Annotated in this window: 61 protein-coding genes, 1 other RNA gene and 1 riboswitch; of the genes, 36 read left to right on the top strand and 26 right to left on the bottom strand. The window is 73.7% G+C overall.

The genetic code is table 11. The features are described 5' to 3' along the window. Nucleotides 1-237 precede the first annotated feature (237 nt). Nucleotides 238-372: riboswitch (cobalamin riboswitch) on the bottom strand. Nucleotides 373-707: 335 nt separating this feature from the next. The 3 genes from EBN88_RS05210 to EBN88_RS05220 all read left to right on the top strand — a co-directional run bounded on the left by EBN88_RS05210 (nucleotide 708) and on the right by EBN88_RS05220 (nucleotide 4,056). Beyond that, nucleotides 708-2,009 (top strand): glycosyltransferase family 4 protein, encoded by a 1,302-nt coding sequence (locus tag EBN88_RS05210; protein WP_122182611.1) that lies wholly within the window; start codon nucleotides 708-710, stop codon nucleotides 2,007-2,009. A gap of 96 nt (nucleotides 2,010-2,105) precedes the next feature. Then, a complete protein-coding gene (locus EBN88_RS05215) occupies nucleotides 2,106-2,984 on the top strand; it encodes a class I SAM-dependent methyltransferase (protein ID WP_122182612.1) in 879 nt (292 codons plus the stop codon). Continuing rightward, nucleotides 2,971-4,056: a prenyltransferase/squalene oxidase repeat-containing protein gene (locus EBN88_RS05220; protein ID WP_122182613.1), complete on the top strand. Its 1,086-nt coding sequence runs from the start codon at nucleotides 2,971-2,973 to the stop codon at nucleotides 4,054-4,056. Before EBN88_RS05215 ends, EBN88_RS05220 begins: the two co-directional genes overlap by 14 nt. 130 nt (nucleotides 4,057-4,186) lie before the next feature. On the opposite strand, the gene EBN88_RS05225 is transcribed toward EBN88_RS05220, so the two are convergent. The 3 genes from EBN88_RS05225 to EBN88_RS05235 all read right to left on the bottom strand — a co-directional run bounded on the left by EBN88_RS05225 (nucleotide 4,187) and on the right by EBN88_RS05235 (nucleotide 7,394). Further along, the gene (locus tag EBN88_RS05225; RefSeq protein WP_122182614.1) at nucleotides 4,187-4,951 is read right to left on the bottom strand and encodes a DUF5336 domain-containing protein; all 765 of its coding nucleotides are present in this window, start codon (nucleotides 4,949-4,951) and stop codon (nucleotides 4,187-4,189) included. A gap of 173 nt (nucleotides 4,952-5,124) precedes the next feature. Further along, complete coding sequence (locus tag EBN88_RS05230) at nucleotides 5,125-5,727, bottom strand: class I SAM-dependent methyltransferase (RefSeq protein WP_122182665.1); 603 nt, start codon at nucleotides 5,725-5,727, stop codon at nucleotides 5,125-5,127. 197 nt (nucleotides 5,728-5,924) lie between these two features. Further along, nucleotides 5,925-7,394, bottom strand: a complete 1,470-nt coding sequence (locus EBN88_RS05235; protein WP_325052724.1) for a hypothetical protein — start codon at nucleotides 7,392-7,394, stop codon at nucleotides 5,925-5,927. A gap of 399 nt (nucleotides 7,395-7,793) precedes the next feature. Between EBN88_RS05235 and EBN88_RS05240 the strand changes: the two genes are divergently transcribed. From EBN88_RS05240 to EBN88_RS05250, 3 genes are read left to right on the top strand one after another with little or no spacing between them, the layout of a single operon-like run. Next, nucleotides 7,794-8,639, top strand: a complete 846-nt coding sequence (locus tag EBN88_RS05240; protein WP_122182615.1) for a Nif3-like dinuclear metal center hexameric protein — start codon at nucleotides 7,794-7,796, stop codon at nucleotides 8,637-8,639. After that, nucleotides 8,636-9,379 carry a zinc ribbon domain-containing protein gene (locus EBN88_RS05245; RefSeq protein ID WP_199742264.1) on the top strand — a complete coding sequence of 248 codons (744 nt, stop codon included), beginning with the start codon at nucleotides 8,636-8,638 and terminating at the stop codon, nucleotides 9,377-9,379. Before EBN88_RS05240 ends, EBN88_RS05245 begins: the two co-directional genes overlap by 4 nt. A gap of 7 nt (nucleotides 9,380-9,386) precedes the next feature. Next, nucleotides 9,387-10,598, top strand: coding sequence for a bifunctional RNase H/acid phosphatase (locus EBN88_RS05250; protein WP_122182616.1), 1,212 nt, complete (start codon nucleotides 9,387-9,389; stop codon nucleotides 10,596-10,598). On the opposite strand, the gene yaaA is transcribed toward EBN88_RS05250, so the two are convergent. Continuing rightward, on the bottom strand, nucleotides 10,585-11,370 hold the full coding sequence (yaaA, locus tag EBN88_RS05255) for a peroxide stress protein YaaA (RefSeq protein WP_122182617.1): 786 nt from the start codon (nucleotides 11,368-11,370) through the stop codon (nucleotides 10,585-10,587). The two genes, EBN88_RS05250 and yaaA, sit on opposite strands and share 14 nt — an antisense overlap. A 65-nt stretch (nucleotides 11,371-11,435) precedes the next feature. On the opposite strand from yaaA, the gene rnpB reads away from it, so the two are divergent. The 5 genes from rnpB (at nucleotide 11,436) to EBN88_RS31115 (ending at nucleotide 15,937) form a co-directional block, all read left to right on the top strand. Next, nucleotides 11,436-11,847: RNase P RNA component class A (rnpB, locus tag EBN88_RS05260), an RNA gene on the top strand. 673 nt (nucleotides 11,848-12,520) lie between these two features. Further along, complete coding sequence (locus EBN88_RS05265; RefSeq protein ID WP_122182618.1) at nucleotides 12,521-14,731, top strand: hypothetical protein; 2,211 nt, start codon at nucleotides 12,521-12,523, stop codon at nucleotides 14,729-14,731. After that, the gene (locus tag EBN88_RS31105; protein WP_199742259.1) at nucleotides 14,728-15,243 is read left to right on the top strand and encodes a hypothetical protein; all 516 of its coding nucleotides are present in this window, start codon (nucleotides 14,728-14,730) and stop codon (nucleotides 15,241-15,243) included. The genes EBN88_RS05265 and EBN88_RS31105 overlap by 4 nt, the downstream gene beginning before the upstream one ends. After that, complete coding sequence (locus EBN88_RS31110) at nucleotides 15,240-15,536, top strand: hypothetical protein (protein ID WP_199742260.1); 297 nt, start codon at nucleotides 15,240-15,242, stop codon at nucleotides 15,534-15,536. The genes EBN88_RS31105 and EBN88_RS31110 overlap by 4 nt, the downstream gene beginning before the upstream one ends. Before the next feature lie 116 nt (nucleotides 15,537-15,652). Further along, complete coding sequence (locus EBN88_RS31115) at nucleotides 15,653-15,937, top strand: WhiB family transcriptional regulator (protein WP_199742261.1); 285 nt, start codon at nucleotides 15,653-15,655, stop codon at nucleotides 15,935-15,937. Nucleotides 15,938-16,049: 112 nt separating this feature from the next. On the opposite strand, the gene EBN88_RS05275 is transcribed toward EBN88_RS31115, so the two are convergent. Further along, the gene (locus EBN88_RS05275) at nucleotides 16,050-16,352 is read right to left on the bottom strand and encodes a hypothetical protein (RefSeq protein ID WP_122182620.1); all 303 of its coding nucleotides are present in this window, start codon (nucleotides 16,350-16,352) and stop codon (nucleotides 16,050-16,052) included. Between the two features lie 231 nt (nucleotides 16,353-16,583). On the opposite strand from EBN88_RS05275, the gene EBN88_RS05280 reads away from it, so the two are divergent. From EBN88_RS05280 to EBN88_RS05355, 16 genes are all read left to right on the top strand, one after another. Beyond that, a complete protein-coding gene (locus tag EBN88_RS05280; RefSeq protein ID WP_199742262.1) occupies nucleotides 16,584-16,973 on the top strand; it encodes a WhiB family transcriptional regulator in 390 nt (129 codons plus the stop codon). Beyond that, nucleotides 16,970-17,176 carry a hypothetical protein gene (locus EBN88_RS05285; RefSeq protein ID WP_122182622.1) on the top strand — a complete coding sequence of 69 codons (207 nt, stop codon included), beginning with the start codon at nucleotides 16,970-16,972 and terminating at the stop codon, nucleotides 17,174-17,176. Before EBN88_RS05280 ends, EBN88_RS05285 begins: the two co-directional genes overlap by 4 nt. Further along, nucleotides 17,176-17,412, top strand: a complete 237-nt coding sequence (locus EBN88_RS05290) for a hypothetical protein (protein WP_122182623.1) — start codon at nucleotides 17,176-17,178, stop codon at nucleotides 17,410-17,412. Before EBN88_RS05285 ends, EBN88_RS05290 begins: the two co-directional genes overlap by 1 nt. Further along, on the top strand, nucleotides 17,412-17,576 hold the full coding sequence (locus EBN88_RS30425; protein ID WP_158621324.1) for a hypothetical protein: 165 nt from the start codon (nucleotides 17,412-17,414) through the stop codon (nucleotides 17,574-17,576). The genes EBN88_RS05290 and EBN88_RS30425 overlap by 1 nt, the downstream gene beginning before the upstream one ends. Continuing rightward, complete coding sequence (locus EBN88_RS05295; protein ID WP_122182624.1) at nucleotides 17,573-19,378, top strand: hypothetical protein; 1,806 nt, start codon at nucleotides 17,573-17,575, stop codon at nucleotides 19,376-19,378. Before EBN88_RS30425 ends, EBN88_RS05295 begins: the two co-directional genes overlap by 4 nt. A 117-nt stretch (nucleotides 19,379-19,495) precedes the next feature. Beyond that, nucleotides 19,496-19,756, top strand: coding sequence for a hypothetical protein (locus EBN88_RS05300; RefSeq protein ID WP_122182625.1), 261 nt, complete (start codon nucleotides 19,496-19,498; stop codon nucleotides 19,754-19,756). Then, nucleotides 19,753-20,448, top strand: a complete 696-nt coding sequence (locus tag EBN88_RS05305; RefSeq protein ID WP_122182626.1) for a hypothetical protein — start codon at nucleotides 19,753-19,755, stop codon at nucleotides 20,446-20,448. Before EBN88_RS05300 ends, EBN88_RS05305 begins: the two co-directional genes overlap by 4 nt. Nucleotides 20,449-20,459: 11 nt before the next feature. Next, nucleotides 20,460-20,978 (top strand): hypothetical protein, encoded by a 519-nt coding sequence (locus EBN88_RS05310; protein ID WP_233580473.1) that lies wholly within the window; start codon nucleotides 20,460-20,462, stop codon nucleotides 20,976-20,978. Continuing rightward, the gene (locus EBN88_RS05315; protein ID WP_122182627.1) at nucleotides 20,978-22,144 is read left to right on the top strand and encodes a hypothetical protein; all 1,167 of its coding nucleotides are present in this window, start codon (nucleotides 20,978-20,980) and stop codon (nucleotides 22,142-22,144) included. The genes EBN88_RS05310 and EBN88_RS05315 overlap by 1 nt, the downstream gene beginning before the upstream one ends. Nucleotides 22,145-22,153: 9 nt before the next feature. After that, nucleotides 22,154-22,423 carry a hypothetical protein gene (locus EBN88_RS05320; protein WP_122182628.1) on the top strand — a complete coding sequence of 90 codons (270 nt, stop codon included), beginning with the start codon at nucleotides 22,154-22,156 and terminating at the stop codon, nucleotides 22,421-22,423. 76 nt (nucleotides 22,424-22,499) lie between these two features. Then, the gene (locus tag EBN88_RS05325) at nucleotides 22,500-23,021 is read left to right on the top strand and encodes a hypothetical protein (protein WP_122182629.1); all 522 of its coding nucleotides are present in this window, start codon (nucleotides 22,500-22,502) and stop codon (nucleotides 23,019-23,021) included. Next, on the top strand, nucleotides 23,018-23,410 hold the full coding sequence (locus EBN88_RS05330) for a hypothetical protein (RefSeq protein ID WP_122182630.1): 393 nt from the start codon (nucleotides 23,018-23,020) through the stop codon (nucleotides 23,408-23,410). Before EBN88_RS05325 ends, EBN88_RS05330 begins: the two co-directional genes overlap by 4 nt. A gap of 251 nt (nucleotides 23,411-23,661) precedes the next feature. Continuing rightward, nucleotides 23,662-24,438, top strand: coding sequence for a hypothetical protein (locus EBN88_RS05335; protein ID WP_122182631.1), 777 nt, complete (start codon nucleotides 23,662-23,664; stop codon nucleotides 24,436-24,438). 52 nt (nucleotides 24,439-24,490) lie between these two features. Continuing rightward, on the top strand, nucleotides 24,491-24,760 hold the full coding sequence (locus EBN88_RS05340) for a hypothetical protein (protein ID WP_122182632.1): 270 nt from the start codon (nucleotides 24,491-24,493) through the stop codon (nucleotides 24,758-24,760). After that, nucleotides 24,757-26,763 carry a hypothetical protein gene (locus EBN88_RS30155; RefSeq protein ID WP_147472647.1) on the top strand — a complete coding sequence of 669 codons (2,007 nt, stop codon included), beginning with the start codon at nucleotides 24,757-24,759 and terminating at the stop codon, nucleotides 26,761-26,763. Before EBN88_RS05340 ends, EBN88_RS30155 begins: the two co-directional genes overlap by 4 nt. Next, complete coding sequence (locus tag EBN88_RS05355) at nucleotides 26,693-27,214, top strand: DUF6431 domain-containing protein (protein WP_233580477.1); 522 nt, start codon at nucleotides 26,693-26,695, stop codon at nucleotides 27,212-27,214. The genes EBN88_RS30155 and EBN88_RS05355 overlap by 71 nt, the downstream gene beginning before the upstream one ends. Before the next feature lie 492 nt (nucleotides 27,215-27,706). Here EBN88_RS05355 and EBN88_RS05360 read toward each other — a convergent pair whose 3' ends face one another. The 3 genes from EBN88_RS05360 to EBN88_RS05370 all read right to left on the bottom strand — a co-directional run bounded on the left by EBN88_RS05360 (nucleotide 27,707) and on the right by EBN88_RS05370 (nucleotide 29,524). Then, nucleotides 27,707-28,288 (bottom strand): hypothetical protein, encoded by a 582-nt coding sequence (locus tag EBN88_RS05360; protein ID WP_122182636.1) that lies wholly within the window; start codon nucleotides 28,286-28,288, stop codon nucleotides 27,707-27,709. A 1-nt stretch (nucleotide 28,289) separates the two neighbouring features. Continuing rightward, nucleotides 28,290-28,853 carry a hypothetical protein gene (locus EBN88_RS30160; RefSeq protein ID WP_147472649.1) on the bottom strand — a complete coding sequence of 188 codons (564 nt, stop codon included), beginning with the start codon at nucleotides 28,851-28,853 and terminating at the stop codon, nucleotides 28,290-28,292. 86 nt (nucleotides 28,854-28,939) lie between these two features. Next, on the bottom strand, nucleotides 28,940-29,524 hold the full coding sequence (locus tag EBN88_RS05370) for a hypothetical protein (RefSeq protein WP_147472650.1): 585 nt from the start codon (nucleotides 29,522-29,524) through the stop codon (nucleotides 28,940-28,942). A 154-nt stretch (nucleotides 29,525-29,678) separates the two neighbouring features. Between EBN88_RS05370 and EBN88_RS05375 the strand changes: the two genes are divergently transcribed. Next, nucleotides 29,679-30,221 (top strand): GNAT family N-acetyltransferase, encoded by a 543-nt coding sequence (locus EBN88_RS05375; protein WP_122182639.1) that lies wholly within the window; start codon nucleotides 29,679-29,681, stop codon nucleotides 30,219-30,221. A gap of 21 nt (nucleotides 30,222-30,242) precedes the next feature. Here EBN88_RS05375 and EBN88_RS05380 read toward each other — a convergent pair whose 3' ends face one another. From EBN88_RS05380 to EBN88_RS05405, 7 genes are all read right to left on the bottom strand, one after another. Further along, a complete protein-coding gene (locus EBN88_RS05380) occupies nucleotides 30,243-31,877 on the bottom strand; it encodes an asparagine synthase-related protein (protein WP_233580478.1) in 1,635 nt (544 codons plus the stop codon). Between the two features lie 83 nt (nucleotides 31,878-31,960). Next, nucleotides 31,961-32,230 (bottom strand): hypothetical protein, encoded by a 270-nt coding sequence (locus tag EBN88_RS05385; RefSeq protein WP_122182641.1) that lies wholly within the window; start codon nucleotides 32,228-32,230, stop codon nucleotides 31,961-31,963. A 27-nt stretch (nucleotides 32,231-32,257) separates the two neighbouring features. Beyond that, nucleotides 32,258-33,385 carry a phosphoenolpyruvate carboxykinase (ATP) gene (locus tag EBN88_RS05390; RefSeq protein ID WP_122182642.1) on the bottom strand — a complete coding sequence of 376 codons (1,128 nt, stop codon included), beginning with the start codon at nucleotides 33,383-33,385 and terminating at the stop codon, nucleotides 32,258-32,260. Next, entirely contained in the window at nucleotides 33,382-34,278 is an 897-nt protein-coding gene (locus tag EBN88_RS05395; protein ID WP_233580474.1) for a lactate/malate family dehydrogenase, read from the bottom strand. The genes EBN88_RS05390 and EBN88_RS05395 overlap by 4 nt, the downstream gene beginning before the upstream one ends. 26 nt (nucleotides 34,279-34,304) lie before the next feature. After that, nucleotides 34,305-35,567 carry a phosphotransferase gene (locus EBN88_RS05400; protein ID WP_233580475.1) on the bottom strand — a complete coding sequence of 421 codons (1,263 nt, stop codon included), beginning with the start codon at nucleotides 35,565-35,567 and terminating at the stop codon, nucleotides 34,305-34,307. 121 nt (nucleotides 35,568-35,688) lie between these two features. After that, nucleotides 35,689-35,895 carry a hypothetical protein gene (locus EBN88_RS30165; RefSeq protein WP_147472651.1) on the bottom strand — a complete coding sequence of 69 codons (207 nt, stop codon included), beginning with the start codon at nucleotides 35,893-35,895 and terminating at the stop codon, nucleotides 35,689-35,691. Then, nucleotides 35,892-36,311: an ATP-binding protein gene (locus EBN88_RS05405; RefSeq protein ID WP_122182645.1), complete on the bottom strand. Its 420-nt coding sequence runs from the start codon at nucleotides 36,309-36,311 to the stop codon at nucleotides 35,892-35,894. The genes EBN88_RS30165 and EBN88_RS05405 overlap by 4 nt, the downstream gene beginning before the upstream one ends. Before the next feature lie 181 nt (nucleotides 36,312-36,492). Here EBN88_RS05405 and EBN88_RS05410 point away from each other — a divergent pair, with 181 nt between their 5' ends. After that, a complete protein-coding gene (locus tag EBN88_RS05410; RefSeq protein ID WP_147472652.1) occupies nucleotides 36,493-37,755 on the top strand; it encodes a helix-turn-helix domain-containing protein in 1,263 nt (420 codons plus the stop codon). Here EBN88_RS05410 and cutA read toward each other — a convergent pair whose 3' ends face one another. The 3 genes from cutA to EBN88_RS05425 all read right to left on the bottom strand — a co-directional run bounded on the left by cutA (nucleotide 37,756) and on the right by EBN88_RS05425 (nucleotide 39,308). Next, the gene (gene cutA, locus EBN88_RS31565) at nucleotides 37,756-38,079 is read right to left on the bottom strand and encodes a divalent-cation tolerance protein CutA (RefSeq protein WP_233580476.1); all 324 of its coding nucleotides are present in this window, start codon (nucleotides 38,077-38,079) and stop codon (nucleotides 37,756-37,758) included. 125 nt (nucleotides 38,080-38,204) lie between these two features. Continuing rightward, the gene (locus EBN88_RS30170; RefSeq protein ID WP_147472653.1) at nucleotides 38,205-38,831 is read right to left on the bottom strand and encodes a hypothetical protein; all 627 of its coding nucleotides are present in this window, start codon (nucleotides 38,829-38,831) and stop codon (nucleotides 38,205-38,207) included. 60 nt (nucleotides 38,832-38,891) lie between these two features. Continuing rightward, a complete protein-coding gene (locus EBN88_RS05425; protein WP_147472654.1) occupies nucleotides 38,892-39,308 on the bottom strand; it encodes a hypothetical protein in 417 nt (138 codons plus the stop codon). Between the two features lie 122 nt (nucleotides 39,309-39,430). On the opposite strand from EBN88_RS05425, the gene EBN88_RS05430 reads away from it, so the two are divergent. The 3 genes from EBN88_RS05430 (at nucleotide 39,431) to EBN88_RS05440 (ending at nucleotide 41,168) form a co-directional block, all read left to right on the top strand. After that, on the top strand, nucleotides 39,431-39,718 hold the full coding sequence (locus tag EBN88_RS05430) for a hypothetical protein (RefSeq protein ID WP_122182650.1): 288 nt from the start codon (nucleotides 39,431-39,433) through the stop codon (nucleotides 39,716-39,718). Nucleotides 39,719-39,876: 158 nt separating this feature from the next. Then, entirely contained in the window at nucleotides 39,877-40,761 is an 885-nt protein-coding gene (locus tag EBN88_RS05435; RefSeq protein ID WP_122182651.1) for a recombinase family protein, read from the top strand. Nucleotides 40,762-40,874: 113 nt separating this feature from the next. Next, nucleotides 40,875-41,168 (top strand): GIY-YIG nuclease family protein, encoded by a 294-nt coding sequence (locus EBN88_RS05440; protein ID WP_122182652.1) that lies wholly within the window; start codon nucleotides 40,875-40,877, stop codon nucleotides 41,166-41,168. A gap of 395 nt (nucleotides 41,169-41,563) precedes the next feature. Here the strand turns inward: EBN88_RS05440 and EBN88_RS05450 are convergent, their stop codons facing one another. Genes EBN88_RS05450 through EBN88_RS05460 form a run of 3 tightly spaced genes read right to left on the bottom strand, consistent with a single transcriptional unit; the run spans nucleotide 41,564 to nucleotide 42,815 of the window. Beyond that, nucleotides 41,564-41,836, bottom strand: coding sequence for a hypothetical protein (locus EBN88_RS05450; RefSeq protein WP_147472656.1), 273 nt, complete (start codon nucleotides 41,834-41,836; stop codon nucleotides 41,564-41,566). Nucleotides 41,837-41,883: 47 nt separating this feature from the next. After that, nucleotides 41,884-42,522, bottom strand: a complete 639-nt coding sequence (locus EBN88_RS05455) for a hypothetical protein (RefSeq protein ID WP_122182655.1) — start codon at nucleotides 42,520-42,522, stop codon at nucleotides 41,884-41,886. Further along, nucleotides 42,519-42,815: a hypothetical protein gene (locus EBN88_RS05460; protein WP_147472657.1), complete on the bottom strand. Its 297-nt coding sequence runs from the start codon at nucleotides 42,813-42,815 to the stop codon at nucleotides 42,519-42,521. The genes EBN88_RS05455 and EBN88_RS05460 overlap by 4 nt, the downstream gene beginning before the upstream one ends. 254 nt (nucleotides 42,816-43,069) lie before the next feature. Between EBN88_RS05460 and EBN88_RS32340 the strand changes: the two genes are divergently transcribed. Next, nucleotides 43,070-43,195, top strand: a complete 126-nt coding sequence (locus tag EBN88_RS32340) for a hypothetical protein (RefSeq protein ID WP_267902535.1) — start codon at nucleotides 43,070-43,072, stop codon at nucleotides 43,193-43,195. A 9-nt stretch (nucleotides 43,196-43,204) separates the two neighbouring features. Here the strand turns inward: EBN88_RS32340 and EBN88_RS05465 are convergent, their stop codons facing one another. The 4 genes from EBN88_RS05465 to EBN88_RS05480 are packed head-to-tail and all read right to left on the bottom strand — an operon-like array spanning nucleotide 43,205 to nucleotide 46,821. After that, a complete protein-coding gene (locus EBN88_RS05465; RefSeq protein WP_147472658.1) occupies nucleotides 43,205-43,606 on the bottom strand; it encodes a hypothetical protein in 402 nt (133 codons plus the stop codon). A gap of 18 nt (nucleotides 43,607-43,624) precedes the next feature. Then, entirely contained in the window at nucleotides 43,625-45,082 is a 1,458-nt protein-coding gene (locus tag EBN88_RS05470) for a terminase large subunit domain-containing protein (RefSeq protein WP_122182658.1), read from the bottom strand. Then, on the bottom strand, nucleotides 45,079-45,810 hold the full coding sequence (locus EBN88_RS05475) for a hypothetical protein (protein WP_122182659.1): 732 nt from the start codon (nucleotides 45,808-45,810) through the stop codon (nucleotides 45,079-45,081). Before EBN88_RS05475 ends, EBN88_RS05470 begins: the two co-directional genes overlap by 4 nt. A 27-nt stretch (nucleotides 45,811-45,837) precedes the next feature. Further along, the gene (locus EBN88_RS05480) at nucleotides 45,838-46,821 is read right to left on the bottom strand and encodes a site-specific integrase (RefSeq protein ID WP_147472659.1); all 984 of its coding nucleotides are present in this window, start codon (nucleotides 46,819-46,821) and stop codon (nucleotides 45,838-45,840) included. A 708-nt stretch (nucleotides 46,822-47,529) separates the two neighbouring features. Here EBN88_RS05480 and EBN88_RS05490 point away from each other — a divergent pair. The 3 genes from EBN88_RS05490 (at nucleotide 47,530) to EBN88_RS05500 (ending at nucleotide 49,872) form a co-directional block, all read left to right on the top strand. Then, nucleotides 47,530-48,093 carry a hypothetical protein gene (locus tag EBN88_RS05490; protein WP_147472660.1) on the top strand — a complete coding sequence of 188 codons (564 nt, stop codon included), beginning with the start codon at nucleotides 47,530-47,532 and terminating at the stop codon, nucleotides 48,091-48,093. A gap of 78 nt (nucleotides 48,094-48,171) precedes the next feature. Then, entirely contained in the window at nucleotides 48,172-48,453 is a 282-nt protein-coding gene (locus EBN88_RS05495) for a MerR family transcriptional regulator (protein WP_122182663.1), read from the top strand. Nucleotides 48,454-48,480: 27 nt separating this feature from the next. Further along, the gene (locus tag EBN88_RS05500; protein WP_122182664.1) at nucleotides 48,481-49,872 is read left to right on the top strand and encodes a tyrosine-type recombinase/integrase; all 1,392 of its coding nucleotides are present in this window, start codon (nucleotides 48,481-48,483) and stop codon (nucleotides 49,870-49,872) included. A gap of 428 nt (nucleotides 49,873-50,300) precedes the next feature. Here the strand turns inward: EBN88_RS05500 and EBN88_RS05505 are convergent, their stop codons facing one another. Next, nucleotides 50,301-50,972: a response regulator gene (locus EBN88_RS05505; protein WP_122182669.1), complete on the bottom strand. Its 672-nt coding sequence runs from the start codon at nucleotides 50,970-50,972 to the stop codon at nucleotides 50,301-50,303. Nucleotides 50,973-51,254 lie beyond the last annotated feature (282 nt).

Genomic DNA, 51,254 nt, shown 5'->3' on the forward strand with positions numbered 1-51,254 from the left:
GGTCAGCGCGGGCGCCGGGCGGCGCGTGCCCGAAGCGCGCGCCGTCGCACGCGCCGTGGCGAGGTCGGCGGCCGCGCCCAGTGGCGCGCCCCTGAGCGGACGACGGGGGATGAACACGCGCAAGCCTTTCGCTGTGGCGGCCGTCGGCGCGTTGACCGCCGAAGCGCGCACAGCGCTCAGCGGCACCGGGCGCGACGCCGTACTCCTCGACGGTGCCGGTCGCCGGGGCGGCGACCGTGGCCAGTGCCCATCACGGCGGGCGTTCCGGCTCACGCGGGCGCCCGGCCGGGCGCCCGCGATCACGGTTGCGGGTCAGCGCCGGATTCGCACCGGCTTCCCCCACGCGTGAGTGAACTGATCGGCCTCACTCTAACGGCCCCGGCACCCGCGCCCACCTGCCGCTCGGACCACCCCGGAACCGGCACCCACTCCCACCTCTCCACCGGCACTCGCCCGACCGGCCCGCCGGCTATCACTAAGACCACCCCCGACCGTTCCTGACACCCCCGGACCGCCCCCGACCACCCCTGACCACTGCCGACCGCCCCCGACCCCGTCTCCGCCGCCCGGTTCCCGCCACCGGGCAGCCTGGTGCCCGGCTCCGGCAGCGAGTGATAATCGGCCGACCCGCCGCAATTCCCCCCGTCGACGGGCGAGTAGTCTTCTGTACCCGCGAGTAGGCAAGCGGCAGACCCCAGGGAGCGTGTGTGGCGGCGGAGGCCCGGGCGGAGCGCCCGCTGAGAATCGCACTGCTCAGCTACAAGGGGAACCCGTACTGCGGAGGCCAGGGCGTCTATGTCCGCCACCTCTCCCGCGAGCTGGCCGCGTTGGGCCACCAGGTCGAGGTGATCGGCGCCCAGCCCTACCCCGAACTCGACGCCGGCGTCACCCTGCGCAGGCTCCCGAGCCTCGACCTCTACCGGCAGCCCGATCCGTTCCGCACCCCGCGCCGCGAGGAGTACCGGGACTGGATCGACCTGCTGGAGGTCGCCACGATGTGGACCGGCGGCTTCCCCGAGCCGTTGACGTTCTCCCTCCGCGCCCGGCGCGAACTGGCCGCCCGCCGGGCCGAGTTCGACGTGGTGCACGACAACCAGACCCTGGGCTACGGCCTGTTGGGCACCGGCCGGATCGGCCTGCCGCTGGTCACCACCATCCACCACCCGATCACCGTGGACCGCCGCCTGGAGCTGGCGGCCGCGCCGAGCCGTCGCCGCCGCCTCGCGGTGCGCCGCTGGTACGGCTTCACCAGGATGCAACGCCGGGTCGCCCGCCGGCTGCCCAGCGTGCTCACCGTCTCCGGTTCATCCCGCCGGGAGATCGTCGAGGACTTCCAGGTGGCGCCGGAGCGGGTCTCCGTGGTGCCGATCGGCGCGGACACCCGGGTCTTCCACCCCGACCCGAGCGTGCCCAGGGTGCCCGGCCGGATCGTCACCACCTCCAGCGCCGACGCCCCGCTCAAGGGCCTGGTCCACCTCGTCGAGGCCCTCGCCAAGCTGCGCACCGAACGCCCCGACACCCACCTGGTGGTCGTCGGCAACCGCCCCACCTCGGGTCCGGTGCGCGAGGCGCTGGAACGCTTCGGGCTTGGCGGCGCGGTCGAGTTCGTCAAGGGCGTCAGCGACGCCGAGCTGGCCGACCTGGTGCGCGGCGCCCAACTCGCCTGCGTCCCCTCCCTCTACGAGGGCTTCTGTCTCCCGGCCGCCGAGGCGATGGCCGCCGGCACCCCGCTCGTCGCCACCACCGGCGGCGCCATTCCCGAGGTCACCGGGCCCGACGGCGAGACCTGCCTCGCGGTGCCGCCGGGCGACGCGGGCGCGCTGGCCGCGGCCCTGGGCCGGCTGCTGGACGACGCGGCGCTTCGCGAACGGCTGGCCGCCGCCGCGTTGGAACGGGTGCTGGCCCGGTTCACCTGGCAGCACACCGCGCGTGCCACCGCCGAGCACTACCGGGCCGTCATCGCCGCCCAGCGCCGGAACGGGGCCGGCGCCCCACCCCGGCCCCGCTGAACGGCGCACCGGCCGTCGCCCCACCGCCGAACCACCCCGCCGAACCGCCCGCCGACCCCGAACGGCCACCACAGCAACGACGAAAGGGCCGACCACGTGCTGACCGTGGACTTCACCCGCTTCCCGCTCGCCCCCGGAGACCGCGTCCTGGACCTGGGCTGCGGCGCGGGGCGGCACGCCTTCGAGTGTTACCGACGCGGCGCCCGCGTGGTCGCGCTGGACCGCGACGGCGAGGAGGTGCGCCAGACGGCAGGCTGGCTGGCCGCCATGCGGGAGGCCGGCGAGGCGCCGGCCGGCGCGGCGGCCGTCGCCGTTGAGGGCGACGCGCTGGCGCTGCCGTTCCCCGACGACAGCTTCGACGCGCTGATCGTCTCCGAGGTGATGGAGCACATCCCGGACGACAAGGGCCTGTTGGCCGAGGCGGTCCGGGTGCTGCGCCCCGGCGGCCGGATCGCGGTGACCGTGCCGCGCTACGGGCCCGAGCGGGTCTGCTGGGCGTTGAGCGACGCCTACCACCAGGTCGAGGGCGGACACATCAGGATCTACCGCGCCGACCAGCTCCTCGCCCGCCTCCGCGAGGCGGGCCTGCGCCCCTACGGCACCCACCACGCGCACGCCCTGCACGCCCCCTACTGGTGGCTCAAGTGCGCGGTGGGCGTGGACAACGAACGGGCGCTCCCCGTGCGCGCCTACCACAAGCTGCTGGTCTGGGACCTGATGAAGAAGCCGCTGACCACCCGGGTCGCCGAGCGGCTGCTCGACCCGGTCCTCGGCAAGAGCTTCGTCGCCTACGCCACCAAGCCGCACGCCGGATCGCACGCCACCAAGCCGCACGCCGGCGCGCGCCAGACCCCGCACGCCGAGGCGCACGCCGACGCGCACTCCGGCGCGCGCACCGCTCCGGCCGCCGACGCCCGTTCGTCGGCCGCCAACTCCCGTCCGTCCGCGAACGGTTCGGCCCGTGGCGAGTCCTGAGCGCCCCGGGCCGCTGGCGCTGCCCGGGGTGTTGACCGCCGAGGAGGCCGGCGCGACCGCCGCCTGGATAGCCAGGCAGCAGCGTCCCGACGGCGCCATACCGTGGTTCGACGGCCACCACCTCGACCCCTGGGACCATGTCGAGGCCGCCATGGCACTGGACACCGCCGGCGAACACGACCGCGCCGCCGCCGCCTACGACTGGCTCGCCAAGCACCAGAACCCCGACGGCTCCTGGTACGCCGCCTACGCGGCCGGCGACCCCCGCCGCCCCACCGACCTGGGTCGGGAGAGCAACTTCTGTGCCTATCCCGCCGTCGGCGTGCTCCACCACTATCTGACCACCGGGGACGAGGCGTTCCGCCGCCGGATGTGGCCCGTGGTGCGGGCGGCCGTCGCGTTCGTCCTCGACCTGCAACGGGAGGGCGGCCAGCTCGGCTGGCGGCGCGACGCCGCGGGCCGCCCGGTGCCCGACGCGCTGCTGACCGGCTCCGCCTCCGGCTACCAGGCGCTGCGCTGCGCGCTGGCGCTGGCCGAACGGGCCGGCGATGCCCAGCCCGACTGGGAGGTGGCGACCGGCCGGCTCGGGCACGCGGTGGCCCACCACGAGGAGCTGTTCCTGGACAAGTCCCGCTACTCGATGGACTGGTACTACCCGGTGCTGGCCGGCGCCGTGCGCGGCGAGGCCGCCGCCCTGCGGCTCGCGGCGCGCTGGGACGAGTTCGTGGTGCCGGGCCTCGGGGTGCGCTGCGTGCGGGAGAACCAGTGGGTCACCGGCGGCGAGAGCGCCGAACTCGCCCTGGCGCTCTGGGCGGTGGGCCAGGAGGAGCGCGCGGTTGAGGTACTGCGCGCCCTCGGCCGGCTGCGCACGCCGGACGGGCGGTACTGGACCGGCTATGTCTACGCGGACGACGCGTTCTGGCCGGTCGAGCACACCACCTGGACGGCCGGCTCGGTGCTGCTGGCCGTCGCCGCGCTCACCGGCGACCCGGCGACCACCGCCGTCTTCGGCGGCCACGACCTGCCCGCCGGCCTGGACCCCGACTGCCGCTGCCTGGCCACCGATTCCTGAGAGAGATGTCAAGCGGCCAGCGTGACGGAACCGGACAAGCGAGCGAGAAGGCGGCGGCCCCACCGGAGTCCCGTGAGGGAACTCCCGGTGGGGCCGCCGCCGTTGAGCGGGGTGCGAGCCGTGGTGAGGCTCAGCCGCGCTGGATGCCCGAGGTGTCCTGGAGCACGCCGCGCCGCCCGTCCTGGGTCTGCGCGACCAGCGTCTGACCGCGCTGCTCGACCGCCAGGTACCAGGTGCCGGGCGCCAGTTCGGCGACCGGGGTCGGCGAGCCGTCCTCGCCGTACAGCGGCCGGGCGGCCGGCACGGCGAACCAGAACGGCTGGAAGTTCGGGTCGGCGCCACCGGGCGGCGGGGTCCCCACGCCGCCGGGCTGGCCGTAGCCGCCGGGCTGCTGCTGACCGCCGGGGTAGCCGTAGCCCTGCTGCTGGACGCCCCCGTAGGGCGCGCCCGCCGCGCCGGGCTGCGCCGGGGAGGAGCTGGTCAGCGGCGCCTGGAGCGCGGGAATCATCGGGGTGGCCCCGGCGAAGAACGCCAGCGCCAGCGCCGAGATGAAGCCGAGGATCAGGCCCACGCCGGCGTCCATGCCGTCGAACCCGCCCACCAGCGACCAGAAGCCGGCCCAGGCCGAGGTCACCGACAGGGCGATGCCCCACTGGTTGAGCTTGAGCCCGAGGAACTCGCGGTCGGGCTGCGGCACGAAGCGCGACCCCACGATGAGCCCGCCGCCGATGACACCGGCCAGGAAGACCGAGGGCAGGATCGGGAACCATTCAGACGCCCAGCCGGTCCAGTCCTCCGGACCAGCCGAGCGGGCTTCGAGGAACGAGGAGATGAAGAGCAGGACCGCTGCTCCGATCACTCCAGCGTCGCCTCGGGAGAGCGAGCGGTTGTTCACGTCAGATCCTTTGTCGTTACTCGTCGTCGATGGTCGGTCGGGCCGGGCGAGCCCATCGTACGGATGAACCGCGACCCGGGTGTCCGGGAGGGGTTTCCTGTTTCCCAGGCGACACGCTTGTGATGCTGTTGTGACCTCGCGGCCCCCGTGCGAAGCCCCGGACGGCTCCGGGGTCAGTGACCGAGGGCCACCCGTCTGAGGACGCGCAGTGACCGTTGCTGGGCGACCTCGACGAAGGCGCCGCTGGCCAGGGCACGCGTCCAGACACGATAGGGGGCCTGGCCGCCGTCCGCCGGGTCGGGGAAGACATCGTGGATCGCCAGCAGCCCGCCGGGCGCCAGCGAGGGCGCCCAACTCGCGTAGTCCGCCTGGGCGTGCTCCTCGGTGTGGCCGCCGTCCACGAAGACCAGCCCGAACCGGCCGCCGCCGTTCCCACCGAGCGCCCGCGCCACCACGGGCGAGGCGCCGACCACGGCGACGACGTGCTCCTCGAGACCGGCCGAGGCCAGCGTCCCGCGCAGGAACGGCAGGGTGTCCATCCGGCCCGGCCGGTCGGGGTCGGCCAGCTCCGGGTCGGCGTACTCCTGCCCCGGCTGCTGCTCCTCGCTGCCCCGGTGGTGGTCCACGGTGACGCAGACCGTGCCGGCGGCGCGGGCCGCGTCGGCCAACAGCAGGGTGGAACGGCCGCAGTAGCTGCCGATCTCCAGCAGCGGCAGGTCGAGGCCGGCCGCCTCGACGGCGGCGGCGTACAGCGCCAAGCCCTCGTCCCGGGGCATGAAGCCCCTGGCCGCCTCGAAGGCGGCGAGCACCTCCGGCGCCGGCGCGACCGCGCCGCCGCCGTTTCCGACGTCCTCGGCCACGCTCTTCCCCCTGTGGTGCCGATGCCCGAACTCCCCACATGCTGCCCTATCCGCCCGCCCGACCCGCGAACGGGGTCCGGACGGGCGTCAACGGCGCCCGGAACGCGGGGAGTTCAGCGGGTGCGGGCCAAGGGCGCCTGCTGGAGCGGAACGGGGCGGGTGACCCCGGTCGGCTCGGCGGCGTCGCGGGGCGGGGCGGCCGGGCCCGTCGCCTCGATCCTCGGCGGCGGCAACTCGGCGTCGGCCTCGTTGCCATACCCGTTCCCACCCGTGTTCCCGGCGTCACCCGGGGGCGCTTCGGCCGTGGCGTCCGCCGGCTCGTGCGCCGCCGGCTCGTGCGCCGGCGCCCAGGGGGGCGCGTCGGTCGGGGTGGCCGGCGCGTGCGACTCGTTGCCGCGCGCCGGCTCGTGCAGCGGGTCGGCCTCCGACTCCGCCGGCGCCTCCCGGGGCTCCTCCCTCGGCGCGGCCGGCGCGGCCGCGCCCGGCTGCCGATCCGGCACCGGCACCCGGGCCACCCCGCAGGGCGCCTGTGGGGTGACGCACGGCAGCAGCAGGTCGCCGTCCACGGTGAACCGCCCGGTGCCGGCCAACCAGCCGGCCGGCGCCGGCAGATGGACCAACTCCCGCTGCTGCGGCCGCCACACCGCCACCCAGTCCGCCTCAACGGTGGTCAACCGCAGCGCGACGCCGCAGTGTTCCGGCATCAGCACCTGCCCCGGCCGCACCGCGAACGGCGCCATCCGCACCCCCGGCTGGTGCAGGCTCTCCGGAAAGCGCACCGGGCGGTGGCTGCCCAGCACCCCCCAGCCGATCCGCTCGCTGCCCGGCGCGTCCGAGCGCACCACCAGCAGCCCGCTGTCATAGTCGGCCAGCAGCAGCCGGTCGTCGCTGTCCTCGGCGATCCGCAGCAACTCCGTTGGCTCGCCGCCGTGTTCCACGTCCACCGTCACCGCGCGGGTGCGCCCCGAGGCGTCGGTGCGGTTGAGCGCCAGCAGCCGCCCCGTGCCGTCCAGCCAGGCGCCGCCCGAGCACGTCCCCGCGACCACCGTCACCAACTCGGGACCGAACGCGCCCCCGCACACCAGCCAGAGCGCCGTTCCGCCGCCCTCGCCCGCCTGCGGCGCGAGCGCGTAGACGCGCGCCCCGTCGGGCGCCGGCGGCAACAGCGTGAGCCGCTCGCACTCCACGGCGCCCAGCGCCAACTCGCCGGTGTCCGGGCCCGAGGGGTAGAGCAGCGAGAAGTGGTAACGCCCGTCCGTGCGGCGGCCGATGAGGACCCGCCCGTCCGCCAGCGGCACCAACGGGCTGTCCGGCTCCTCGGGTTGGTCGCCCGGCAGCAGCACCGCGTAGGGCTCGGGGCCCTCCAGCGTCCAGCGTTCCGGGCACCAGCCGCCGCCCCGGCCCCGCGCGACCAGCCGCGCCGCGTAGGAGCCGTCGGCCGCGATGCTCAACGGCGCGGGCGCGGCGCCCGACGGCCCGGTCGCCTCGGCCGACGACGCGTTGGTCTGCGGCGCGTTGCTGTGCGGCCCGTTGGTCTGCGGCCCGTTGGCCAACGGCGCGGCTTGGTGGGCTTCGCCCTTCATCCGCCTGTCACCTCCGTCAGGGGTGGTCCGACCCATGGCACCGCGCCCCCCGCCCGCCGTGCCCGAGGCGGGGCCGCCGCTGCCGTGGCAACCTCCGACGGTAGGCCCGATCGGCGTGCGCGCCGGGCCACTTGCCGCGCGCGGCGCGGAGAAAACGCCCCGGCACCCGCCCCACCAGGGCCTTCCGTTCTCACTCTCACGGGGGTCCTCCGTCCACTCCGGTTGACGTCGCCCGGCTCGTCCAGGCCCCGGGGCCGGGGCTCCGGCCCGGCCGCCGCCGGCGTTGTCATGGACGCCCAACCGCCCCGCGCCCGGCCGCCGTCGGACCGGCCTCCCCGGCCCTCAGGCCAACCTCGGTGAGGCGGTTTCCCGAGGCCGCGAGCCAGGTAGCCTGGGCCCGTGCCCGTACTCTCCGATGTGATCACCACGCTCGACAGCCTATGGCCCCGCGCCTGGGCCGAGCAGTGGGACGCCGTGGGGCTGGTCTGCGGCGACCCCGAGGCCGAGGTCACCCGGGTGCTCTTCGCCGTCGACCCCGTGCGCGAGGTCGCCGAGGAGGCGGTCGCCATGGGCGCGCAACTGCTCGTCACGCACCACCCCCTCTATCTGCGCGGCACCACCACGGTCGCCGCCGACACCTTCAAGGGCCGCGTGGTGCACACCCTGATCCGCCACGGCATCGCCCTGCATGTCGCGCACACCAACGCCGACCGCGCCGACCCCGGCGTCTCCGACGCCCTCGCCGGCGCCCTCGGCCTGCGCGTGGTCGGGCCCCTGGTCCCCGCGCCCGACGACCCCGCAGGGCGGCGCGGCCTGGGCCGAATCGTCGAACTGGACGCCCCGTTGACCCTCGGCGCCCTCGCCGAACGGGCCGCCGCCCGGCTGCCGCGCACCGCGCACGGCATCCGCGTCGCCGGCGACCTCGACCGGCCCGTCCGCACCCTCGCCGTCTGCGGCGGCTCGGGCGACAGCCTCTTCGCCGAGGTCCGCGCCGCCGGCGTGGACGCGTTCCTCACCGCCGACCTGCGCCACCACCCGGCCTCCGAGGCCACCGAGCACTCCCCGCTCGCGCTGCTCGACGCCGCGCACTGGGCCACCGAGTGGCCCTGGTGCCAGCAGGCGGCGGCCCAACTCGACGCCGCCTCCGAGCGGCACGGCTGGGGCCTGCGCACCGAGGTCTCGCGCCTGGTGACGGACCCCTGGACCGTCCAACTCCCTTCGTCCACCTCAGGAGCCCCGAACTGAACGCCGCGCCCGCCGACCAGCTCCGTCTGCTGGACGTCCAGGCCCTGGACCTCCGGCTGACCCAGCTCGCCCACCGCCGCGAGAACCTCCCCGAGCACGAGGAGATCCGCACCGTCGAGAGCCAGATCGTCCAGCAGCGCGACCTGCTGGTGGCCGCCCAGACCGAGGAGGGCGACACCGCGCGCGAGCAGGCCAAGGCCGAACAGGACGTCGACCAGGTCCGCCAGCGCGCCGCCCGCGACCAACAGCGCCTGGACTCGGGACAGGTCACCAACCCGAAGGACCTGGAGTCACTCCAGAGCGAGATCGTCTCCCTCGCCAAGCGGCAGGACGACCTGGAGACCGTCGTCCTGGAGATCATGGAGCGCCACGAGAACGCCCAGGCCCGCGCCAAGGAGCTGTCCCACGCGCTGGAGGGCCTCCAGAACGTGGCCGCCGAGGTCACCGCCCGCAGGGACGCCGCGCTCGCCGAGATCGACGCCGAGGTCGCCACCGTGCGCGCCGAACGTTCCACGGCCGTCGAGGACGTCCCCGCCGACCTGCTGAAGCTCTACGAGAAGCTCCGCGAGCAGCAGGGCGGCGTCGGCGCCGCCCGGCTCTACCAGCGGCGCTGCGAGGGCTGCCGGCTGGAGTTGAACATCACCGAGCTGAACGAGGTGCGCGCCGCGGCGCCCGACGCCGTGGTCCGCTGCGAGAACTGCCGCCGCATCCTGGTCCGCACCCCGGATTCGGGGCTGTGATCCGTCGATGACACGGCAGTTGGTGGTCGAGGCCGACGGCGGCTCCCGGGGGAACCCGGGCCCCGCCGGCTACGGCGCCGTGGTCAGGGACGCCGCGAGCGGCCAGGTGCTCGCCGAGACGGCCGCCTACATCGGGCGGGCGACCAACAACGTCGCCGAGTACCGGGGCCTGATCGCCGGGCTGCGCGCCGCCCACGCGCTGGCCCCCGACGCGGCGGTGCGGGTGCGGATGGACTCCAAGCTGGTCGTCGAGCAGATGTCGGGCCGCTGGAAGATCAAGCACCCCGACATGAAGCCGCTGGCCCTGGAGGCCCAGAAGATCTACCCGCCGGGCGCGGTGCGCTTCGAGTGGATTCCCCGCGAGCGCAACAAGCACGCCGACCGGCTCGCGAACGAGGCGATGGACGCCGGCAGGCGCGGCGAGGAGTGGCAGCCAGGCCCACCGGGCCCGGCCACCGAACCGCCCGCCGCCGGACCGTTCGCCGAACCGCTGGTCGCCGAGGCCGCCCCCGCCGAGGCCACCGCCGAACCGCCCAGCCACGAGCCCAACGCGGCCGCCACCGCCCGGGGTTGGGGACCGGCCACCGGCACCCCGACCACCCTGCTGCTGCTGCGCCACGGCGAGACCCCGTTCACCGCCGAGAAGCGCTTCTCCGGCAGCGGCGGGCCCGACCCGGCGCTGACCGAGGTCGGCCACGCCCAGGCGGCCTCGGCCGCCGCCGCGCTCGCCGGCGTCGGCATCGGCGCCGTCGTCAGCTCGCCGCTGCGCCGCTGCCGGCAGACCGCCGAGACCGTCGCCGAGCGCCTCGGGCTCGACGTCCGGATCGAGGAGGGGCTGCGCGAGACGGACTTCGGCGCCTGGGAGGGGCTGACGTTCGAGGAGGTCAGGCAGCGCCACCCCGACGAGCTGCGGGCCTGGCTCAGCTCGGCCGACGCCCAGCCCACCGGCGGCGGCGAGAGCTTCGCCGCCGTCGCCCGCCGGGTCGCCGTCGCCCGCGACAGGACCCTCGCCCACTACCCGGGCCGCACCGTCCTGACCGTGACCCATGTCACCCCGGTCAAGACGCTGCTGCGGCTCGCCCTGGAAGCGCCGCCGGCGGCGATGTTCCGCATGGAGCTGTCCCCGGCCGCGCTCAGCGAGATCGGCTACTACCCGGACGGCAAGGCCACGGTGCGTCGCTTCAACGACACCGCGCACCTGGGCGTCACACCTCGGTGACCACCACGTCCAGCCGGCCCGGGGCCGCCGGGTCCTCCTCCACCCGGTAGCCCAACTCCCGCAGCGCACCGGCCACCAGGCCCGCGCGACGCGGCAACGGGCCGGCCTCCAGCAGGTCCCGCACCAGGCGGCCCTTGGTCGCCTTGTTGAAGTGGCTCACCACCGACCGCTTCGGCGTCCCGTTCACCATCCGCTCCTGGAGCACCCGAACGGTCAGCGTGCGTTCGGCCAGCTCGCCCGTGGGGTGCCACAGCGCCGCGTAGGCCGCCGATCGCAGGTCCAACACCGGGCCGCCGCCCGCCACTTCGGGCAGCACCTCGCCCAACGGGCCCCGCCAGTGCCCGGCCAGCGGGCCCAGGCCGGGCAGCTTCACGCCGCCCGAGCAGCGGTAGGCGGGAATCCGGTCGCCGATCCGCAGCGCGCCCCACAGGCCGGAGAAGACCAACAGCGCCTTCCCCGCCCGCCGTTTCGCGGCCGGGCTCAGCGAGGCCAGGCCCAGCGCGTCATAGAGCACCCCGGTGTACACCGCCCCGGCCGGGGCCGTGGGCGCGGTCACCAGCCGGGCGTTCCGCGCCACCTCGTCCGACTGGCCCTCGCTCAGGCCCAGCACCTCGCGGGCCTTGCTCGGATCGCCCGAACACAGCTCGACCAACTCGTCCAGCACCCGCGCCCTGGCCTCGGTCAACGCCGGCAGCGACAGCGACTCCCACGCCAGCGGACGGCCCCGCGAGGCCCCGGCCTTGCCCTCCGAGGGCGGCAGCAGCACCAACATGCCCCGCAGGGTACGCGGTGGCGGGGGCGCCGTTCGGCCCGAGGTAGGGTTGTCCACACGGCGGACGAGCCGGCCGGGCGGTCGCGTCGGGCACTCTTCGGAGGGCCCGCCGAGGAACGTCCGGGCTCCACAGGGCAGGGTGGTAGGTAACGCCTACCTGGGGTGACCCACGGGACAGTGCCACAGAAAACAGACCGCCGGGACCGCGCGAGCGGGACCCGGTAAGGGTGAAACGGTGGTGTAAGAGACCACCAGCGCCCAGGGTGACCTGGGCGGCTCGGTAAACCCCACCCGGAGCAAGGTCAAGAAGGGGCCGTCCTCGGACGACCCCGCGTGAACGCCTGAGGGCTGCCCGCCCGAGTTCACGGGTAGACCGCTTGAGGGTGATGGCGACATCACTCCTAGATGGATGACCGCCACCCGGAGCGCCCCAGGGCGCCCCGGGAACAGGACCCGGCGTACAGGCCGACTCGTCTCACGCCGGGGGTCTGACCTCGCCTAATAAGCAGGTCAGGCCCTCGGGCCGTACCCCTCGGGGGGTCCCGTTTTCCTGGGACTTCCCGGGGGTTCCCACTCATTCGTTTACGGGTTGTTTCCCCGTCCGGCCCCGCATTGCGGTGCTGCTGGGCGGGGTTTCGTCATGCCCGGGTGCGGCTGATCTGACGCCGTCCACCCCCTGGCCTCGGGGGTGGACGTGACTTAGCGCGAACGCCGAAGGGCCGGAGCGCCCGGGGGTCACGACCCCGGTTTCTCCGGCCCTTCCAAAAGGTCAGCTCCCGCAGCACCCCACCGGTCTGGACAACCCAGGTGCTAGCGGGTCCGGTGACCCTCGGACCCTGACTCTCTCCCGCCCCCCATCCCCCCTTTAGGGCGGAGGAGTCGAGGAGGCCGAGGCCCGAACCAAGGCCCCGCAAGGGGCACTCAGTGAGGCCCAAGAATGGCACAGCGCGAAACGGCCGCCAAGTCGGGCGGTCGTATTCCGGCGCCCCGCGCGCCCGGGGTTCCCTGGGAAACCCTGGGAACTCAGGGGAATTCGGATGGCACGCCGCGACACGCCGAGACGCCCGGTCGGGTGACCCGGCCGCGCCTGGCGTACGCCGCTGCCGCTGAGCAGCCGGACACCGGGCGCCTGCCTCGTCTCGGCCGCCACATGCAGCGCGTACTCCGGGCGGCCGTCGCGTGGCTGACGGAGACCGGACCGGCCCGCGACTGCGGCCATGCCGCGCTGGTCGTCCTGGTGGTGGTGCTGGCCAAGGCCAACCGGCAGCGCGGCCGGGTCACCAGTACGACCGTGCCCGAGCTGGCCGCCTGGCTGGGCGTGAGCGCCAGCACGGTGGACAAGGCGCTGGCCGAGCTGCGCCGTGCCGGGGCCGTGGAGACCTGGGAGAGACGGAACGTGGAGGGGGAGGTGGACGGCCTACTGTGCCGCGTCGCCGTACCCGACGGCAGTCCCCGCCACCCGCTGGCCGTCCTCGGCCGCGCCGAGCTGGCCACCCTGCTGCGCTCCTGTGAGGCCCTGTTCGGCCCCGGCTGGACCCCCGCCGACCGGGCAGCGACCCCGCCCGGACTGCTCGCCCGCCATCGGGGCAAGGGTGCGCCGACGCTCCGCCTGGCCCTGCTGCGTATCTACCTGGATACCCGGCGGGACGGGCGGCTGCGCCTGTGCGGCGGGCGGCTGGACGGGAAGCACGGCCGCGCGGCCGTCACCGTGGCCCGGATGATCGACCGCGCGCCGTCCGGCGGTGCCCGTGTCCTGGCCGAGCTGACGGCAGCCGGGGTGCTCACCAGGACCGAGGAGGCCGCCGACACCGGCATGTCCGGGCGCACCGTCGTACGGTTCCCGGCCGCCGCCGACCCGCGCGCCGGCCGCCGTCACCTGCGGGCCGTGACGGACCAGGACCCCGGAATTCCGGGCCACCCAGGAACGGCAGACAGTGGAAGCGGTCCCGAGGTCGACGCTGCGCCGCAGGTCACGGACGTGGAGGAGGCCGACAGGCCCGAGATTCCGGGCCACCCAGGAATGGCAGACCTCCACGCAGTACACGCTCCGGTGGTTGATCTCTCAGGGTTTGGTGCTGCTGATCTTGTTGTTGTTCCCGCCGGAGGCGGTGGTGGGCTGGGCGCCGTCGGCGGTAGCGCGCAGGTGCGCGAGGGGACCGCCGGGGCCGAGGCCACCGCGCAGGCCGCCGCCTCGGCCGAGGCCGACGCGCTCCGCGCGGAACAGACCAAGATCCTTCCTGCCCAGTTCCGCAAGGTTCGGTCCGGCCAGGGCGCCGACGTGGACCAGGTGCTGGACGTAGTCCGGCCGCTGTGGGCGCAGCTGACGACCGAGGGCCGCCGCGTCACGGTCACCAGGGCCGTGCGCCAGCTGCTGGCCGCCGCCTCGGTGGACGCCGTCCAGCTGGCCGTGGCCGACCGGTACGCCGCCGACCGCGCCACGATCCGGGACCCGTACGCCTGGCTGCTGCGGCGCGGCCTGCGCCCGCTGGACGCCTGCGGGACGCCCGGCTGCGTGGACGGCTGGCTGGCCTCCGATGCGCCCTGCCACGGCTGCCGCGCCGACCAGGCCCGCGCCGAGGACCGCCGCGCGCTGCGCGCCGCCATCGGCGCCCAAGTCAAGGCCGAGCAGCCGCTGGCCACGCCCGAGGAGCGCCGCCGGGAGACCGACCGCCGCACGCACCGGCACGTCATGAAGCAGCAGGCCCACGCCCTGGCCCAGCGTCCGGTCCTCCCCGCCCAGCGGCCCGCCCTGGCTGTGGAGGCGCTGCTGCCGGTGGCCGGACCGTGCACCAGCTGCGGCACCGTCACCCCGAACGGCCGGACCTGCGGGCCGTGCACCGACCTCCGCGCCGTCCAGGACGCTGCCGACCGCGCCGCCGACGCCATGGCCGCCACCACCGCCGACCCGCAGGAGGCCGAGCTGCTTGCCGAGACGGCCCGCGCCGAGCTGCTGGCCGTCGTGGACCAGGCCCTGGCCGACGCGGAGCAGCAGGACGCCCTCCCGGAAATCTTCGGCACTCTCGCCCGGCTGACCGCCGTCAATCATGCCGACGACACCCGGCGCCGTGCCCTGGCCCTGCTCGCCGACGGTACCGAGGCCCGCGCCGAGGCCGACCACGCCCGCCGCATCGCGTGGACGAGCGCCTGGAACGCCAGCCCCGCCGACCGGCGGCAGGCAGCCGAGGAGGCCGGGGCCGATGCCGCCGACCGCGCCGCCCAGTGGCTGTACGACCAGCGCACCGCCGCCCGCGCCCGCCGTCGCGCCGCCGTCGTCCCGGCCCAGTACCCGGACCGGCCGGGCAGCCCCGCGCACCGGGAGATGCGGGCCGCGCTGCGCAGCACCCCGAGGAGGACCGCATGACCCCCGAGGTGGAGGACAACACCGTGGACCAGCAGCCGACCGCCACCCGGCCAGTGGACCAGGTCCCCCGGCCCGCGCCGCCGCGCCGAGGCACGCCGCCCCCGGGTGCGCCGTCGTACGTGAGTGTTCCGGCGCAACTGATCATTGAGCAGGGCCTGGGCGACGCCGTGTTCTGCGTGGTCGTCGCCATGGACTCCCTCGGACGGCCAAGACGCCAGGCCCACGACAGCCCGTGCGTGCCGATCCCCACTGCCCTGCTGGGCAATGTGCCCGCCGCTCACGTGCGCGCCTATGCGCTGCTCGCCGCCAGGGAGGCCGCCGGCCGGGCGGCCACCGAGGAGGAACTGGCGGTGTTCCTGCGCGCCCTCCACCCAGAGCAGGAGCAGGGTGCCGCCAGCGCCGAGGCCCGCGCCGCACTCGGCAACCTCCAAGCCCTCGGCTGGGTCAGCGCCAGCACCGAAGATCCGCCCCGGCACACCGTCCACACCCGGCCGTACAGGAGCACACGGTGAGCCCCAGCGTGGCCCGTCGGGGCCAGTCCAACGGCGGCCGAGCCTACGGCCGCAACCAGGCCCGTGCGGCCAAGTCGCTGACGGCCGCGCTCACCGTGCCGACCACGGACCAGGTGCGCGTGGCCTGCGACGGAAAGTCGGCCCTCTTCGACCGCGCCACCTACGACCGGCCAGCGGGCAACGCGCCCACCGAAGCCCGCACGGCCTGGTACACCGCCGCCCTGGAGGCCGCCCGGCTGTGCAACGGGTGCCCCATCCGCTCCAGCTGCTCGGTGCGGGTGAGCGCCCCGTGACCGCCGCCGTGGAGCAACTGCCGGGCCGGACGCTCCCAGGCCCCCGCCGGGGCGCTCGTACCGACGACGACGGCCGCCGCTATCGGTACATTCCCCTTCCACTCCAGGCCCGACCCGTGGACGCCATCGGCAGGCCGCAGGCCGCTTGTACCGGCCTGGACCCGCGCGCCTTCTTCACCACGGCATCGGCCCCGAGCGACCGGCCGACCCACGCTGAGCGGTACGCACTGGTCGTGTGCGCCACCTGCCCTATCCGGACCAGCTGCCTGATCTTCGATCTGGAAGCCGCCAGCGACGTGTCCGACGTGAACGGCGTGTTCGGCGGCCTGCGGGAGGCCGAGCGCCGGGAGATCATCCGGCAGCGCATCCAACGCCGCCGCGCAGCCAAGGACGCGGAATGACCGGCGGTCGGGCGTACGCGGCGGCCCCGCCGGGGCGTTGTTGTGTCGGTGCAACGGGGGCGGGTGGGCGTGACGCCCGGTGTTGTGCGGGCGTCACGGCAGCGTGGCGGGGTCACTCCTCGGTGGTCTGCTGCTCCCGCACCTTGGCCGGGTGGACGTACGGCACCCCGGCGTCCCGGACCAGTCGCTGGACGGTCCGGGTGTCGTATCCGGCGGTGCGGGCCGCCTCGGCCTGGGTGACGGCCCCGGCCTGGACGTGTCGAGAGATGCCCTGTGCCAGTTCCTTGCGCCGGGTGCGCACCAGTTCCTCCGCGTCGTCCAGGGCGCTGCGCAGCCTGCGGATATCGGCGGCTGCCGAGTCGGCGGCGGCCTGTTCCTCGGGGGTGCGGTTCTTCCATCGGCGCGGTTCTGGCATGGGCACATGTTGGCACCCGAGTGTCCGGACTCGGGTGTCAGGGCGTGAATGCCTGGACACGGCGAACTCCCATCCCACTTGACATGCGACACGAATGTCTAGACTCTGAGACCGCAACTCAGGTAAGCAAGTCCCCAGGGAGCAGCAGAAACACAAGCGGCCCCCGCCGGTGCGCTCACACCGAACGGGGGCCTTACCGAGATCCACCTACGCGACTAGGAGGACCCGACCGTGACCAAAGGTACCCGGCCGGCACCCAGTGCGGCCCCGGCCGCAGTCGGCAACAACGGCCGACGCCACCGCCGTTACACCCCCGTCCCGCTCCAGGCCCGGCCCATGGACGCGACCGGCAGCCCGCAGCCCGCGTGCACCGGCCTGGACCTGCGCGCGTTCTTCCCCAAGCCGTCCGACCTGGGCGAGCGCCCCACCGCCCCCGAGCGGTACGCACTCGCCGTGTGCGCCGTCTGCCCGATCCGGCGCCGCTGCCTGCGCGACGACCTGAACGCGGCCACCGACCTGTCCGACGTGAACGGCGTGTTCGGCGGCCTGCGACAGGCCGAGCGCCGCGAGATCATCCGCGCCCGCGCCCAGGCCGCCAAGGACACGGAGGTGGCCAAGTGATCACCGCCACCGACACCGTCCACCTGGCCGACCCGCACGACCTGAACCCGTCCCAGGGTGCGCCGCTGACGGTGTGCAACCTGCTGGCCGCCCGGCTGCCCGACGGACACCGCCTCACCACCGACCGGCGCGCGGTCACTTGCGCCGACTGCGCCGAGTTGGACGCCGTCGTGGCGCTGGCCCGCACCGCCGGGGGTGCCTGATGGCCCTGTGGGGACTGATCGGCAACGACCGGCAGATGGCCACCACCACGTACCAGGGCCGGGAGTCGGTCAGCGACCGCGCGACCCGCAGGGAGGCCGAACGGTCCGCCACTCGGCGGCGCAACGCCAAGCGGTCCGTAGCGAGCGACGCGGCCAGCGGCGGCGGTGAAGCGTTCGCCGACCGCTCCGCCCGCTCCACCACCCGCTGGTACCGGGGCAGTCGGGGGCGCGGCTGATGAGCGCCCACACCCGCAAGCCTGCCCCCGCCCCACCGACCCCGGCCGAGCTGCGCGCCTCCGCCCGGGTCTCCGTGGCCCGCGCCCGCGCCGTCCGTACCGAGGCCGCCCACGCCGCCGACCGGCTGGCCGCCCTGCTGGGCACGAACAGGAGCACCACGTGAACATCCCCGACCTGATCGGCCGCGCGGACCCGACGGTGGTCCTGGTGACCGCCGCCGTGGCCGCCCTGGCCCTCCTCGGCGGCGGGGCGGTCGCCATCGCCCTGGCTGTGCGCTCCGGCATCCGCCGCCGCGCCCGCCTGGCCAAGCTGGCCACCGACAACCCCGAGGCCGCCACCGAGGCCCGCGCCGCCGACGACCACCGCCGCGCCGGAGTCGCTACCTACTTCGCGGCCTCCGTCGCCTCGGCCCTGTCGCTGGTCGGCATGTGGCCGGTCGTCACCGACGTGGTGGCGGAGTCCGGCCTGCCCAAGGCCCTCCACACTCCCACCGCCGTGGTGGTGCTGGGGTTCCTGGAGGTAGCCGTGCTGGCGTCGGCATGGCGTGCCCGCGCGAACGTCCGCACCACCGGCAGCGTGGGCGTGGACGGCGCGGCCCTGTGGGTGCTGGTCGCGTTCTCCTCCACCGTCGCCCTGACCCAGGCCCAGACCCTGACCGGCGCCCTGGTGAAGATCGGCGCCCCGATCGCAGCCGCATGGATGTGGGAGCGGGGCCTGGCCCCCGAGCGGCGCGCCCATCACGGCCAGGAACGGGCCGCCGTCCACTGGCGCGTCAACCTCCGCCGCGTCGCGGTGGCCCTGCGGCTGGCTGACCCGGAGGAGGCCGACCTGGCCGAGCTGGCCCGCGCCCGCCGCCTGGGCGTCATCGCCTCCCACATCGTCCGCGCCCGTCGCCGCCGGTGGGTCCTCGGCTGGGTCTCCCGCGTCCGCGCGGAGCGCGCCCTGATCGGTGCGGCCAAGCGCGGCACGTTCAACCGGCCCGGCCGCGCACTGTCCCTGACCGAACACATCGGCCTGCGCGGAGCGACTGCCCACCTGGTCGCCGAGGAACCGGCCGTGCCCATGCACCTGTTCACCCCCGCCGCCGACACCGAGCCGACCGCCGGTGAGGAGGCGCTGGCCGAGCACACCGCCCGCACCATGCGGGAGGCCGCCGGCCGGGTGCGCGGCCAGCTGCCCGCCGCGTTCCGGCAGCAGATCCCCCGCCAGGACCCGGCGGTCCTGTTCGCCGACGTGACCCCCATCACCGACGCCCGGCAGTCGGAGCGCGTGGAACAGGCCACCGCCCCCGGGCCGCCCGAGGCTGCCGAGGAGCCCCAGCAGGCCCCCGGAACCCCCGGCCCCGCCAAGGCACTGGAGGCCGACGAGGAGGCCGAGCTGGAGGCCGAGGCGGACGACGGCCTGGCCTTCACCCGACACACCACCGCCGCGCTGCGCGTGGCCCGCCAGGGCACCCGAGTGACCCTGCCGGTGGGCGCCGGTGAAGCACCCGCCGACGCCTCCGAGGGCACCGCCCAGGCCCCGGTGGATGAGCGACACGACCGGGCGGCCGAGGAGGCCGCAGGCCGCGCCGGTGCCGACATGTCGGCAAGTTCATCGGGCTTCTTCCCGTCTGGCCTGACCGCCCCCGCGGAGGCCCGGCCGGTGAACCCCGCCGACGACACGGAGACCTCCGCCGCCGACGGCGCCGAGGACGACACGGTGAACCCGCCCGAGGAGTCCACCGACACCCCCGCGAAGCCGATCCCCGCGCACATCCTGACCCGCACTCCGGAGGCCATCGCGCACCTGGAGCAGTGGGAGCGGGACGGCGTGGCGCCGAGCGCCAACCGGATGCGCAAGGCGTTGGGCATCGGCACCCAGTGGGGCGCCCCGATGTTGGCCCACGCCCAGCGCACCCGCGCCGAGCGGCCCCGGGAAACCGTCCCTGACCAGGGAGAACGCGGCCAGGGCAACGACCGATAAACGACGGCGCCGGACACCCGGCGCCTGCCAGAATCCGAACGCACGTGCGGGGCCAGGGTCCAGGCGACCAACCAAGCGCCCAGCCCCGCACGGCCACCTCATGGAGGCACAGCCACTATGACCGCCATTCACCCGCCCAGAACCCACACGGGCCACAACGCGCCGATATTCCACCGCCGTTGGGGCCGCCGGGCGTCGCGCACCACCTCCACCGGTACCACCCTGGTCCTGCTGCCCCACGTCCTGCCGCAACTCCCCGACGGCTGGCAGCCGACCGAGGACGCCGAGCGCGCCGCCGCCGAGCAGCACACCGCCACCCCTGGCCCGGACGAACTGGCCACCCAGGCGCGCCTGTTGACCCTGGGGGCCGTCCTGTGACCGGTATCGACTGGTGGCGCACCAGCGCACCGCAGCCGACCGCCCCACAGCCCCCGGCCGACCCGCAGGCCGGGCACTGGTGGGATGCCCTCTACGACGACCCCAGCACCGGCGACGTGTTCGGAGTCAAGCAGCCCGCCGAGTCGCCCACCGTCCCGGTCAAGACCGAGGAGGCACCCGAAGGCACGGAGGAGGCCGAGGGAGCCGACGCCGAGGAGGCAGAGGGGGACGGGGGCGACTGGGGCCGGTATGAGCCCGCGCCCGTCGCCGACTGGCGCACCGGTGAGCAGTGGCGCAAGTGGGACGGCCAGCAACTGGCCACCCGCACGGACCAAGCGGCGGAGACCGCCCGCAGCGTGTGGCGGTACGGCGGCCGGCACGTCCTGTGGCTCGGCGCCTCGGCCTCCCTCGGCTGGTATCTGGGCTGGCCCCAGTGGCAGCGCGCATGGATCACCGATCTCGGGGAGGCCGACAGCATCGGCCTGGCCATCGGCGTGGGCGCCGCCTGCGTCGGCGTGTGCCTGCTCCCCGCCGCCTGGGCGCGTCGCCTCGGCCAACGGCTGGACAACCTGACCGCCGACGCCATCGACCACCCGTTCCGCCTGTTCGCTCCGCTCCTGGGCTGGGTCGGCGCCGTCCCCCTGGTGTCCGCCGCCATCGGCCTGTGCCTGTACGCCCCCGCCGCGCTGTGAGGACCAACGACATGATCATGGAGATTCTGCTGGCAGCCCCCGCCGCCCCGGTCGCGCCGCCCACCATCGGCGGCAAGATCCTGGGCACCGTCGGCGCCGGAGGCATCGCGCTGGCCCTGACCGCCGCCCTGGTCGCTGGTATCCGCCAGCCCAAGGCCGGAGGCGGCGGCAAGGGTGAGGGAGGCGGCGGCGCCCGCACTGCGCTGCGCCACCGCCTCACCAGCGATCAGGCCCTATGGACCGCGTTCTGTGCCGGAACCCTGTACGCCGCCGCCGGGGCGTTCTGGTCCGCGCCTGAGCAGGTGTCCATGTCCCTGGCCCAGGTCATCACCGACGGCGGTTTCGGCTCGGCGGGCCTCGGCGGTGTCGCGCTCCTGTGCGGCATCTGGGTTGCTCTGCGCAAGCTGGCCCCCTGGAAAGCCGCGTTCATGGGCATCTTCATGGCCACGATCTGGGCGGCGGCCGGCGGAATCTGGGGCATCCCCAAGTACCTGATCATGGCCGGTGCACACGCGGTGGGGATCGTGTGATGACCGTGCACGACACCCCCCAGGAGGAGGCTCTGGAGGCCGCCCCCGCCCCCGCCGCCTGCGGTAGGGGCGGGGGCACGTGGGCGCAGGTGGGAGCCGTCTTTCAGGGCACCGGCGGCCCGCTGCTGCGGCTGCTGGCGGGGTCCGTGGTCCTGGTCCGGCGCGGTGTCGGCTGGGTGTGGACCGGCGTATGGCTCACCCCCGCCCAGGCCCTCCAGGCCGCTGCTGCTGCGGCAAAGGCCCAGGAGCAGGCCGAGCCCGCGCCAGAGGCCGCCGGCAAGCGGAAGTCCAAGGCGCAGCGCGCCAAGGAGGCCGAGGCGGCGGAGGAGGGCAGCGACTGGGGCGCTGTCGGCGGGCGCCTGATCGGCGTGGCCGTCGGCGCCCTGGTGGTCAAGACGCTTGGGGGCATGTGGCCGTTCGTCGTCGGCCCGGTCGGAGTCACCGCCTGGGGAGTGGCGGCCTGGCTCTACGCCCCCGCCCGGCCGCACCCGTCCGGCCCGGACACACCCCAAAACGATCATGAAGTGTCGGGGGAGCAGGACCAGGAAGGAGACGACGACCCCGCCGAGGAGGCGCCGCGCTCCTCCCCCGAGAAGGTACGGGCGGCCACGCTGGCCTGGGTGGCCGCAGTGATCGGCGACCGCAACGGCGTCCACCTGGACGAACTGCTGGCCCGCGCCCACGCCTTCGGCATCCTGCGGGAGCTGGACACCTCCGGTCTGCGCCAGGCCCTGGAGGCGCACGGCATCCCCGTGGCCGACGGCGTGAAGATCAAAGGCAACGACGGCAAGGCGTACAACCGGCAGGGCATCAGCCGCAGGCAGCTGGAGGAGGCCCTGGGCCACCCCCTCGGGGACCTGCTGGAAACCCCCGCCCATGCCCCGGCCGAGGCCCCCGCCGGGGCGCCCGTCGCCCCCGCCGAGGCAGCCCCCGCGCCGGCCGACTCCCACCCCGCGCCATCACCCGACGTAACCACCCCGGCCGAGGCGTCCCCCACGGCCGCACCCGGCCCCACCCCTCCCCCACTTCCGGGCCCCACCCCTGGGGACCGGGTAGCCGCAGGTAGCGACTGCCTACCTACCCGCCTACCTCCACCGGCCACCGCGCCGGGGGAAGGGGTGCGCCACCTGCGACTGGTAACCGAAAGTCACGCAACGGAAGGCTGACCCAGCCCCATGCCCCACCGCTACCGGTGCAACCAGTGCCGCACCACCTGGCCCGAGGGACCCCGCGGCCAGGCCGAGGGCGACCGCGACCGGCACCGCCGCCGCACCCACGACGGCGGAGCACCGGACGCAGGCGACGCCATCGACTGGCGCCCCGTCACACCGCCGTCCGAGCGGGTCAACTGGGGGGCCGTCATCAAGTTCGTGGCGTTCTTCGCGCTCCTGGTGATCGCCAACAAGCTCTGGCCGTACATCGCCCCGCATGTGGGCAGCCGGTAGCGCCAACCCGCCGCCCGGCCCGCGCGCCGCACCGCCGCCGGACCCCTGACCCCAGACGACCGAGGAGGACACCCTGATGACCCGATGGATAGAGGACCCCGCCCTGGAGGCCCCGGACGGCCACCGGTGGGTCCGGCCCGCACCGGACGACTGCCCGGCCTGCCCGTGCCACACCCTGCGCACCTGCGAGGGGCACCAGTGGCACCTGGCCACCCCGCCCGCCTACGGCGACGGCGCCCCGTACACCGAGCCGTGCCCGTGCGAGCAGGCCGCCACCCCCGAGCCGCGCACCATCACCGTGACGCTGGGCGGCACCACCCGCACCGTGCCGGTGAACCTCCACCGGCGTGGCTGGCTGCTCGGTCAACTCACCACCGCCGACGGCCGGGACGGCGCCGTGTTCGCCGCCGACGTGGACGGCCGCACCGTCCGCGTCCGCGCACGGTTTGAGCCCGCCACCGACGGCACGCCCGCCGCCGACCGCTGCACCGACTCCGCCGGCACCCAGTGGGTGCTGGCCCGCCGCGTCAGCCACGGCGCGCAGTTCGGCACCATCACCGGATGGGCCGACCCCACCACCGAGGAGACGACCCGATGACCGCCATCGTCCGAGGAACCGCCACGGCGCCGATGTACGCACAGGGGATGCGCAACGCTGCCAATTCCCTGGCGCACGGCACGCTCCCCGCCGACGGCTTCCCCGCCGTGGAGTACATCGGCGACGTGTACGACACGGTGGGCAGCCTGGACGGCGTCCTGGGCAGCCTCGGTCAGTCCCTGGAGCAGCTGGGCGCGTTCGTGTCCCGGGAGTCCTCCGGCGGCCGTCTGCGGCACGACCAGGGCCAGCACCCGCACGAGACTGCGGAGGAGGCCGCGGAAAAGCTGGAGGAGGCCGCGCGGCTGCTGGCCGACGCCCGCCGCGCCCTCGGCGCCAGCCACTCCGCCCTGGGTCACCTGGGGACCGCCGACCCCGGCCCCGTGGGCTGACCCGCGTCTACGCCGCACCGTGCCGCGCCCCGTCCCCGGCCCGCACCGGGTGGCGGGGCGCCGCCATGTCCGCACCCACCGCCAGTCGAGGGCCGCACACCTCGGCGCAGGAGCACACCCCGACCCTGTGTGCGTCATGTTGACGCACATGCGCTGAGTTGACATACTCAGAAATGCGAGCGGCGCCCCGGTGGTCGAGACCGGGACGCCGTGCCGGACCGCCACCCGCTGAGAGACAGGAGAAAGCCCGGATGACCACCACGGTAACCCGCCGCCAGGCCACCATTACCCGCGTCCTGGAGCGCGCCGCCGCCAGGGAGGCCGAGCACGCCCAGGCCGTCAAGCTGGCCGACCGCGCCGAGGCCAAGGCCACCCGCCTGGCCGCCAAGGCCAAGGGTGCCGCCGACACCGCCAAGGAGGCCGCCAAGGACGCCCGCTGGCTCACTCGCCGCGCCGAGGCCGCCGGGGTGGTCCTGCTCGCCGAGGAGGCCGCCAAGGCCAACCGGCTGGTCGCCCGCCTGGCCGTCAAGGCGACCCGGGCCAAGGACGCCGCCAAGGAAGCCCGCGCCGAGGCCCGCCGCCTGCGCACCGCCGCCCGCCGTGCCGAGCGTGCCGCCGCACACGCCGCGTTCAAGGCCGCCACCGTCCTGGCCACCACCGTGGAGCGCATCACCCAGCAGGTGGCCGAGCTGGACCTGGCCCCCGCCGAGCCCGCTACCGAACAGGCCCCGGCCCCCGTCATGACGGACGCCGAGCTGGAGGAGGTCGCCGAGCGGTTCCAGGCGAACGACGCCCAGGCCAAGGAGCTGGCCAAGCTGGCCGACGCGGACAAGGCCCTGTTGCGCCGCGTCCTCGGCGCCGGGCAGCGCGGCCGGGTCACCGGCCACTACTCCAACACCGGCACCCACCTGGACACCCAGGCCGTGGCCGTCCACTACGCCGCCCGGGGCTTGGTCCCCCCGCGCAAGACCAAGCGCCCCGCGTACAAGCTCACCGTTTCCCCGGCCGCCGACACCGAGGCGGCCTGACCGCCCCGGCCCCGCCCGCCCTGGGCGGGGCCGGCCACCCGAGGAGAACCCCGTGCCCGCCACGCCCCGCAAGTCCGCCACCGCCCAGGCCGCAGCCGCCAAGAAGACCGCCACCAAGACCAGCCCCCGCCGCAGCGTCTACGTCCACGCCAGCGTGTGGGACGCCGCCGACCAGCGGTGCGCCGAGACCGGCGACGCGGCCAGCATGTCCGCGCTGATCACCCAACTCCTGCGCGGCTACGCCGCCGGAACCATCCAGCTGACCGCCGTGGGCACCGCCCCCGCCCCGCCCACCAGCAGCACCGAGGAGAACACGCAGTGACCGCCCGCCGCCGCTACACCCCCGAGCTGCTGGCCGCCGCCGCACGCGGCGCCTCCATCCACGAGTCCATCACCGGCCACCCTGTCGCGTACGACCCGCGCCACCGCAACGACGGCCAGCCCTGGGTCCAATACGACCGACAGGGACGGGAGTTCGCGCGCTACACCGGCCGGGAGTGCCACGCGGAAGCAGACCCCGGCCCCTGCGAGACCGAGCAGGCCGCGCCTGCTCCGGTCGGACGCCGGGACCTGGTGGAGGCCGGGCGCCTCGGCGTCGAGACCCTGACCGGCGGCACCCAGTGGGCCACCGCAACGGTGGAGTTCCCCAACATCGGCCGAGGCGGCAGCAGGCGCCGGGCCTGGGTGCAGGGCTGGGCATCCGCGTTCAACGTCCGCGCGGAGCAGCCGGTGGCCACCATGCGCCATGACTGGGGCCTGATCTACGCCGACGGCGGCAGCTGGTACGACGTGCACACCCTGGACCCGCGACGGCTGCGCGTCACCGGCCGCCCCGCCGACGTGGCCCGCTACCTGTCCGCCCTGCCCCGAGCCTTGGAGCGCGTGGAGCAGCTGGCCACCCGCGCCGCCTGCGACTGCGGCCGGTGGCTGCGCACATCGGCGCACGCCGAGGGCTGGACCGAGTACATGGACGCGGACGGCCTGCGTGCCGAACGCCGGGCGTTCCGCCGGGAGGTGGCCGACCTGGTGGCCGCCGGACTGTCCGTCATGCCGTCCCGCTTTGACGCCGAGTTCTTCCCCGTCTACGACGACACCGCGCCGTGGCGGCAGGCCGACCGCATCGCCCGGGAGCTGTCCCTGGAGGCGTACGCCCACGTGACCGAGCTGGTGGACCCGGCCGGGCGGGACCGGCTGCTGGAGGCCGCCCACCACATCGGCGGCGCCCACGCCGTCATCCACGCGGCCGAGGAGGAGCGGCTGCGCTCCGTGCCGTCCGCCGCCGAGGTCATGGCCGAGATTCACCACGGCAGCACCTGGGACCCGTTCGCCGTCCCCGCCGACGCCGACGCCGTCCCGGCCCCCGAGGTGGACATGGACGCCGCGCTGGCTGCCTGCCACACCGACGCTGAACGCCGCTCCGTACTGGCCGCGTTCGCTGCGGAGGAGGACGCCCTGGAGCCCTCGGTGCCGGACACCGTGGCCGAGCTGCTGCACCGAGCCGGACCGTCCGAGCAGGCGCTGGCCGAGATCGCACCGCTTACCCCTGCCGCCCGTTGCGCCGACGCCACGGGGGCGGCCACCCACCGCCCCAGTCGTTACGCCCACACAACAGGACGGGGCCATGGCGCGCCGAACTGTGGAGAACTGGTTACCTACCGGGCAGATCCCCGGGGATGCGCCGATGTTCCACCCGGCCGACACGGAGCGGTCCGTGGACCCCGAGGAGCTGGAGCGGCAGGCCGAGCAGGCCGGGCCGGTGGAGCGCGTGGAACTGCTGACACGGGCCGTCGGTGCCGCACGCAACCCGCTGGAGCGGCTGCGGCTGCTGATGCTCGTATCGGACGCGGCCGGGCGGGCGGCTCACCACGTGGCCGGGAAGGCACGGGACGGCGCGGGGATGCCGGAGGGCCGGTGTTGAGCGGCACTCAAGATGCCGATGTCGCGGGCACGGATCGGGCGTTGAGTGCCCCGATGGGATCGGCCGGTGGATTGGTTCGTTGGCGGCGGCACCTTGCCGAAGAAGGGAGCCGTCGAGCCGGAGCCCACGCCAGGTCCGGGACACGGGAGGAACTCGTCGGCACGGTGCCGGTAGCCCGGAGGCGGGACGGGGCTCTTGCGCCCGGTTGGTGTGGAGGGCCAAGGTGCAACACGAGCTGCCCCTTTCCATGCTCGGCCGCGAGGCCGCAGCCTGACGGGATGGACGATGATCGAGGTTGCGGACGCGGCGATGGCCCGCGAGGCGTTGTCCCGCCGGATGCTGCGCTGCCCGGACTGCGGCGCCGCTCTCAAGCCCTGGGGCCAGGCCCGCCCCCGCACCGTCCATGACCTCGGCGGACACGTCACGGTGCGGCCGGATCGCGCCCGGTGCACCGCCTGCGGCCACACGCACGTGCTGCTCGACGCCTGCCACCTGCCCCGCCGCGCCTACACGGTCCGCTTCCTCGGCCAGGCCCTGGCCGGCGCGGTACGCGGGCACGGACACCGGCAGATCGCTGCCGAGCTCGGCGCCCCGGAAGGCACCGTGCGCGGCTGGCTGCGCCGCGCCCGACGCACCGCCGAGCAGCTGCGCGTCATCGGCGTCCAGGCCGTCGTCGCCCTCGACCCCGACGCGCTGCCCACCACCGACCGCGGAGATCCGCTCGCCAACGCCATCGAGGCGCTGGTGGCCGCCGCCGTGGCCGCGCACCGCCGATTCGGCCACGGCCCTCGCGAGATCTGGGCGCAGATCGCGCTGCTCACTCGGGGCCGCCTGCTCGCGCTCGCCCCGGCAGGCTGAGCCGCCGACGCCGTTCCCGGCTACCGCCTGCCCGAACACCGCCATCGACGCGGCCGGACAGCTCGTCGCAGCGACGACGGAGCAAGTCCTACGCATCCGTGCGACACCTTGCCGACGACAGCGACACCTTGCCGACGATCCCGTCCGATTCGCCGGAATCTTCATCGGCACCGCGAACGCCCGCTTCGTTGGCATTTTCAGCGCCGGGCAACAGGCCGGGCCGCCTCCTGGGACGCCGTCGGTACGGCGGCCGGACTGGACCGCTCCACCGCGTACCGGCAATGGCACGGCGGCCAGGCGTTCAACTGGTCCCGCAGGCCCGAGGAGTACAACAGGGCGGCCGGAAGCCCCGGACGACCGCCGTAGTGGACAGTGAGTGACCGAATGGCGCTAAGCTGTCACTGAGCGAAGTTGTGGCAGACAGGGCCGCCCTACCGGCACGCCGGGGCGGCCCTGTTCCATGCCAAGGGCACCAAGGGCGTACCGGTGCGATCATCGGCCCCGCCGGGCGCGCCGCACCTTCCCCATGGCGCCGACACCCAGCGCGGCCTCCAGGTCCGCCGACTCCTCGGCCAGCCGCGCCGACCCCACCTCCCTGGCCCGCTCCTCAGCCTCCCGTCTGCCCTGCTCCGCCTCGGCCAGAGCCTCCTCGGCGACTCCCCGCGCCTCCTCCTCGGCCGCCGCCAACTCCACCGCCGCGTCCGCCTCGGCCCGAGCAGCAGTCAACTGCCGCCGCAGTTCGGCCACCTCCTCCTGGTGGCGCCCGGCCTGCTCGGCCTGTTCCTGCTCCGCCTGCCGCCGGACGCAGTCGGCGGCCTCGTCGGCCAGCTGCTCGGCCTCAGCCCGCAGCCGGGCGGCCTCCTCCTCGGCGCTCCTGCGCGCCGTACGCTCCAGGCCCAGCTGGTGCTCCCGTTCATGGAGGCGCCCCTGGACTGCCTCCAGCTGGGAGGACACGCGGCCCAGCTCCCGCTCGGCTGCCTCGGCCCGGCCCCGATACTCCCCGGCCTCCCGGATGATCCGGGCCATGTCCGTCGCCGAGGGCAGCGCCATGGGCAACGGCACCGCGCGGACCACGTCACACCCCCGCGACCGTCGGCGCGGCGGCGCCGTCCACGCCGTGGAGCCGGTCATAGGTGCGGCCCCACTGGTGCGCGCAGTCGTCGCACACCGGCACCCGGCGCTCCGGCGTCGGCTGGAGCGGGGCCGGGCAGGACAGGCATACGGCGGGCCACGGTCGCACCCGGCGGGCCTCCTCCTCCCGCTTCTGGACGGCCATGGACTCGGCCGCCTCGGCCAACCGGGCCACCAGGTCGGCCTGGTGTGACCACGGCTCCACCGGCGCCAAGATGCCGCCTCCTCCTCCGGCCGTGGTGCGGAACTGCTGGACCGCCCCGCCGACGGCGCGCAGCACGCTGTCCGGGCCGACCGCTTCCATGGCCTCGGCTGCCTGCTCGCCGTGCCGGACGCGGACGGCCGACACCAGCACCGCCTCCGTACGGCGCAGCCCGTCACAGGTGGGGCACACCCTCCAGGAGTACGCGGTGGAGGTGGCCAGGAACCGCCCGGCGGCCGTGGACCCGCCACACATGTGACAGGCGGTGTCCGGCACAGCGCGGGCGTAACGGGATGCGGTGGTCATCGGCGGGGCCTCCTCGGCAGGACCCCGGCGGGGTCCAGGTAGACGGTGTTTCGCGGCGTGGAGCAGCGACCGCAGGCGCCGGCACCTCATGACCCCACCACCGCCCGGGAAGCGCCGGGCCAGGCGGCCCGGTCGGCATCAGTGAGCAGGGCGCGCAGCTGCTGGCCGTCCAGGCGCTCACGTCGGCCCAGCCAGTACGCGACCCGCAGCACTGCGGGCCAGCGGGCCAGCAGGAGCTGGGCGGCCGGAACCACCCCGGCCTGGGGCGTCAGTCCGTACTCAGGCTGGGCGGCGCACGCCTCGGCGGCCTCGGTGCAGTCGTCATCGGCACCGAACAGGTCGGGGTCCTGCCGGAGTGCGGCCAGGTCGGCGGTGGTGCCGCGCCGCTCCAGCCACAGGTACGCGGCCTGGGCGCCCGCCGCCCGGACGATCAGGCGGCCGAGCAGGGCCAGGCGGGACCCGTCGGCCAGCGGCTGCGGGCCAAGCTCCACATACCCCAGACGCTTGTCCTCCGGGTCGTTGAGGGTCAGGCGGGCGCCGAGGACGGGGACACCCAGGCCGTCCGCAGCGATCACGTGGCCCGCTTCGTGGACACACAGCAGCTGCCGGTACAGCGCAGGCGTCAACCCCAGCACGGTAACCACGTCGTCGCAGTCCGTCAGCATCGCCACGCGGGACATGATCCCACCCCGGACACGCCGAGGGCTGCGGCGACGTTGGGCAGGCCATCCGGCCACGCCCGCCGGCCGGTCGCGGTGACACCGCCAAAGGATCTCCGGCACCGGCTACGGTGAGACCCCGCCCGGACCCGAAAGGATGCCGCCCATGTTCGCAATGCGCCCGGCCACTCCCGCAGATCAGGACGGTATCGCCCAGGTAGTGCGCGCCCGCAGCGTGTGGCTGGAGGAGCGCGACATGCCGAGCTGGCGGGAGGCCGCCGACTCCATCGCCAGCCAGGCGGCTGACCCGAACTTCCCCGTCTGGGTCCTGGTGGAGAACGGGGACCGCGTGGTGGGGTGCACGTCCCTTTTCGAGCAGACACCGCCGCTCGGCTGGACCGAGGAGGAACAGGCCGAGAGCGCCTATTTCCTGGCCACGTCGTGCACTGACCCCGCGTATCAGTGGGCGCGCCCCGGCACGCTGATGGCCTGGTGGACCGTCGATAAGGCCGCCCAGGAGGGCCGGGCCTGGGTGCGCCGGGGCTGCACGTATGAGGGCCTGGTGCGCTACAACCAGGCCCAGGGGTTCCACGTGGTGCGCACCATTGAACGGGAAGGCATGGAGCTGCGGCTGATGGCCCGCCGCGCGGAGACCATGCCGCAGCTGGGCGACATGTTCGCGGGAATGGCGACGGCCCCCAGCCGGTGAGCTGGAGGCCGTCGCCTCGGGTCAGCAGTAAATGTCATCCTCGTCTTTCTCGGGCGGCGGTTCCGGATCGGCGCCCGAGGAGACCACCACGGCCATGGCGTCCTCCCTCGGTCGGGCCAGCATCGTGCGGCAGGCCATGTGAAGGTTGAGCACGTCGTACAGGTCGGCGTCGTACAACTCGGCGTAGACACCGCTACGGAGCCGGTCGCAGACGGAGGCCAGCCCATCAGGGTTGATCAGGCCCGCGTCTATCAGTGGGGACCCGTCGGCCAGCATCTGGTCCGCGTACGTGAGCGCAGGGCCGGTCAGCGCGCGCTCCATCACCGGCGCGAACGACTCCCGTAGCTTCGGCTCGGCGACTTCCTCCCCGAGACCGAGCGCGCGGAGCCGGTCCCGATGCAGCCGCTTGCGGGACCGCCACGGCCGGGGCAGCCACTCCCCGAATTCGATCAGGTGCGGGTCCGCGAACGGGTGAACGGGCCAGACCCCGGCTCGCAGCGCCAGCGGCGCGAACGTGGACAGGCCGAACAGGGTCATTTCGTTGACGACGCTGGCGGGCGCCAGGCCCTCCTCGGCCTCCTCCAGGGCCTCCACGGCGGCCGGTCCCATCCACGGCTGAACGGGCCGCCCGACGCCCACCGGGAGGCTGGCCGCCTCGGCACTGGTGACCGCCACCATTTCGTCCCCGCCAATGCCGGTGACGACCGTACGGACCCCGTCCTGGGCCAGCGCCTCCAGGAGCGCCGTCGTGGCCTCGGCGTAAGGCTCCTCGTACGGACTGACCGGCTGGCCGTCCGCCCGGCACCCGGCAGACCCCAGCGGTAGCCAGTCGGCGGCCTCCACGGTGGTGTCCTGTGCAGCGAACGGAAGGTGAGCGCGCATCAGGTCCCGGCGGTGGCGCTGCTGCTGTCCCTCGGGGCCGGGCAGCAGGATGGCGGAGGTTCGGACGCGGCCCGGGTGGCGCTGCGCCAGGTAGGTGGCCGTGACGGCCGAGTCCATCCCGCCGGACACGTGGGCGCTGACGGCGGCCGGATCGTAGGCGCGGCCGTCCATGACCTCCGCCAGCAGCTCTTTGTATACGCCCAGCACGTCGGCGCCCGGGGCCAGTTCGCGGGCGCGGCTGTGCCGTGCGTCGTCCGGCATCCGGAAAGAGAGCCGCCCGTGCGACCAGACGGCGGTGGCCCGCTCGGTCAGCCGGTAGATACCGGTGAATGCGGTCTCCGTGCTGTAGCGCAGCCGCAGGCCGAGCAGCCGGGCGGCCTCCCGTATCTGGATGCCGTCGGCCCGCAGCTGCGTCATGTCCCACGACCCGGCCAGGCCGTTGGCGTCGGCGGTCAGATATACCGGCGCGACGCCGCCGAATCCGGCGGTCAGCGTGGTGCGGTCGGGGGTCGTCTCCATGACGTGCGTGTCCAGCGGCCACCGGCCAGCAGCGCGGCGGGCCTGGTCGTACTCGCCGGTGGTGAGCTGGCGCAGCCCGGGGCCGTCGCCAGGCCGGCCTGGCTGGCGCTCACGGACCACGATCAGGGTCCGGGTGCCGTCGGTGACGGCGCAGTGTTCCACGGCCGGGTGGGCGTACGGCTCCAGCCAGCTGGCCCCCTGGCGATATCGCGTGCCGTCCCACTGCCACGTACCGGAGTGGGCGGTCAGGTGCATGGTGAGCACGGTTCTCCCTCGGTGTCGGAAGCGGGACGGGCGGCAGCGTTGTGCTGCCGCCCGCTTCGGGGTGCCGCGCGTGCTCAGACCTTCATGGTGTCGTACGAGTGCTGAGTGTCGGAGCTGCCCGCCTCCTTCTTGTACTCGTACCGGTCGGCCATGCCCGGAACCGTGTGGACGGCCCGGGTTGCGAACAGGCGGTCAGCCCGGTTGACAGGCAGTGCAGGGGCGATGGTCGGAACGTCGTCTTCCACGTGCGCCTCCAGAGTGTGCTGTCGGTTCTTCCGGTAGGGACCGCTCCAGTGGAGCGGGTGGTGCACCGCCTCGGCGCCGTTCGGCTGGGCCGCTGGCATGGGGCGGCAGTCTCATGCCCCGCCTGGTCAGCCGGCGGTCAGCTTGACCAGGAACGCAGCGGCGGCCTCCACGTCGTGCCCCAGGACGACCGAGTGGTGGGGCAGCGTGGCCAGCAGCCGGGCGATTTCCTGGCGGGCTTCGGCCGTGCCGCCGCCATCGACGCGCGCCAGCTCGAACACGTCGGGGTATCGGTCCTCGGTCTTACCGCTCATGAAGTCGCCTTCGCTCAGCGTCCGCCCGTCCCCGGCCAGGCTCGGAGTGGCGCCGGGCTCGATACGAGGGAACAGCAACGCGGCGGCCTGCCCGCCGGTCGCCAGGTCCAGCCCGAACCAGGTGGGGAACTGGTCGGGGAACACCTGCGCCTTCAACTCCCGCTTGCCGTCCCACAGCGGTTCCCGACGCCCGGCCACCAGAGCGTCCGTCACCCGCTGGTCCTGGGTGGGGTGCAGCGACTCCCCGGCCTCCAGCCGCTCCCTGGCCACGTCGAACCAACCCAGGGCGTCCAGCAGCCCCAGACCGAGCGCAGCGGCCGAGGGCCAGGGCAGCACGTCCACGCCCCCGGTGGCGTTGACACGGACGAACACGCGGTCGTTCGCCAGCAGCTCCCACCCGTGACGGGCGGCCAGCGCCACGGCGCTAGTTGTCTTTCCCGCACCCTTGGACCCGAACGCCAGGATCACCCGGCCGTCCAGGGCCACGGCCGAGGCGTGCAACACGGACCAGCCGGAGCGCAGCAGCACCCCGCGCATAGCCTCTCGTGCCAGGCGGGCGGCGGCGATGGCTACCGGCTCGGTGTCGCACCCCACGATGGCCAGCCGACCATTGGCGGTCTCCGAGCGGTACGCCAGTCCCTCCTCCGGGGAGACGGCCGTGATGACGCCCTCCGCGTCGTCCCGGGCCACCAGAGTGTGGGCCTTGGCGTACGTGGTGCTCGTGTGCGGCGCCTGAGTCACGGCCAGCGCCGCGTCCGCGTACTGCTGAGCGTCCACGTCGGCCACAACCAGCGGGGACGCACACACGCTCTCCGGGGCTACGTCCACAGCGTTCCACCACGGGCCAAAGTAGCGGCGGGACCAGTCGGTGACGGCTTGAGTGGAGGAGAGCACGGACACGGCCGCGTCGGCGGCCTCCAGACGGGTGGCGTAGGTGGTCACGGGGTCCTCACTATCGGAAGCGAACTGGATGGGGTACCGCGTAACGCCAGGTAGGCGGCGCGGAGTTTGGTGTGGGCAGTGTCGAGCTGGCGGGCCTCGGTGTCGTCCAGGGCAGGCAGGCACGGTATGGGGTGCCCGGAGGTGAACCGCAACGGGATTCCCAGCCACCCGTCCCGGTACGGCGCGGACAGCTCCACCAGCCCGTTCTCCAGGCCGAGCGCCAGGCGCAGCGCGGTGACGACCGCACCGGCCGGTCCAGAGCGGGTGCGGCCGATCCCGGCGTTGATCCGTCCGGGGCGCGTGGCCAGTTCGTCGCGTACCTGCTGGAGGGGGACTGGGAGAGGGTGGCCGTTGACGCGTGTGGCTGAGGCGCACACCACGGCGGCGTCCCCGTGCTCCCCGATCACGTGGCCGTCCACGGCGTCCAGCGGTACGTCCAGCAGGCGGGCCAGGGTGAGGCGGTAGCGGGCGCTGTCCAGGTTGGAACCGATGCCGAACACCCGGGCGCAGCCGGAGAACTCGGCGAATAGGCGGGTCATCAGGTCCACGGGGTTGGTGACCATCAGTACCGTGCCCGTGTAGCCGCGCAGCTCAGCGCCCAGTACGCGGATCACGGGCGCGTTGGCCTGCGCCCCGCCCATGCGCATGTCGGTGGCGTTCGTGTTGGAGAAGCGGGCGCGGACGGCGATCACTACCGCCTGGCAGTCCACCAGGTCGGCGACGGAAGCGGCGTAGGGCCGCACGGGAGAGGCAACCGCCGCACGCATGTCGTCCAGGTCGGCCACCAGCGCGGCGGCCTGCTCGATGGTGCGGGAGGCGACCAGGAGCCGGGCGCACAGCCCGGAGGCCACCAGTGCCCCCGCCACGGCCTGCCCGACCGCCCCAGCGCCCACCACACCGACCGACGCAACCGGGGGCGTCACGGGGTCACCGCCACGGCGTGGGTCAGAGCGCGCTCCCACACGCTGCGCGCATCCGCACTCGTCGCCAGATCGGCGCTCACCGCCTCCACCAGGGCGCACACCGCCCCGGCCCGCTCCACCAGCGCCAAGCCGTAGCCGGGCAGCGGCAGCGCGGCCGGCGCGGACAGATACGTGGTCAGGATGTTGGTGGTGTCCATCAGCCACAGCGTCAGCAGCTCCCGCAGCCACACCCGCCGCGCCCGGCGGGGCAACCGCAGCGCCCGCGCCTCCTCGAACTCGCCGAGCCCTTCCACGACCTGGCGTGCTGTGGCGGCCCCCGGTTGGCGGGCGGCCAGGAACAGCACGGTCCGGCTGAGCAGCTTGGCCACGTCCACCGCTGGCCCCGCCCGCAGCAGGCCAGGGTCCAGTAGCACCGGCCGCCCCTCGGGGCCATCTGGGAACACCACGTGCTCCGGCTTGAGATCCCCGTACGCCAACATGGTGCGCGGCACCGGGGGCAGCGCCATGCGGAGCCGGTGCAGCCGCGCCACGGTGCGGCGCAGCAGTTCCACCACCTCCTGGCGCTGCTCGGTGTCGCACCGCTCGGCACCCAGGCGGTCCACGTACACCGCACCCGACAGGCCGTTGAACTTACGCAGGAACGTCCCCGCGATGCTGCGTTCCCCGATCGCCCCGGCGGACCCCAGGCGGCGCGCGGCGTCCGTGCGGTGCAGCGGGCGCAGCTCGGCCAGCGACAGCGCCAACAGCTCCGCCGTGTCGCCGGGGTGCACCAGCAGCAGATCCCCCAGGGACGGGCCGGTCACCGGCTCGGTGAACATCACCCCGCGCTCCACCCCGGCCAGCGCGCATACCCGGGGACGCTCCATGGCGGCCAGGAGCCGCAGCTGGGCGGCCTCACGCTCCAGCAGGCCGTCCGCCCGTGCCTCGTACTCCCGTTGCGCCTGGAGCACGTTGGACCAGTTGCCGCACGCGCCGCGCAGCAGCGACACCAGGGAGACGCCCAGGATCGACACCTTCGCGTACAGCGTGCGGTCGCCCACCCGGGCGCGGTGTACGTAGCTGGTGACGCTGGGCACGTGCTGCTCCAGGCACACCGGCGCGTCGGGCCACAGGTCGGCGGTGGCTCGGTGGATCTGCGCGGCGGCGTGCACGAAGACCTCCGCAACGCTGGGCCGGGTCAGCAGCTCGCGCAGGGGTGGAGCGGTGGGAACGTCGACGGTCACGAACGCCTCCTCGGGCTTGGCTTGCTGTCCGTGCACAGCCCGCGCTCCAGGGGCGGAGGGCGGGGCGCCTCCCTCCCCGACGGGGGACGCGGGGAGGGAGGCAGTCAAGGCCGCCCCGGCTGCGGGGTGTCTGGTTCATCGCAGGCGAGGCGGCAGCTCACGGCGGCGTGCCGCCGGGCGCGCGGGGTGGGCAGTGGGGAGCGCACACCCACAGGCGGAACAGGTGGCCTCGGTGCCGCGTCTCGCCCCAGATCCGGCCTCCTGCGCCCAGGGGACGGGCACAGCGGGCGCAGTCCATGGCCATCTGCTGCCGGGGCTGGAGCCGGGCTATCTCCGGCAGGCTCTCCGTGGTCTGCTCGGTCATGGCTTCACGTCCGTCCGCAGCTCCGCCCACACCCGTTTCCCCCAGCGCAGCAGGTCAGTTCCCCACCGATCCGAGAGCGCTTCCACGACGATCAGGCCGCGCCCGTCGGTGTCGGTGCCGGAGGCCGTGCGCGGATCGGGCATGGTGCGGGACTTGTCCACGACGGCCACCCGGACCCAGTCCGGGGTGGGGCGGCTGATGGTCACGCGCATGTGCCGGCACCCGGTGTGCCGGACGGTGTTGGTCGCCAGCTCGGAGACGATCACGGAACTGTCCTCGGCCAACTCGTCCAGCCCCCAGGCGAGTAGCGCTGTCCGGACGAGTCGGCGGGCGGCCGAGATGCTGGCCTCTTCGCACGGCAGAGTCTCGCTGTAGCCCGGGTGCCCGGTGGGGCGAGCGGAAGCGGTCACAGTCATCAGAGCCTCGTCAGTCGTGGGCGAAGGGCCGTGTCCGCGCGCTGGGCAGCGGGCACATACCTAGCCAACGACCAGGCGACTGGAGCCGGGAGGGCCGGGAAGGGGTGCGTTTTCTGGCGGGGGGCCAGTATGGGGGGCCAGGATGAAACCCGGGATTGTGGAAGAGACTTGGGGACAGCGCATGATGAGTCCGGACGGCATCGGCCACCTGCTGCGTGGTCTCCGGGAGCAGGCCGCGCGCACCAGACGGGAGCAGGCCGAGCACCTGGAAGAGGTCAGCGGCCGATTCGTCGATCCGGAGAACATCAAACGGTGGGAGACGGAGAAGCGGCTGCCCATCCCGGACTGGCACCCCGCGATTGCCAGGGGGTACGGGATTCCTGTGGATGCGGTCCAGCGGGCAGTGGCCGCCAGCCGCCGGTATCGGAGGCTCGTGTCAACATCGGTATTACTGGAGGACCCGGAGGAGGTTGACCCCGTGGAGCGACGCACATTCTTCGGCGTCTCGATGCTGGCCGCTGGTATCGCCACCGAGCCATGGGGACGGCTCGCCGCTGCGGTCGCAGGTCCCAACGTGGACAGCGAGATCACGGACAAGCTGGTGGCCAAGACGGCGGACCTGTTCGTGACCGAACACCACCTTCCCGCGCGGCTCCTGGCCGACCGGCTTGGCGGGCACCTGGAGACCCTGACCGCGCTGATTCCCCGCTCCGGCCCGTACCGGCAGGCGCTCACCGTGGCGGCCGGAGAGACGGCGGCACTGGCGGGGTGGGCCGCTTACGACATCGGCGACATGGACACCGCCCGGCACTACTACAAGACGGCCGCGCTGGCCGGCCGCGAGGCTGGGCACCCGTCGGTCGTGGCCCTGGCCATGGGCTACGCCTCGTACGCCGTCGCGCCTGACAAGGCCCGGGAGATGCTGGCCGCCGCCCAGGAACACGTACGCGGCGCCGGGTACGCCGCCGCCCGCTCCTGGCTGGCCGCCCGTGAAGCCGAGGAGGCCGCCGCCATCGGCGACCGGGAGGGCGCGGTGCGCTCCCTGGACAGGGCCACCACGGCGTTCGACTACGCCAACCCCGACGCCGAACAGGCGTGGATTCGCTTCTACCAGCGCCCCCGGCTGGACTCGCTGATGGTCTCGACCTATGCCCGGCTCCGCCACCGGGATCTGGAGCAGTCCGCCCAGGACGCGCTCACCCACCTTGGCGAAGACGATTCCAAGGTCAGGATCGCGGTCCTGGCGGACGTGGCCACCGGCTACGTGGTGTCCGGCGACGTGGACCAGGGCGTGGAGGTCGGCAAGCGGTTCGTGAAGGCCGCGACGGACACGCCCACCACCATGGGCCGGGAGCGGCTAGCCTCGCTTGCCGGACTGCTGCCCGCACAGCACAGCGCGGCGCGGGATCTCGCCGAGAACATCCGCGCCGCGCTCGCCGTCTGATCAGCCCTTGGCTGTCTCCTCGCTCACCCACGACAGGTAGGCGTCGCTCCCGTGGGTGACGGGCGTGGCGATGATCTCCGGTGTGTCGTAGTCGTGCACCTGCTTGATGTGTGCCTCCAGCTCCGGGTACCGCTCGGCGGTCGTCTTGTACAGCACCCGCCATTCCTGGTCGGTCTGCACCGCGCCCTCCCACCGGTACACGCTGGTGATCGGCCCGTCGATCTGGGCGCAGGCCGCCACCTTGGCCTCCACGGCGCTGCTGGCCAGCGCCTGGGCCTTCTCGGCGGCGTCGGTCGTGGTCAAAACGGTCAGGTACTCGGCCACGGTGGTCTCCTTCGTCAGCGGCTCCTGGGACCGTACCCGGAACGTCAGCGCCCCAACGGACCCAGCCCAACGTGACGGAAGGGGTGGGCCGTTGCGTGCGAGCGATGCGCAGGGGGCGGAGGCGCCTATGTTGCGGCGGCCTGATCGGTGGGGTTGCTGTTCAAGTACGCGCTGGCCTTGGCCGTGAAGACGCCGACCTGGCGGCGGAGCGCCCGGTGTCGCGTGGCGCATGTCCCAGGCTCCTGCGTCTCGGCCTCATGGAGCGGCTGGCCCTCCTCCGCGAACAGGGTGCCGCAGTCTCTCAGCGCAGCGTCCAGCTGCTCCAGGGCCTCCTCCACGCGCTTGGCGTCGTCCGCGATGTGGCCGGGACCTTCAAGACGGACCACGGCCAGGGCCAGGCGGACGGGGTCAGGGTCGTTGGCGTCATTGATACGACGCCGCCAGTTCTGCACTGTGGGGCCGTCCAACGGAGGGCCGCCCTCGGTCTCGGCGCGCGCCGCCTCCTCCAGCTCAGTGGCGGGGGGAAGAGCGCTGCCCGTTTTCACGAGGTGGGCGTAAAGGGCGGTCAATGCCTCAGCGTAGGCGGTGCGCTGCGCGTTGTGGCGGGCGGTTTCTATCGGTGCCAGCCGCGTGGCAGTGCTGGTGTTGCGTGAGCCTGCGCGGGCCGCGCGGGCGGCTATCGCTGCCGCAGCGATAGAGGCGACGGCCGCTAGGACGGCCACGCTCAGAGTGATGATCTCGGGTGTCTTCACGGCCCGACACTTTCCCACCCGCCTCTATCCCCACGCCACGGTGGCTGGCGGTCTGGGCGGTCAGAGGTTGGCGAAGTAGTCCCGCAGGGCCTCCGCCGACGGCGCCCGCTTGCAGGCATGGCCGTCCGGATATCCGCCAGGGAACTGCAACACCTGTTGGGGCCACGGGATCGCTTCGTACACCTGGGCCACCGCGCCCGGACCGCCCGAGATCCGGAAGTGCACGCCGTCTGCCTCGGTGGTGATGATGTGCCCATTGCCGTGGTCGCACATCGCCGGGAGCGCGTGGCAGGCCCCCACGGTCACGGCCAACTCCCCGAGTACGGCGGGGTAGTGGATGGTGCAACCGCACGGGGTGGGCTGCTCCACCAGCGGGCCGCCTGTCTCCCGGCCCGGCGGCATCGCGTTGCGGAATCCGGGCGGGGGGCCGTCCTGGAGGCGCGGGCGGCGGGGCTTGTTCTTCTTGTTCCGTCCCATGGGGGCGCAGGCTACCGGCCGCCCGAGAGAAGGGCCGAGAGCCAAGATCCGCGCAGACTCGTACGGGGCTCGGTCAGCTTCGGCCGTAGTCTCGGTGGGTGGCCAGGACGACGGGGGGACGGATGACGGGGCAGGACCGCGCAGCGATCATCGGCGGCCTGGGCGTGGTGGCGCTGCCGGTGGGGTGGGTGCTTTTCCTGATCGGGGGCGAACCCGCCTACTGCTGGCGTAATCCGGACGAGGGTTACAACGTGCACGTGTCCCGGGACTGCTCCGCTGTGCTGGCGGAGGGGCACATGGTGCGGATCGTGGCCGGGCAGGCGGGATTGTGGCTGATGCTCGCTGCCGTGGTCGCCTTGGTGGCGGCTGCGGTGCTGTGGGTGGCGGGGGAGTCGCGGCGCAGCCGGTGACCAGCGCGGTCGGTGTCTCAGAAAACGACCCGTTGTGCGACAGGCGTAGCGCGGCGGCGGGTTGCCCGTTTTGGCCCGGGGTGGCGTGTCGCAAAACCTGTCGCAGAATCTGGGGGATCAACTCTCTTTTGCGATTGGGTTTCTGAGACACTGGGGGCATGTCACCGGAGATGCAGAACGCCGCCGCTGTCGAACGCCACGCCTGCCCCACGTGCAAGGTGGAACCCGGGTCGGCCTGCCGCACCAAGTCCGGAAAGGTGGCCCCCAAGTACCACACCCCCCGCTTTCAGCTGGTGCCGTCCCTGGCCCGCTCCCTCGACGTGCGCACGCCCGCCGACCGCAGGCCCGGCACGCTGTGGACCCCGGGCGCAGCCGTCGTCGTCCCAGCCGTGCCGACGGACCGCAAGCTGGCGCCCGTCCGTCTGGGTTACGCCCGCTGCTCCACCGTGTCGCAGGAGCTACAGGGGCAGCTGGACGAACTGGCCAAGGCCGACTGCCACAAGGTGTTCTCCGAGAAGATCAGTACGCGCGTGAAGCACCGGCCCGAGCTGGCCGCCGCGCTGGACCTGGCCAAGCGGTTCAAGGAGGCCGCGCCGCAACAGACGGTCATCCTGACCGTCACGGAGATGAAGCGGCTAGGACGCGACGCCGACGAACTGACCACCCTTGCCCGGACCCTCCAGGAGAACGCCATCAGTCTGGAGATGCTGCGCGGCCCGCTCCCCGGGGTGTACGACCCGAGCGGTTCCGGCGCGCTGCTGTTCGCGTTCTTCGCGGCCATGGCCGAGGCCGAGCGGGAAGGCATCCGGGAGGCGACCCTGGAGGGCCTGGAGTCCGCCCGCGACCGAGGCCGCCACGGCGGACGCCCCAAGGTCATCACGGACGACATGCTGGCCATCACCCGCGCCCGCATGGCCAAGGGGGAGTCCGTCCGCGATATCGCCAAGGGCCTGACCATCACCGAGGGGAAGAACGCGGGCGAGGCACCGTCCGCCGCGTCGCTGTACCGGGCGCTGGCCGAGGCCGACCAGGCGGCCAGTTGACCCACCGCGTCAACGCCTGCTGAGTGGGACCGTCGCGTTCCGCAGGCCGGCCCCGTAGCCCTTCTACCGGATCTACCGGAACCGAGCCAGCCCAGGGCTCATAGGCTCCCGCCATGGATGAGATCGATGACAGAGTCTCGGCCCTCATACGCGGCGCCGAGAAGCAAAGGACCCGGTGGGAAGCCATGCGGTCAGGTGTCATCTACCTGATAGGCATGGACGGTTCGGACCGGGTGAAGATCGGGTTCACGACCGGCGACCCTGAGAAGCGGCTGAGGCAGCTCCAGACCGGGGCGCCCGAGCCCCTGCGCCTGCTGGCCGTCTTCTCCGGAAAGGCAGCTGCACGAGCGGTTCGCCACCTACCGAACTCGTGGCGAGTGGTTCGATTTGGTCGCTTTCCAGAGTGACCCCGTGTGGGTCGTGCAAGGCGTCATCGAAGAACTGGAGTCGTTCGAGGAGCACCCGGCCGACTGAGCCCGCGAGCCCCGCGTAGCCGGATGCCCAGGTCAACGCATGGGCGCACGACTCGGCGCCGTGCCGGTCGGGTGCGCTGTCGTGTTCGGGTCCGGATGCGGTCAGGCGGGGAACAGTGCCCACTGTTCGATGTTCGGCGTGTCCCCGGTCGGGGCGGGTGTGTCGAACAGGACCGGCTGGACGGCGTCGGGTGGAGCCTGGCGCATACTCCCGGTGCAGCTGACCAACGGCCAGCCGGGTACGCGGTACTCCGGGTCATGACGTGCGAACTGGCCGCCCGGTATGGCGATGGCGCGGGCGCAGACGGGGCACGTGCGGCGGGGCCACTTCATGCCTCCATGGTGCCCGGCGCCCCCGGACCGGTCTCCCGCATCGTGTAGACGGCCATAAGGTCCAGCAGCTCCTCCACCTCCTCGCGTCCGTCGCTGGCCGTCATGGCCAGGCCGACGGAGAACACCAGCAGCGCGTCCACCAGGGCGGCGGCGCGGTCCTGGTCGGCGGTCAGGCCCCGGATACGGTCCGTCAGAGCGGCGGCGCGGTCCGGGTCACACTGGCCCAACTGCCCCTGGGTGGCCAGGCATCGGAAAGCGTCGCGGGTCAACTCGACCGGCAACAGGGAATCGACGCGCGGGGAAGGCGCGTCGGGAGTCACGGCCGGCCCTCGGGATCGGTCCAGGGGTCCAGGCCCTCGGCGGCCATGTCGGCCTCCTCGGCACCGCGCTGGAGCAGGTGCCGCTCCCACCAGTCCAGGAAGTCCGGGCCGGTCGCGTACCGCTCGGGGTTGGCCTCGGCCACCAGGTGCGTGAAGCGGGCACACAGCCGCGCCATGGCCCAGCCGAACGCGATGGTCACCGCGGCCTCCGGCGGACTGCTCGGCTGGCCGTGGTCGGCCGCCAACTGCCCGAGGGAGGGCAGTACGGCCGTGTCCAGCAGGTTGTCCCCGACCTGGGCGTTCAGGGCCGCCCGAGAGGCGTTGACGGCCGCGTGGACGGCGTCGCCGTCCAAGGTCCGGCCGCTGGTGCGGTCGGCCTCCTCCACCGCCTTCTGGTAAGGCTGCTCGGGGTCGGCGTCGTCCTCCAGGCCGAGGGTCAGGAACACGGCGGAGAACCGCGTGAGCGGCCCGAGGACCAGGAGCAGGGACTGGCGGCCGTGGCGCTCGGCAAGGTTCGTCAGGATCTCCACCACGCGATCCTGGGCGGTGGCCGGCGCGTCGGCGGCCCTGATGAGCGCGACGGCGGCCAGCTCATGGTCAAAGACTTCCGCAACGTCGCCGGGCGTGGGGGTCACGGCGCCCCCATCAGGCCGACGGCGCAGGCGTCCAGCAGATCCTCCGCCCCGTCCCGGCCGCCCCCGGCCTGGTAGGCGATGGCGGCGGAGAACGACGCCAGACAGGCCACCAGGGCGGCGGCGCGTGCCGGGTGGCCGGTCATGCCCCGTACGCGGCGCATCAGGAGCAGGGTCTGACCGATGGCGGCGGTGTCGTCGTCGGCCTCCATGGCGGCCAGCGCGCGGAGGTAGTCGCGGGTCAGCTCCACCGCCTCCAGCGCCTCCATGGGCTGGCGGGTGTCTTCAACGGTCACCGGTACATTCCACCACGGTCACAGTGGCGCCCCATCTGGATACGGACCGACGACGTAGAAGCCCTGGTCAGCTACCCTTGCCCCTTTCTCAAACATGATCTACAGGGGTGCCCGTGCGTTTGAATTGGCATATACCACTGCCCGGCCCGTTCTCGGTCGGCGGCAGCATCGGCGGTCGGAGACGACGGGGCGGAGGTGGTGGCGCAAGCTGTATCGCTGCCCCCTTCGTTCTCCTGTGGTACTGCCTCATCATCGTGTTCTGGCTGTACTGGTGGATGTTGAAGGGCATGTTCTGGTACGGCGGCGCTCTGGTCTATCGACTTGTGACCCATCGGCCCTACAGCGTGCCGAGCCGCCGCTGGGGCGGCCTGCTGTGGTGACTTCAACGGTCATCCGTACATTCCACCACGGTCAAAACGGCGCCCCATCTGGATGGAGGCCACGCTGCCGGGCCTCGGCGTGAACGTGTCGAGTCCCTGGCCGCTGACGCCGTGGGTGTAGCCGTACCCGAGGCGGACGCCGCCCTGGGACTGCTGGGCGGTTCGCGGCTGCTCCTCGGGGGCCTGGGCCGTGTCGGCGTTCGCCACGGCCGCCAGCGCGTCCACGGCCTCGGACAGGGCGCGAATCCACCCGTTGAGCAGCTGCTGGGGCGGGGTGTCCGGAGGCTGCCCGAGGAGCGCGGCCAACGTCACCGGCGTGCCGCCGTCGGGGGTCAGGGCGGTGGCGTTATCGCGCAGGGCGGCCAGCACCTTGTGGGCGCGCTCGGCGCGCCGTTCCTTCCTGGACTTCACATCGGCCTCCAAGGCGGGTCAGGGGTTCGGGGCCTGGGGGCTGGCGTACGGCATCAGGTGGGCGACGGCGTACGCCGATGCGTCCAGCCGTCCCGGACTGTCCGAGCTGGCCGGTGTCCACCCCTCCCATTCGCCTTCCAGCTCGGGCATGGGATGCGCCAGCCGGACCGGGTCCTGGACGAACGCCTGGGCGATGGGTTCGGCCCGCAGGTACTTGCCGCGCTTGGCCGTCACGGTGGTGACGTACGGGGCCATGGACCCAGGCCGCACGGACCCCTCCCGGCCCAGCTCCTGCCACGCCGAGTTGACCATGGAGCGGACCATGCCGCCGCCGTAGTTCTGTTCGATCACCACGCAGTCCGCGCGGGTCTCGACTGCGAGCAGGCACACGGTGCGCGCCCACTGGTCGGGAGACATCACCCCGGACCGGTCGGCCAGCAGGTACACCCGGCCGTCCAGGCCGCGCCCGGCGGCCACGATCCCGCATTCGTCGGCGCCGCCGCCGGAAGGGTCCACGGCCACACAGATGCGGTCCAGCTTGGGCAGGCGCCGGCCGGGCCGGAGGACGCGCTGGGAGAGCAGGCCGGGCGGCAGCAGCGCGCCCTCCACCACGATGGGCGTGCACATGTAGAGCGCCGACCAGTCGCGCGGAATGCTGGACGCCCGCTTGTCCTCCCAGTGGGCGGTCAGCGCGGCCAGGTCGTCCTCGGGGAGCTTGGGGTGGGTCAGCGGCTGCCCCGGTGCGCGGCCCAGCGGGTCGTGGGCCTGGGCGAACGCGGGCAGGCTGACGACGCGCCACCGGCCGCCGTCCTCCACGCGCCCCTCCCGCTCCAGCAGCAGCCCGGAGAGATCCTTTTTGTGCCAGCGGGTTTGAATGATCACCGCCGGGGCGCCAGGGGACAGGCGGCTGGTCGCCACCGATGACCACCAGTCCCACACGGCTGCGCGCTGCGTGGGACTGTCCGCGCTCTGCCGGTCCTTGTGCGGGTCGTCCACCAGGACCAGGTCCGCCGGGAACCCGGTCAGGCTGGAGCCGACGCCGACCGAGCGCAGGCCGCCGCCGTGGTGGGTCCGCCAGTCGGCCGTGGACGCCGACCCCCGGGCCACGCCCACACCCCACCGGTGCCCGTGCTCGGTGATGATGGCCCGCACGTCCCGCCCCCGGTGCCGGGCCAGGCTGTCCGAGTACGTACCGACGGCCACCCGCCGGGACGGATTGCGCAGCAGATACCAGGCCACGCCGTACGTCGCAGCCGTGACCGACTTCCCGCACTGCGGCGGACAAAAGATCATCAGACGCCCGCCGGGCGTCTGGGCGGTCTCCGCGAACGCCTGGGAGATCAGCCGCAGATGGGCGCGCGGCACGAAGGTGCGCGGCGCTGTCCACATGCCCAGGGTCAGCGGGGAGTGGAGGGCCACGGCCTGGAGACGGCGGGAGGTCTCGGCGTCGGCGGCGCCGGCCGTCGCCACGGTCACGGCGCGCCCTCCTCGGCGTCGTCGTCCCCGAACATCGCCAGCACGTCCACCAGGCCCGTGCGCTCCGCCTCTTCCCTGGCGGCCGGGAGCGCGTGCACTGCGGGGGCCTGCGCGACGGCCGCCACGTCCTGCCGCATCTGCTCCAGCAGTTCCTCATACAGACCCGCGTCCCGGCCGTGTGCCGCGTCCTCCTCGGCCTGGCCGTCGGCGGCCTCGGCCGTGGCCTGCGCGCTGGCCGACGCGGCGGCCTGGACCGACACCAGCGGGCCGGTGGGCGCGGTGACGCGGGCGTGCCGTTCGACCAGGTCCCCGGTGGCGCGGAGCAGGTCGGCGGGCCGGGCGTCGTCCATGGACGCCTCCAGGGTGAGCAGCGCCACCCGCTCGGCGACCCGGCCCAGCAGGTCGGCATTCTTCGCCCGCTGCTCGGCGTCGCGCAGCCGATAGCGGCGCGCCACGATGGAGTATTCACGGTCGTCGCGGGCGGCGGCGCGAGCCACCCAGCCCCAGCGCACCGAGGCCCGTTCGACGGTGCGCACAGACACCGTCTTGCCGTTCCGCCGCTGGCCGCTGGCAACCTGGGCGTTCCACTCGGCGGTGGTGGAGTCCAGGGACCGCTCGGCACCCTGGCCCTGATAGATCAGATACAGCTCATGATCACGTGCTGACTCTCCGGGTTGCTTGTGCCATACCTCCCGGTCCTGGGACCAGGCCACAGCGTCCACCGACACGTCACCGTCACCTTTCCGACAGGGCCGCTACGCCGCCGTAGCTGCGTTGGACTCGGACGACCAACTGGCCGCCTGGCCCGCAGGGTTGTGCTTATTCGGTGTGCTGGCGCGGCGCAGGACTTCCATGCGGCGCGGCAGCATCACCCAGGCCGGGTCCCCGGCGTGCTTGCCGTTCAGAGCCGCGATGGTGGAGGCGTACTGGACGCGCAGGACATCCGGCAGGATGGGCAGGCCGGGTCGGGTGCGGGCGGTGGTGGTGCCGCTGTGGGACCGGCCGCCGCCGCAGACCGACACCCACAGCGCGGTGGGGGTGCTTCCGCCGAGGCCGGCCACCAGGCGGTCCCGCAGGTCCAGCCACTGCCCGAGTGCGCCCTGGGTGGCCTGGGACAGGGGCAGGGTCTCGGTGTAGACGCGGGCGCCCCGCTGGGGGCGCCGGGTGATGGTGACGTGCGACAGGTCGGCGGCCAGGTCGGGCAGTTGGATGGCGGCCAGCTCCCCCGAGCGGGCGCCGGTGTCCATGACGACGCCGACGGCGGCACGTAGCCGGATCATCACGTTGCGGCTGCTCGGCTTGGCCCCAGTGGGGGTGACGCCGGAGGAGACGAACCGCCAGACGGCGTCCCGCTGCTGGGGGGTGAGCGGGTCGCGGAGCGGCGCCTGCGGCACCTGTGGGAGACGCGGGTGGAGTCCTGCGGCCGATGCGATCAGCGCCACGATACTGCGCCGCACGGCCGCGCTGTGCTCCGACGGCTGGCATGTGTAGCGGCGGCCGGTGGCCCGCAGGTCGTCCGCATCGGCCGCGCGGAAGTACCAGGCCAGGGACAGCTCGGAGAAGAGGGACCCTAGGCCCTGGCAGCAGCCATCGGGCAGCACGTCATACGTCACGGCCCGCTCCAACTCCCCAGCCACCCAACGGACTTGTTCGGCGCGGGATGAGCTGAGCGTGGGCGTGATCCGGTCGACGATCTCCCGCAGCTCCACCAGGGCGCGACACCGTTCCGTTTCTGCCATGATCCTGACGGTACGGGGAGGTTTAGTAAGGCGATTCAAGCGCTGCCTGCCCAAGGAGGCTCCGGTGCCCGGGGGTTGGGCCTGGAGGCGGCGCCTGGGGTGGTGGGTGGGCCGCGCCGTCGTCGGCTGCTGGAGGGGGTAAGCCCGCACGGCTTGCCGTTGGTCCCACCGTGCGGGCCTCGGCGGGTCGGGGCGCCGACCGGTTCCGGTCCGCGATCAGGTGGAGACCCGCCGCCCCGCGTGGAAACGGCGGGCCTCCTGCCCGCAGATCACCGCGACGGAGACCCGCCCCGATGATCTCACAGTATGTGATTGTGGTTACCCATTCTGTAACGCGGAGGTGCCGCGCAGTGATCTTGTGCGGGACCTGGGCGTGGCCGCTGGGCGGCTGCCGTGACTGCGGCGCCGGCGGCCCGTTTCCGGCCTGGGGCTGCTGCGGGCCGTGCGTGGAGGAGACCCTGGCCCGGTGGCACGCGATGGGCGGCCATGGTTGGGCCGATGCCTGGGAGGGCCGCCTGCGGGGCGCCGTCGTGGACTGCGGCGCGGCCGTCACTCGTGCGGGTGATCCATTGGCCGACGCCGCCTGATTTCCCGGGTACTCCCTGGTGTTCCGCAGGGAGTTGCCCCCAGAATCGGCGGAGGTCAACGCGACGGGAGGGGCCGGTGGAGGCAGCAGCCAGCACGCCAGTGCCGTGCACCGTCGCGCCCGTGGACGACGACCTGGCCCACCTCCTGGCACACACCTGGGGACCGGACGGCTGGGCGTGGACCCGGGCCGGGGTGGACCCGGTACCCGAGGACCGGGAGCTGGACGACGACCTGGACCCGTTCGCGCTGCTGCCGCCGTACGTGGAGACCGTGGACGGGTCGCGCGGCTGGGCCGACGCCGCCGCCCGCACCCCGCACGGTCTCCGGCTGGCCTACCTCCTGCGCACCAGCTCCTCCGCCCGGCGGCTGCTGTGGCTGGCCATCTGCGGGGCCGCCGAGCCCACGCCCGAGCTGCTGGCCGTCCAGGACCGCGCCGCCCGCGCGCTGCTGCGCATCCGGGACGTGGCCTGGCTGCGGCTGCTGGCCAACTGCCTGGTGCTGTGCGTGGCCATCTGCTGCATGATCTGTGAGCGGCTGGCGGCCAAGGACGACGCCCAGGCGGCCGTCCCACCTCCGTGGACGCTGTGGCCCCCGCCCCGTCTGCCCGTCGTTGTGCACGTGCTTACGCGCTGCGTACTGACGGCCGCCCCGCCGGTGGGCGCGGCCGGATCGGCGCGCGCTTAGCGACGGAAGGAGCAGCGCGGCAGCCCCGCGCGCCTCCGGCCTATCCACCCGGTCCACGGGTTGCCATGCGATGCCCTGATGCCCCGCAAGACCACCACGGCGTCCACCACGACGGCCGCCGATCAGCAGGCCGACGACGTGCCGGCGCGGCTGCTGACTCCGCAGGAAACCGCCGATCGGCTAGGCGTTCGGCTGAAAACTCTTCAAAACTGGGCGCCTGCCTGGGAGGTCAACCGCGTGGGGCCGAAGCCCCACCGGCTGCGGCCCGGCCGGGGGTGGGTCCGCTACGAGGAGGCCGAGGTGGCCCGGATCGTGCGGGACACGCTGGCTGGTAAGCAGCCGCTGACCCCGGGCAGTTGAGAGACCCGACCACCCGAGGAGTGATCAGTGCCGGAACCCATCGATCGATGGCACTACAAAGACCCCGAGAAGGAGCAGGCCAAGCGGGCCGCCAAGGGGCTGCCGCCGCTGGAACTGTGCAACTGCCGGAGCACCAAGGACAGGGGTCTGCCGACCCCGGACCATGGCTGTGACCGGCGGTGGCTGGCGCACTGGCGGGACGCTGACGGGAAACAGCGGTTTAAGAAGATCCTGACCAAGGGCGACGGCGTGGAGTCGGGCGGCATCCAGTACGCCCGCGCCTACATGAACAGTCAGCGGGCGGCGGTCCAGGAGGGCCGCGACCCGTTCCCGCACCGGCGCCGGACGACGCGCGGCGTGCCGACCATCGCCGAGTACGTGGAGACGTTCCTGGAGCAGCACGAGGGCCGGGACGGGACGGTGGAGACGTACGCCTACCGGCTGCGCCCGCACGTCGTCCCGGTGTTCGGCCACCGGGCGCTGGACGACGTGAAGCGCGCCGAGTGGCGGGAGTTCCTGGTGGGCCTGCGGGGCAAGATGTCCCACACCACCCGGGACGGCATCCGGAAGTCCATCAGCTCCATGTACGGCATGGCGGTGGAGGACGAGGTGGTGGACGCCAACCCGGTGGCGGGCCTGCGGCTACCCAAGGGCGAAACCAAGGAGGTCCGGCTGGCGTGGCGGCACGTCGTGGCGGTGGCCGCCGACATTGACCCCCGGTACGAACTCACCATCTGGTACGGCTCGCTCCAGGCGCTGCGGTCCATGGAGGCCGCCGGGGTCCGCCGGGAGGACATGGAGCGCGTGCGCGGCAGGCAGATGGTGGAGGAGCAGCGGCGCCGGGGCCAGGCGGCGCCGCTCAAGACGGACGCCAGCCACGCGGTGCTCCCCGTCGGGGACTTCCTGCTGGGCAAGTACGACGCCCACGTGTCGTGGCTGGACGCGGCGCGGGCCGAGGCCGAGGCGCGGCGCCGTCGGCGCGGGACCCGGCCGGTGCCCGAGGAGTACGCGGGCCTGGTGACGCTCACCCGGTACTGGACCCCGCTACGGGAGAACGCGCTGTGCCGGGCGTTCACCGAGGCCAAGACCAAGGCCAGGGCACGCGGCGTGGACGTGCCCGAGGACGCGACGTTCCGGGACCTGCGGCACTTCGCGGACGCGGTGCTGATGGCCTCGGGCGTGGAGCCGCGCAAGGTCCAGGCCCGTATGCGGCACGCCCGGCTGGCCGAGACCCTGGACACGTACGGATATCTGCTGTGGGAGGTGGACTGGGAGAACGCGCCGGCCAGCTTCACCGAGCTGTACGGCATCCCCGAGGCCGAGGCGCCGAGCCTGCCCGAGGCCGCCAAGGTGCCGCAGGCCCAGCGGAGCCTCGGCGCGGCCGGGCGCTCCTCCGCGACGGTGAGTGAACACGGGTGAGCATGTCGCGTTGGGGCATCGTGCGGCTAGACTCCACGCCCATGACCTCCGAGACCACCACGCGCCCCCACCGCCACGGTGGTGCGCCCAAGTGCCCGGCTGCCGCCGGTGTTTACGGGGCGTTTGCGCTGGCTGGTCGCTCGGTGCGTCGCCCCAGCTCAGAGGCACCGGCCGCCGGAGGAGTATCTATCCCCGGCGTACAGGCCGACTCGTCCGTCGCCACGACATCTTCCCTGGTCGGAGCCGGTCCGGTGGCGGATCGTCCGGTGGCGGATCGGCCACCGTGATCAGCCCGGGGACGTCCTCGTCCTGCTCGCCCGGCTCGGCCAGCAGTGGTGCGGTGGGTCAGCAGTGGTGCGGTGGGTCAGCTGTGCCTGCCACCGCTGCTCCTCGCCTGGTGAGGACTCGCGCCAGCCACCTGCTCTCCCTCAGGCCTCGGCCAGGCCGGCGCGCCATGCCCAGGCGGCCAGCCCGACGCGGTTGCGGACGCCGAGCCGGCGTTGGGCGCTCGCCAGATGTGTCTTCACCGTGCCGGGCGAGATGAACAGCTCCGCGCCGATCTCCGCGTTGGTGAGCCCGGCGGCCACCAGCCGCACCACATCCTTCTCCCGTTCGGTCAGCCGGTCAGCCGGCCGGTCGGTGCGCTCGTCGGTCCGCCGCACGTCGGTGGTGCGGGCGTATCGATCGCGCAGCAGGCGCATGGTGATCGATGGGCTGAGCAGCGCCTCCCCTGACATCGCCGCCCGAACCGCCTCCACCAGGAGCGTCGGCCCGGCACGCTTGAGCAGATAGCCGGCGGCGCCGTCGCGCAACGCCAACTGGACATACTCGTCGTGGTCGAAGGTGGTGACCACGACCACCCGGGGCCCCGGCTCCGCGCCCGGTCCCGCCAGCCTGCGCACCACTTCGAGCCCGTCGAGCCCGGGCATCCGGATGTCGGCGAGCAGCACATCGGGCCGGAGCAGGCGGGCGGCCTCCAACGCGGCGACGCCGTCGGCGGCCTCCCCGACGACGGTCATGTCCGGCTGGGCGTCGAGCACCAACCGGAAGCCATGTCGGATGAGTTCCTGATCATCGGCGATCACGATGCGCGTCGTCATGCCCGTCATGCCCATCATGCTGTCAGAGCTGGTGAGAGCTGTCGGGAGAGGTGGTCACCGGCCCGGTTCCGCTCCGAGGGCCGGCCGGAGCGGTGGCCGACCCGGCGGCCTGGGCTGCGGTCGTCGGGGCTGCGGTCGTCGGGGGAGGCAGCGGCAGGCGGGCCGCGAGACGCCAACGCCCGTCGTCCGTCCGGCCCGCCATACACGACCCGCCCATCTCGCGCGCCGCGCGGGCCAGCCCCGGCAGGCCGAGCCCGCTGCCCCGCCGGCCGCCGGCGGGCC

Origin of the sequence: Streptomyces triticirhizae, from assembly GCF_003696235.1 — a bacterium.
Classification (GTDB): Bacteria; Actinomycetota; Actinomycetes; order Streptomycetales; family Streptomycetaceae; genus Streptomyces; species Streptomyces triticirhizae.

Excerpts from the sequence above, each read along its gene's own strand:
- EBN88_RS05440 (WP_122182652.1), top strand. The coding sequence starts at position 40,875 with ATGGATGAGATCGATGACAGAGTCTCGGCCCTCATACGCGGCGCCGAG.
- EBN88_RS05505 (WP_122182669.1), bottom strand. The coding sequence starts at position 50,972 with ATGACGACGCGCATCGTGATCGCCGATGATCAGGAACTCATCCGACAT.
- EBN88_RS05235 (WP_325052724.1), bottom strand. The coding sequence starts at position 7,394 with ATGAAGGGCGAAGCCCACCAAGCCGCGCCGTTGGCCAACGGGCCGCAG.
- EBN88_RS05495 (WP_122182663.1), top strand. The coding sequence starts at position 48,172 with ATGCCCCGCAAGACCACCACGGCGTCCACCACGACGGCCGCCGATCAG.
- EBN88_RS05265 (WP_122182618.1), top strand. The coding sequence starts at position 12,521 with ATGCAGCGCGTACTCCGGGCGGCCGTCGCGTGGCTGACGGAGACCGGA.
- EBN88_RS30425 (WP_158621324.1), top strand. The coding sequence starts at position 17,412 with ATGAGCGCCCACACCCGCAAGCCTGCCCCCGCCCCACCGACCCCGGCC.
- EBN88_RS05275 (WP_122182620.1), bottom strand. The coding sequence starts at position 16,352 with ATGCCAGAACCGCGCCGATGGAAGAACCGCACCCCCGAGGAACAGGCC.
- EBN88_RS05250 (WP_122182616.1), top strand. The coding sequence starts at position 9,387 with ATGACACGGCAGTTGGTGGTCGAGGCCGACGGCGGCTCCCGGGGGAAC.
- EBN88_RS05330 (WP_122182630.1), top strand. The coding sequence starts at position 23,018 with ATGACCGCCATCGTCCGAGGAACCGCCACGGCGCCGATGTACGCACAG.
- EBN88_RS05290 (WP_122182623.1), top strand. The coding sequence starts at position 17,176 with ATGGCCCTGTGGGGACTGATCGGCAACGACCGGCAGATGGCCACCACC.
- EBN88_RS05335 (WP_122182631.1), top strand. The coding sequence starts at position 23,662 with ATGACCACCACGGTAACCCGCCGCCAGGCCACCATTACCCGCGTCCTG.
- EBN88_RS05410 (WP_147472652.1), top strand. The coding sequence starts at position 36,493 with ATGATGAGTCCGGACGGCATCGGCCACCTGCTGCGTGGTCTCCGGGAG.
- EBN88_RS05310 (WP_233580473.1), top strand. The coding sequence starts at position 20,460 with ATGATCATGGAGATTCTGCTGGCAGCCCCCGCCGCCCCGGTCGCGCCG.
- EBN88_RS05430 (WP_122182650.1), top strand. The coding sequence starts at position 39,431 with ATGACGGGGCAGGACCGCGCAGCGATCATCGGCGGCCTGGGCGTGGTG.
- EBN88_RS31105 (WP_199742259.1), top strand. The coding sequence starts at position 14,728 with ATGACCCCCGAGGTGGAGGACAACACCGTGGACCAGCAGCCGACCGCC.
- EBN88_RS05230 (WP_122182665.1), bottom strand. The coding sequence starts at position 5,727 with ATGCCCCGGGACGAGGGCTTGGCGCTGTACGCCGCCGCCGTCGAGGCG.
- EBN88_RS05300 (WP_122182625.1), top strand. The coding sequence starts at position 19,496 with ATGACCGCCATTCACCCGCCCAGAACCCACACGGGCCACAACGCGCCG.
- EBN88_RS05480 (WP_147472659.1), bottom strand. The coding sequence starts at position 46,821 with ATGGCAGAAACGGAACGGTGTCGCGCCCTGGTGGAGCTGCGGGAGATC.
- EBN88_RS05380 (WP_233580478.1), bottom strand. The coding sequence starts at position 31,877 with ATGCACCTGACCGCCCACTCCGGTACGTGGCAGTGGGACGGCACGCGA.
- EBN88_RS05385 (WP_122182641.1), bottom strand. The coding sequence starts at position 32,230 with ATGCCAGCGGCCCAGCCGAACGGCGCCGAGGCGGTGCACCACCCGCTC.
- EBN88_RS05375 (WP_122182639.1), top strand. The coding sequence starts at position 29,679 with ATGTTCGCAATGCGCCCGGCCACTCCCGCAGATCAGGACGGTATCGCC.
- EBN88_RS05355 (WP_233580477.1), top strand. The coding sequence starts at position 26,693 with ATGCTGCGCTGCCCGGACTGCGGCGCCGCTCTCAAGCCCTGGGGCCAG.
- EBN88_RS05435 (WP_122182651.1), top strand. The coding sequence starts at position 39,877 with ATGTCACCGGAGATGCAGAACGCCGCCGCTGTCGAACGCCACGCCTGC.
- EBN88_RS30160 (WP_147472649.1), bottom strand. The coding sequence starts at position 28,853 with ATGACCACCGCATCCCGTTACGCCCGCGCTGTGCCGGACACCGCCTGT.
- yaaA (WP_122182617.1), bottom strand. The coding sequence starts at position 11,370 with ATGTTGGTGCTGCTGCCGCCCTCGGAGGGCAAGGCCGGGGCCTCGCGG.
- EBN88_RS05325 (WP_122182629.1), top strand. The coding sequence starts at position 22,500 with ATGACCCGATGGATAGAGGACCCCGCCCTGGAGGCCCCGGACGGCCAC.
- EBN88_RS05320 (WP_122182628.1), top strand. The coding sequence starts at position 22,154 with ATGCCCCACCGCTACCGGTGCAACCAGTGCCGCACCACCTGGCCCGAG.
- EBN88_RS30165 (WP_147472651.1), bottom strand. The coding sequence starts at position 35,895 with ATGACCGAGCAGACCACGGAGAGCCTGCCGGAGATAGCCCGGCTCCAG.
- EBN88_RS05315 (WP_122182627.1), top strand. The coding sequence starts at position 20,978 with ATGACCGTGCACGACACCCCCCAGGAGGAGGCTCTGGAGGCCGCCCCC.
- EBN88_RS05405 (WP_122182645.1), bottom strand. The coding sequence starts at position 36,311 with ATGACTGTGACCGCTTCCGCTCGCCCCACCGGGCACCCGGGCTACAGC.
- EBN88_RS05425 (WP_147472654.1), bottom strand. The coding sequence starts at position 39,308 with ATGGGACGGAACAAGAAGAACAAGCCCCGCCGCCCGCGCCTCCAGGAC.